The organism is Sphingomonas sp. Leaf28 (genome assembly GCF_001421685.1).
Classification (GTDB): domain Bacteria; phylum Pseudomonadota; class Alphaproteobacteria; order Sphingomonadales; family Sphingomonadaceae; genus Sphingomonas; species Sphingomonas aurantiaca.
In genome coordinates this window covers 283,841-338,981 of sequence record NZ_LMKX01000009.1, presented here as the reverse complement: position 1 = coordinate 338,981, position 55,141 = coordinate 283,841, and the positions used below count along the sequence as shown (strand labels likewise).

Sequence of the window (55,141 nt, the reverse complement as noted above, 5' to 3'; positions counted from 1 at the left end):
ATACGAGGTGATCTGCATATCCTCGCCGCGGAAGATCGCACCGATCTCCTCGACCCCGGACACTTCCTCGGCAAAGCGGATGCAGCGCGTGCACTGGATGCACCGGGTCATGACCGTCTTCACGATCGGACCCATATACTTCTCGGTGACCGCGCGCTTGTTCTCGTCATAGCGCGAATGGCCGCGGCCATAGGCGACCGACTGGTCCTGCAGATCGCACTCGCCGCCCTGATCGCAGATCGGGCAATCGAGCGGATGGTTGATCAGCAGGAATTCCATGATGCCCTCGCGGGCATTCTTGACCATCGGCGAGTTCGTGAAGATCTCCTGCTTGTCCGCCGCCGGCAACGCGCACGACGCCTGCGGCTTGGGCGGACCAGGCTTCACCTCGACCAGGCACATCCGGCAATTGCCGGCGATGCTCAGGCGCTCATGATAACAGAAACGCGGGATCTCCTTGCCGGCAAGCTCGCACGCCTGCAGCACGGTGGCACCCTGCGGCACCTCAATCTCTACGCCATCGACTTTGACTGTAGGCATTACTCTGCGGCTTCCATCATCGGCGCGGTGTCGCCACCACGTTCACGGATACGGCGTTCCATCTCGGGGCGGAAATGCTTGATCAGGCCCTGGATCGGCCAGGCTGCGGCGTCGCCGAGCGCACAAATTGAGTGACCCTCGACCTGCTTGGTGACCTGCTGGAGCATGTCGATCTCGGACAGCTCGGCGTCGCCGGTGCGCATCCGCTCCATCACGCGCCACATCCAGCCGGTGCCTTCGCGGCACGGCGTGCACTGGCCGCAGCTCTCATGCTTGTAAAAGTACGAGATTCGGCTGATCGCGCGGACGATGTCGGTCGACTTGTCCATGACGATGATCGCCGCGGTGCCGAGGCCCGAACCAACCGCCTTCAGACCGTCGAAATCCATCGCGCAGTCCATGATCTGCGCGGCGGGCACCAGCGGCACCGAAGAGCCGCCCGGGATCACCGCGAGCAGATTGTCCCAGCCGCCACGGATACCACCGCAATGCGTCTCGATCAGGTCGCGGAACGAGATGCTCATCTCTTCCTCGACGACGCAGGGCTTGTTCACATGGCCGCTGATCTGGAACAGCTTGGTACCGCGGTTGTTCTCCGCGCCGAAGCTCGAGAACCAGGCCGCACCACGCCGCAAGATCGTCGGCGCAACCGCGATCGACTCCACGTTGTTGACCGTCGTCGGGCAGCCATAGAGCCCGGCGCCCGCCGGGAACGGAGGCTTCAACCGCGGCTGGCCCTTCTTGCCCTCGAGGCTTTCGAGCATCGCGGTCTCTTCGCCGCAGATATAGGCGCCCGCACCCCGGTGGACGAACACGTCGAAGTCGTAGCCCGACCCGCACGCATTCTTGCCGATGAAGCCGCGATCATAGGCCTCGGCAACGGCTGCGAACAGCGTCTCGGCCTCGCGGATATATTCGCCGCGGATGTAGATGTACGCGGCGCGCGCACGCATCGCGAACCCGGCGATCAGCGCGCCTTCGATCAGCTTGTGCGGATCGTGCCGGATGATCTCGCGATCCTTGCAGCTGCCCGGCTCCGATTCATCGGCATTGATGACGAGGAAGTTCGGCCGGTCGGGCTTTGGCTCCTTGGGCATGAACGACCATTTCGTGCCGGTCGGGAACCCTGCCCCGCCACGGCCACGCAAGCCGCTCGCCTTCATCACGTCGATGATCGCGTCCTGGCCGAGCGCCATCAGGTCCTTGGTATTGTCCCAATCGCCGCGCATGATCGCTGCGTCGATATTCCACGGCTGGAAACCGTAGACATTGGTGAAGATGCGGTCCTTGTCGGCGAGCATCAGGCCCACTCCCCCCGGTAATCGTGGTTCGCGTCGACCATCGCCTTGAGCGAGGTCGGGCCGCCTTCGGGGCAGCTCGCACGGCGGCCGAACTGCGGCCCCGGCGTCGGCGTGCCACCATTGGCGAGCGCCTCGAGGATCTCGGTCGTCTTGTCGTAATCAAGATCTTCGAAGTTATCGTCGTTGATCTGCACCATCGGCGCGTTCGCGCAGGTCCCCAGGCACTCGACCTCGGTCAGCGTGAACATGCCGTCGGGGGTCGTGCCGCCCTTGACGAGGCCACGGTTCTTGCACGCCGCCAGCACGTCGTCCGAACCGCGCAGCATGCACGGCGTCGTGCCGCAAACCTGCACGTGATAGCGGCCGACCGGCGCCAGGTTGAACATCGTGTAGAAGGTCACGACCTCATACACACGCATGTACGGCACGCCGATCTGGCGCGCGACGAACTCGATCACCGGAACGGGCAACCAGCCCTGAGTCTGCGTTTCCGCGCCGACCTGGCGCTGCGCCAGATCAAGGAACGGAATCGACGCTGACTGTTCGCGGCCCTTCGGATAGCGCCCGAGGATCTCGTTCGCCTTCACCTGGTTCTCGTCCGTCCAGGCGAACGAACCCCAGCGTGCGCGGGTCTCTGCCTCGTCGGGAATTTTCGGAGCTTCAGCCATCAGCGGTCACATTCACCAAAAACGATATCCATCGCGCCGAGGATCGCGGTCGTATCCGCCAGCATGTGGCCCTTCGCCATGAAGTCCATCGCCTGGAGATGCGAAAACGCGGTCGGGCGGATCTTGCAGCGGTACGGCTTGTTGCTGCCGTCGGCGACCAGATACACACCGAACTCGCCCTTGGGGCTCTCGGTCGCGACATAGACGTCGCCGGCGGGCACATGGAAGCCCTCGGTATACAGCTTGAAGTGATGGATCAGCGCTTCCATCGACTGCTTCATCTCACCGCGCTTGGGCGGCACGACCTTGCGGTCGAGCGACGCGATCGGCCCCTCGGGCATGTCGCGCAGACACTGCTTCATGATCCGCGCCGACTGACGCACTTCCTCGACGCGTACCATGAACCGGTCATAGCAATCGCCGCGCGTGCCGACCGGCACCTCGAAGTCCATCTTGGCATAGACGTCATAGGGCTGCGACTTGCGCAGATCCCAGGCGATGCCCGAGCCGCGGATCATCGGGCCGGAGAAGCCCCATTTGATCGCATCGTCACGGCTGACGACCGCGATGTCGACGTTGCGCTGCTTGAAGATGCGATTGTCCGCGACGAGCGAAATCGCATCCTCGAACAGCCGCGGCAGGCGCGTGTCGAGCCAGTCGCCGATATCGGCGAGCAGCTTGAGCGGTGCATCCTGATGCACGCCACCCGGACGGAAGTAGTTCGAGTGCATGCGCGCGCCCGAGACACGCTCGAAGAAGTTCATGCAATCCTCGCGGATCTCGAACATCCACAGGTTCGGCGTCATGGCGCCGACGTCCATAACGTGCGACCCGAGGTTCAGCATGTGGTTCGAGATGCGGGTCAGCTCGGCGAAGAACACGCGGAGATACTGCGCGCGCTCTGGGACTTCGAGATCGAGCAGCTTCTCGACCGCGAGCACCCAGCTATGCTCCATGCAGAGCGGCGAGCAATAATCGAGGCGATCGAAATACGGCAAAGCCTGCGTGTACGTCTTGTACTCGATCAGCTTCTCGGTGCCGCGGTGGAGCAGGCCGACATGCGGATCGACACGCTCGACGATCTCGCCGTCGAGCTCCATGACGAGGCGAAGCACGCCGTGCGCGGCGGGATGCTGCGGACCGAAGTTGATCGTGTAGTTCTGGATCGTGACGTCGCCGGTCGTCGGATCGGCCGCGTCAGCCTCGCCCAGAAGTTCCTCTACGTAGAGACTCACTGGTTCTGTCCTCCACCCTTGGTCGGGATCACGTCGGGGCTGGCCGGCTTCGGGGTCGCGTCGGACTCCGACTTGCCGATGCCCGTCTGTGCGGTCGACTCGGTGCTCTTGGGTTCGCTCGGCGCCTGGGTCGGCGACTGCGCGGCGCCAGCCTTGGCGATCGCGTCGGCGCTGAGCGGCGTCTGCGCACCCTTGGCCTGCGGCAGCGCACCCTTCTCGTCGCCCGGGAGCACGTAGTTCGCGCCCTCCCACGGAGACATGAAATCGAACGTGCGGAAATCCTGTGCGAGCTGCACGGGCTCGTACACGACGCGCTTGGCTTCTTCCGAATAGCGCAGCTCGACATACCCCGTCAGCGGGAAGTCCTTGCGCTGCGGATGGCCGCGGAAACCGTAATCGGTCAGGATGCGGCGCAAGTCCGGGTTGCCGCTGAACAGCACGCCGTACATGTCGTACACTTCGCGCTCGAGCCAGCCCGCGACCGGCCAGATGTCGGTCACCGACGGCACCGGCTTTTCCTCGTCGGTCGCGACATGCACGCGCAGGCGGTGGTTCCGCGTCAGCGACAGCATGCAATAGACGACTTCAAACCGCTCCGCGCGATCGGGATAGTCGACGCCGGCGATCTCCATGAGCTGCTGATAGGCAAGCCCCGGCGTATCGCGCAGCGCGATCATCGCATCATACAGGTCCTCGCGACGGACGTGCAGCGCGACCTCGCCGACATGGTCGACCGCGTCGAGCAGCATGCCGCCGAGCGCAGCACGTGCCGCGTCGATCACGCCGTCGTTCGACGCATAGGCTGGTGCGGGCGCCCTCACCGTTCGATGCTCCCGGACCGCCGGATCTTCCGCTGCAGCTGCATGATGCCGTACAGCAGCGCTTCCGCGGTCGGCGGGCACCCGGGGACGTAGATGTCGACGGGCACGATCCGGTCGCAGCCACGCACGACGCTGTAGCTATAATGATAATAGCCGCCGCCGTTCGCGCACGATCCCATCGAGATCACGTATTTCGGCTCCGACATCTGGTCGTAGACCTTCCGCAGCGCCGGGGCCATCTTGTTGCACAGCGTGCCTGCGACGATCATCACGTCCGACTGGCGCGGCGAGGCGCGCGGTGCGGCGCCGAAGCGCTCCAGATCGTAGCGCGGCATGTTCACGTGGATCATCTCGACCGCGCAGCAGGCGAGCCCGAACGTCATCCACCACAGCGAGCCGGTACGCGCCCACTGGAACAGCTCCTCGGTCGACGTGACCAGAAAGCCCTTGTCGGTCAGTTCACCGTTCAGGCCGTCGAAAAACCCCTGGTCGGGTGGCACGATCGCGCCACCGCCTGCGGGGGCCAACAAACCGGGCTGCGGTGTGAGCTCTACTCCCAATCGAGTGCTCCCTTCTTCCATGCGTAGACGAGGCCAAGGGCCAATTCGCCGATAAAGATCATCATCGAAATCCACGCGGTCCAGCCGAGCGTGAAGACCGAGACGGCCCAGGGGAACAGGAACGCCGCCTCGAGATCGAAGATGATGAAGAGGATGGCGATCAGGTAGAACCGTACGTCGAACTGGCTACGCGGATCCTCGAATGCGGGGAAGCCGCACTCATATTCGCTGAGCTTCTCGGGCGTAGGCTTGTGCGATCCGGTGAGCCTGGAGACAGCCATCGGCAGGAACACGAACGTGCTCGACAACAAGATGGCGACCCCGAGGAACAGGAGGATCGGAAGATAGTGCGACAGGTCGACCAAATGGCTTCTCGCATATGCGAACGGATGGGCAGCCTTTAGGCCGATGGCTCCCACGGGGCAAGGCTGGCAGCCCGTGAGAATAACTCGCAACAGGGGTAAGAGCGCGGCGGGAAACCTGCGTTACCCGGTATGCGGCAGCGGCTGACGGGACGACTCCGGAATGGCGGAATTGAAGTCGTCGGATCCTCCCCCGCCAGGGGGAGGTGGCAGGCGTTAGCCTGACGGAGGGGGAGGAAAGGGAAACGCCTGTTCCGTGCCCTCCCCCTCCGACGCCTTCGGCGCCACCTCCCCCCGGCGGGGGAGGATCGATAGCCATCCTCCAATCCCCGTCATCCTGACGAAAGTCAGGACCCAGGGTCATCAGGGTTAAGTTTGGAACTCTGGGTCCTGACTTTCGTCAGGATGACGGAGGAAGAGGAAGTCAGTTCGCCTTGAAACCGCCGTTACGATCAGCGGGCGTCAGCGGAGGGCGTTGGCGACCAGCTTGTGGAGGCGCGAATGGAGGGCGTCGTTCGCCGCGAGGAACTCGTTGCGCTCCATCGAGCGCTCGCCGCCGCGGAAATCGGTGACGAACCCGCCGGCTTCCTTCACCAGCAACATGCCGGCCGCGACGTCCCAAGGCTTCAGGTTCGATTCCCAGAAGCCGTCGAAACGGCCCGCCGCGAGCCAAGCCAGATCGAGCGCGGCCGCACCCAGGCGGCGAATGCCGGCAACCTCGGGCGCAACCGCGCCAAAGATTCGGCTCCACTGTGCGAAATCGCCGTGACCGAGGAACGGGATGCCCGTTGCGATCAGCGATTCGGACAAGTCGCGACGCGACGACACGCGAAGGCGCTGGTCGGTGAGCCACGCGCCCCGGCCCTTCTCGGCCCAGAAGCTCTCATCGGTCAGCGGCTGGTAGACGAGCGCGGTGGTAACCTCGCGCTTGCCGTTCGGCATCGGCTCCTCGACTGCGATCGAGATGCAGAAATGCGGGATGCCGTGGAGGAAGTTCGACGTGCCATCGAGCGGATCGACGATGAAGCGCGGCTTGTTGGGATCGCCGGCAACCTCGCCGCGCTCCTCCATCAACATGCCCCAGTCGGGACGGGCGTGCGACAGTTCTTCGAAGATCGTCTGCTCGGCGCGCTGGTCGGCCTGGCTGACGAAGTCGGCCGGCCCCTTGCGGCTGACCTGCAGCTGCTGGACCTCGTTGAAGTCGCGGCGCAGGCGCGGCGCGGCCTTGCGGGCAGCGCGCTCGATGACGGTCATGATGCCGGAATGGCTGGGCATATCTTTTACCTTAAGCCCTCGTCCCTCTTGGGAGAGGGTTGGGAGAGGGGCTGTTCCGGGCGGTGTCTTCTGGGGCCGCCCCTCACCCCGCCCCTCTCCCCGGTGGGGAGAGGGAGATGCCTTCAGTCCGCGCGACGGACGTAGGTCTGCTCGTACACGTCGACGACGATCCGCGTACCCGCACCGATATGCGGCGGCACCATCACGCGCACGCCATTCTCGAGCACCGCGGGCTTGTAGCTCGACGACGCGGTCTGGCCCTTCACGACGGCATCAGCCTCGACGATCAGCGCCTCGATCGTGTCGGGCAGCTGGACCGAGATCGGCCGCTCTTCCCAGAGCTCCATCACCACGTCCATGCCGTCCTGCAGGAACGCCGCGGCGTCGCCCAGGATATCGGCGTCGAGCGTGATCTGCTCGTAATTGACCTTGTCCATGAACGTCAGCGCGTCGCCGTCGCGGAACAGATACTGGAAGTCGACCGTGTCGAGCCGCACCTTCTCGACGCTCTCGGCTGAGCGGAAGCGGGTGTTGTTCTTGCGGCCGTCGATGAGGTTCTTCATCTCGACCTGCATATAGGCACCGCCCTTGCCGGGCTGGGTGTGCTGAATCTTGACGGCGCGCCAGATGCCGCCCTCATATTCAAGGATGTTGCCGGGACGAATCTCGACCGCGTTGATCTTCATGACCGATTCCTGCTGGAAAGAGCTAGGGGCCGTCCGCGAAGCATGACCCAGAGGTCTGGCCTGCGGAAACCCGAAGCGGCGGGCTTTAGCGGGACGACCCGGTTCCGGCAAGCATCGGGTACGGGTTCACGTTCTCGCCCTGGTACCAGCGGTCGCCCGGCTGCATCCGCGTCAGGCCGAAATGCAGGTGGTAATTGCCCGCCCCCGCATCACCGGTATCGCCGACATAGCCCAGCGTGTCGCCGGCCTTCACTGCCAGCCCCTCGCGGATACCCGCTGCATAGCCGGCCAGATGCGCATAATAATAGGTCCAGCGACGATCCGGCGAGCGGACGTAGAGCGTGACGCCGCCGAGGCCGCTCTGGAACAGCTTCTCGATCCGGCCCGGTGCGGCGGCGACCACCGGTGTGCCGCCCGCCGCCATGATGTCGGTGCCGTGATGGCCGCGCGTGCCACCGCCGCGCGAATCGTTCCAGCTGTCCGCGATCGCCTTGCGGGGAACGCCAGCCACCGGAACGGCGAGCTTGCCCTTCGTCACCGGGCCGGCTGCGACCTCGGCAGGCGGTGCAGGCTTGCGCCACGTTATCCGCCGCACGCTCCCTGCCCCGCCGTCACCGAACGACACCATCGATGCGAACCCGCCGACGACCACCACGATCAGCCCGAGAATGATCCAGAACGTCCGCGTCATCGTCTTATGCCTGGAAGATCGCCTTGGTGCCCGGCTTGATCATCATCGACAATCGCGCGGCATCCCAGTTCGTGAGGCGGATACAGCCATGGCTTTCCGCACGCCCGATGGTTTCGGGGTTGGGCGTGCCGTGGATCCCGTAATGATCCTTCGACAAGTCCATCCAGACGACACCGACCGGACCGTTCGGCCCTGGCGGCAGCATCTCCTTCTGCTGCCCCTTCTTCGCGTCCCAGAACAGCGCCGGGTTGAAGTGGAACTTCGGATTGTAATCAGACCCCTTGATCGTCCACGTGCCCAGCGGCAGCGGATCGTGGCTGGACCCCATCGTCGCGGAGAACTGTGCGATCAGCTTGTCGTTGGCGTCGAGCACGCGGAGCACGCCGTCCGACTTGTCGACGACGACATGATCCGCCTTGGGCTGCACCGCATCGACGTTGAGCATCGTGAGCGTGGCGATCCAGTCGGGCTTCAGCTTCGGATCATAGGCACGCGACGATGGCAGCGCGTTCGGGAACACCACCTTGGTGCCGGGCGACAATTTCGTCGTCGGCGAATTGAGCGCCATGATCACCGCGGGCGTGGTGTGGAACATCTCGCCCAGCTTCTCCATCACGGTCTTGTAGCCGAGCGACGGGAGTTCGGCCTGCTTGGCCGGATCCTTGGGCAGCGGATTGACGAAGGGTCCTGCCAGCATCTCGGGGGTAAGCGCGACGGCCACCGTCGGCCGTGCGGCACGGTAGGGATAGAGCGCCTGCAACGTCCGCGGATCGGCCTTGCCGGTGATCGGCAGGCCCTTCGCCTCCTGGAAACCCTTTAGCGCGGCAACGAGCGACTGTCCGCCGCGACCATCGAGCACGCCCGGCCCGAAGCCGAGATGATCGAGGATCACCTGTACGTGCAGGATGTTGCGATCGATCGGGGCGGGCTTGGCGGGCGCGGTCTGCGCCATAACGGGCGATGCCGCGCCGAACAGGCACATCGCAAGAACCGAAGTCTTCGTCACAAATGCTGTCATGCCCGTCATCCCAAACCGTTACGCTTCTGCATCAAACGGTCGGGACGACGGTTGTTTCCAACGGTTCAGCGCGATCGCGGCGCCGGGGCCAGAACCTCGGCGAACGCCTTGATCGCTGCGACCTCGTCGCCACCCCAGACCGCGCCCGACACCGCGATGAAGTCGGCACCGGCGGCAACGAGCGGCGCGGCGTTCTCGGGCGTGATGCCGCCGATCGCGACGCAGGGCATTTCGAACAGAGTCGACCACCAGGACAGGATCACCGGCTCGGCGTTATGCTCGACCACTTTGGTGGTCGTCGGATAGAATGCGCCGAACGCGACATAGTCGGCCCCCGCCTCGCCCGCTTCCATCGCGAGATGGCGGCTGCCGTGGCAGCTGACGCCGATCTGCGCGTTGGGGCCAAGCTGCGCGCGCGCCTCGCGCGGATCGCCGTCGGTCTGGCCGAGATGCACGCCGTCGGCATCGAGCCGCTTGGCGAGCCCGATATCGTCGTTGACGATGAACGCGACGTCGCGCTCGGCACAGATCGCGCGCAACGGCTCGCCGAGCGCGGCCGCGGCATGCTGGTCGATGTCCTTCACGCGGAACTGGAAGGCGGCCACCGGCCCGGCATCGAGCGCGCGCGCCAGACGCTCGGGAAAGTCGCCCCCGACATCGAGCGGCGACACCAGGTACAGCTGGCAAGCCGGCCGGCGCATGTCGCGGCGGAAATTCTCGGCGAAATTGGGATCGAGCGGGCCCAGCGGATCTTCGAATTCGGTCATATCCGCCCCCTAGCCGCTCGCGCCTGCCACGTCACCCCGGCGCAGGGCCGGCATGACGTGGCACGCCGACCGCCGCTTATTCTTCGTTCTTGTAGATGCGGATGATCCGGTCGAGCATCGCCAGCGCCTCGTCGCGCGGACGCTGGAAGGTGTTGCGGCCGATGATCGAGCCGTTGCCGCCGCCGTCGCGAATGTCGCGCGCATCCTGGAACACCGCATCCTCGCCCTTCGACGCACCGCCCGAAAACACGTTGATGCGCCGCCCGGCAAAGCTCGACTGGACGACGTGCTTGACGCGATCCGCCTGCTTCGACCAGTCGGTCCCGGCGTAAAGCGACTTGCATTCCTTCTGCTCGATATGATCGGTCGGCAGCTTGGTCTTGATGATGTGCGCACCGAGCAACGCCGCCATGTGCGCAGCATACGCGCCGACGTCGAGCGCGAGCTCACCGTCCTTGGTCAATTCGCCGCCGCGCGGGTAGGACCAGATCACGGTGGCGATACCGACCGACTTGGCCTCTTCGCTCAGTTCGCGGATTTCCTCGACGAGGTCGAAGAACTGGTCCGCACCCGGGTAGATCGTAAAGCCGATCGCCGCCGAGCCGAGGCGGACCGCGTCGGACACCGTCGCGGTGACCGCCTGGTCGATCGACGTCGCCCAGCTGTTCGAGCTGTTGCACTTGAGGATCGTCGGGATCTGCCCCGCAAACGTATCCGCGCCCGCCTCGAGCATGCCGAGCGGCGCTGCATAGGCGCTGAGCCCGGCGTCGATCGCGAGCTGATAGTGGTAATGCGGGTCGTACGCGGCCGGGTTGACCGAGAAGCTGCGCGCCGGGCCATGCTCGAAGCCCTGGTCGACCGGCAGGATCACGAGCTTGCCGGTGCCGCCGAGCTTGCCCTGCATCAGGATGCGCGCCAGGTTCGCCTTCACCGCCGAACTGGTGGCTTCGTACTTGTCGAGAATGGTCTTGATCTGCGGTGTAATCGTCGAGGTCATGATAAGTCCTGTCTTAGAGTTCGAGCCAGCGGCGCAGCGCGTCGTCGACCCTGGTCATGGTGGTGATGGGTATCGTGCCAATGATCTGCGTGATATGTTCGCGGCCAAGCGTGTCGAGCTTGTCGACCTGGATCTCGCTATCGCGAACGAGGCCGGTCTCGGCAGATGCTTCGAGCGACACGCGAAACAGGTTCGTGCCGCTGATGACGCTCGTCAGCGGGCAAAGGGAGATCGTCGCGTGATCGGCGAACACGTCGGACTGGACAACCAGGAAGGGGCGCGGCTTGCCGGAGACATCCCCCTTCCCGACCCCGACGACGATCATCCCGCGCACGATCTTCATGCGATGGGCGACGCGAGCATCGCGGCCCAGTCCTCGTCTTTTGCGCGACTATCCTGCAGGGCGGCGGCGAGCGACTGCCGCTTTGCCTCGGCCAGGAATGCCTCGTCGTGGCGTTCGACGTAGCGACGCACTGCTTCACGTGCGATGTCGCTCTTGCTGCGCCCCTGCGTGCGCGCAACCGCCGCGAGTCGCTCTTCGAGGTCGCTATCGAGTCTGACGCCGAGCATCCGAGTCTCCGTTTAACATGTTAAACATAAGCGCGTAGCGCCCTCGGATCAACCCCGTCTGACTGCTCTCGAACGCACCATGCTTTCGGATTGACGCACCACGCTTACGCGTCGAGGATGGCGTTGGGGAACGACGGGGGAGTGGGATGATGACGATGTCAGCATGGCGATCGATCGCCGGCGCGCTGGCCGTGGCGGTCGCGACGACGCCGTCCCCCGCGACTGCCGCAATCAAGGTCGGCGAACGTGCGCCCGATTTCGAGCTGACGCTGATCGACGGCAGCAAGATCCGCAGTGCGGACCTCCACGGACAGGTCGTCATCCTCAATTTCTGGGCGACGTGGTGCGGGCCGTGCAAGACGGAACTGCCGCTGCTCGATACCTATTACCGGCTGCGCAAGGACAACGGCCTGCGCATCTTCGCGGTAGCAACCGAAGATTCGCTCCCCATGTCCCGGCTGAAACCGCTCTTCGCTGCGATGGCGATACCGTCGGCGCGGCGGATCAAGGGCGCATTCAGCGTCATGGGCGCGCTGCCGACCAACTACATCATCGATCGCGCCGGGGTCGTTCGCTATGCGAAACCCGGCGCGTTCGACCTGGACGACCTCAACGGCCTGCTGGTCCCACTGCTGCGGGACCCCGCCCCCTAGCGCGTCAGCGCAGCCACGCCGGGAAGGTCCTTGCCTTCCATCCATTCCAGGAACGCGCCCCCCGCGGTCGACACGAAGCTGAACGCCTCCGAGACCCCAGCCTGGTTGAGCGCGGCGACCGTATCGCCGCCGCCTGCGACCGAGACGAGCGAACCGCCCTCGGTCAGCGCCGCCGCGGTGCGCGCGAGCGCTACGGTTGCAGTGTCGAACGGCGGCGTCTCGAACGCGCCGAGCGGACCGTTCCACACCAAAGTCCGGCAATTCTTGAGCACGTCGCCGAGCGACTCGACCGCTGCCGGTCCAAGGTCAAGGATCATCTCGTCGGCCGCGACCTCGTGCACGTTGACGGTGCGCGTCGCGGGGTTCGGCTTGAACTCCTTGGCGACGACGACGTCGTACGGCAGGTGGACGGTGCAGTTCGCCTTGTCGGCGGCCTCCATGATCTGCTCGCAGGTCCCGGCAAGCTCATGTTCGCACAGGCTTTTGCCGACATCGACGCCGCGCGCAGCGAGGAACGTGTTGGCCATCCCGCCGCCGATGATCAGGTGATCGACGCGCGTCACGAGATGCCGCAGTACGTCGAGCTTCGAGGACACCTTGGCACCGCCGACGACGGCCGCGACCGGATGCTCCGGAGCCCCCAATGCCTTCTGGAGTGCATCGAGTTCAGCCTCCATCGCACGGCCGGCAAAAGCAGGGAGGACGTGGGCGAGGCCCTCGGTCGACGCATGCGCACGGTGCGCGGCGGAGAAGGCATCGTTGACGTACAGATCGCCGAGGCTGGCAAAGCGCGCGACGACGGCCGCGTCATTGGTCTCTTCACCACCGAAGAAGCGGGTGTTCTCGAGCACCGCGATATCGCCGGGCTCCAGCGTCGCGACCGAGTCCTCGGCGCCTTCCCAATCGATGTAGCGCACTTCGCGTCCCAGCACTTCGCTGTACGGCTTCACGACCTGCGACAGCGAGAAGTCGGGGCTCGGCTTGCCCTTGGGACGGCCGAAATGCGCGAGGACGAGGACGATCGCGCCCTTGTCCGCGAGTTCACCGACGGTTGCGACGGTCGCGCGCAGGCGGGTGTCGTCGGTGACGCGGCCCTCTGCCATCGGCACGTTGAGGTCTTCGCGGACGAGCACGCGCTTGCCCTGGATTTCGCCCATATCGTCGAGCGTCTTGAATGGCTTGCTCATGGTTCTTCGATCCTGATCTCATCACCGACGGCGATTCTGCCGCCCATCAAAACGCGGGTACAGGCCCCGCCCCGCCAATTGGGCGTGAGCGCGGCGAACAATCCTGGCGCCAGGGCTTCCATCCGCTCGCACGGATCGGTGTGGCGCGTCACCTCCAGCACGACGTCCGCGCCGATGCGGAGCTGCGTGCCGGGTATCTGGGGTATGTCGAAGCCGTCGACGAGCAGGTTCGCGCGGCGTTCGTACCAGGGGATATCTTGCCCGACCTCGGCCATCGCGGCGTCCCAGTCGGCGCGTTCGAGCAGCGTGACCTGACGCCGGCCCTTGCCGCCGGGCCTTACATAGCCGCGAAAGTCACCGTGCAGGCCGGCTTCGATGGTGATCTCGACCGTGTCGATGACCTCCATCGGGGCTTTCGCGCGGGCGTGCCGCGCGATGCCGGCGATCGTGCCCGTCACTGCTTCAACCATGATCCGCCGCCCAATGGACACGCATACCCGACCCCAATGCCGTCACCCCAGCGAAAGCTGGGGTATCCCTGTTGGCGGGCGCCTCGGCCCGAACGGGGAGATCCCAGCTTTCGCTGGGATGACGGACTAAGGGAATAGAGCGCAGCGTCCGTACGCCTTAGATGAACTTCGCCATCGCGGTGGCGGTGTCGACCATGCGGTTCGAGAAGCCCCATTCGTTATCGTACCAGCTGACGACACGGACGAGCTTGCCGTCGATCACCGCGGTCTCCAGGCTGTCGATCGTCGACGACGCCGGGGTATGCTGGAGATCGATCGAGACGAGCGGCTCGTCCGACCAGTCGAGCACGCCGACCAGCGGGCCGCTCTCGGATGCCGCCTTGAGCACCGCGTTCACCTCTTCGCGCGTCGTGTCGCGCGACGGGGTGAAGGTCAGGTCGATCAGCGAGACGTCCGGCACGGGGACGCGGATCGCCGAGCCGTCGAGCTTGCCCTTCAGTTCGGGCAGCACTTCGGCGACGGCGCGCGCAGCACCGGTGGTGGTCGGGATCATCGACATCGCCGCGGCACGCGCGCGACGCAGGTCCGGGTGGATCTGGTCGAGGATCTTCTGGTCGTTGGTGTAGGCGTGGACGGTCGTCATCAGGCCGCGCTCGATGCCGATCGCATCGTTCAGCACCTTGGCGACGGGCGCGAGGCAGTTGGTGGTGCACGACGCGTTCGAGACGATCGTGTGCTCGGCGGTCAGCTTGTCGTGGTTGACGCCGTACACGACGGTCAGGTCGACATTCTTGCCCGGTGCCGAGATCAGCACCTTCTTCGCGCCCGCATCGAGATGCTTCTGGCAGCTCGCCTTGTCGGTGAAAAAGCCGGTGCATTCGAGGACGATGTCGACGCCCAGCTCGGCGTGCGGCAGATTGGCGGGATCGCGCTCGGCGGTGACGCGGATGCGCTTGCCGTCGACGACCAGCTCGTTGCCCTCGGCCGAGACGTCGCCGGGATATTTGCCATGGACGCTGTCGCGCTTGAACAGCCAGGCGTTCGACTTGGCATCGCCGAGATCGTTGATCGCGACGAGTTCGAGTGCGCCGTTCGACTGTTCGAGTACCGCGCGGGCGACGAGACGGCCGATGCGCCCGAAACCGTTGATCGCAACCTTGACCGTCATTGCTGTATCTCCGCTAGCGCCCGTGAGTCCGTTCCGGGCGCGCTGCCTTTGCGGGGCGGTGGGGCGCCCTGTCAACACCGTGGATCGCGGATCGGCGCCGCGAAAGCGGCTTGTCGCACACCCCGGCCATGCTATCTCGACTGCATGCCAGATACTCCAGACACACCATCGGATCGGGCGTCCGCCCCGACGCCGGAAACGACTCAAGAGACTATAGCGGATACGGCGGCGGTCGACCGGATCGACGCCGCGATCATCCGGATCGAAGCCGCGATCAACGCCCGCACGCGCAGCGGCGACGCACTCGCCAAGCGCCATGCGGCGCTCAAGGCGCGGATGGCCGAAGCGGTCGCGGCGCTCGACGACGTCATCACGCGCGGGAGCCCGAACTAATGGCACAAGTCATGCTCGATATCGGCGGCCGCCCGCATGCCGTCGCCTGCCGCGATGGCGAGGAATCGCGCGTCCGGTTGCTCGGCGCGATGCTCGCCGAACGCTGGCCGATCGCGGACCGTGCCGCGGGCGGCCTAAGCGCCGAACGCGCGATGTTGTTCGTCGCACTGATGCTCGCCGACGACCTCGACGAAGCCGCGCATCGCCCGCCCGAAGGCTCGGCGGTCAGCGAGATCGCACTGACGCGGATCGCCGATCGTCTCGAAGACCTTGCCGAGGCCCTTGAGCTAAGCCCGCCGAGCGCCTAGATTGGCCTTGGCGGGTTCTGCCCGGTACGAGCCTTTATTATCCCTGAGGCTATTCATCATCCATAGGGGGCTGTCCCTGTTAGGATCCTGGTCCGAAGCACATGGTCCCCACCTGACGTACCGTGCGTCAGTGGATAACCCGGCACACGGCCATGGTGGGCCCGCCACACCACCCTGTTTCATTGGCTCGCGCGTATGACCGACAAGAGCGTGCTCAGAGCCTCGCTGCGCGCCGCGCGAGACGCGTGCGCGCCAGTCGCTATCCCCGTGCCGTCGGCGTTCCTGGCGCGACTGAAGCCGGGCATGACCGTCGCTTCCTATGTCCCATTCGGCGGTGAGGCCGATCCGTCGCCGTTCGCGCGTGCCGCGGTCGATGCGGGCTGCGTCATCGCGCTGCCGCATGTGGTGCGCCGGTCGCTGCCGATGCGGTTTTTGTCGTGGGAAACCGAGGCTGCGCTGATCACCGGCCCGTTCGGCCTGCACCAGCCTGCCGAGGACGCCGCTGAGCTCGCGCCGGACATCATCCTGACCCCGCTCGTCGGCTTCGATCGCAGCGGCAACCGAATCGGCCAGGGTGCCGGCTATTACGACCGCGCCTTCCTCGCACACCCCGATGCGTGGCGCGTCGGCATTGCGCTGGCGGTCCAGCAGGTCGACAGCCTGACGCCAGACCCGTGGGACGTCCCGCTCCACGCCATCGCCACCGAACTCGAATGGATCACGCTATGACGCCCACCTGGCGCAAACCCGTAGGGATGCTCGGCATCCTGCTCCTGATCCTGGTGTGGTGCGTGGCGATCGTGAGCCTGTCGACCATCGTCGGCAGCTGGCACTGGCTGGCGCAGCTCGTCTTCTACGTCTTCACCGGGCTGATCTGGATCGCGCCGTTGAAGCCTGTGCTGCGGTGGATGGAGATCGGGCGGTAGCCAGGGACCCCGCCCGCCCCTCTTCCGTTCGTCCTGAGTAGCCATCGAGTAGCCGCCGAAGGCGGCGTATCGAGAGGGCGTATCGAAGGACGGGTTGGCGCGCGATGACCATGCTTCGATACGAGCCCTCGATACGATCCTAACGGAGCTACTCGGTCTCTACTCAGCACGAACGGTATGTGGGAGGAATGCTCGCAGCATCCGAAATCTGGAAGGGTCTCGGCCACCCATCAGGGGTGGCGCGAGTGACGGGACTCGAACCCGCGACCTCCGGCGTGACAGGCCGGCGCTCTAACCAACTGAGCTACACCCGCATTCCCAATGACGAACCACGGCATCCCGAGGGACCCTGCGGCAGGCTCGTCAAAACCTCAACACTTTCTCGAACCATCGAAACGATGGCGCGAGTGACGGGACTCGAACCCGCGACCTCCGGCGTGACAGGCCGGCGCTCTAACCAACTGAGCTACACCCGCTGAAACAGCGTGGAGGCGGCAACTAGGCGAGGGTTCGGATACCGTCAACCCCCATTTCAACCACCTGTTTCACGTTGTGCCTCGGGCGGGTCGCCGCGACGACGATTTCGCCCGGCCTTGGGCTGCACGAGCGTCCCGTGCTCGAACAGGAACCCGGCGATATCGGGCTTCCCCGCCGCCTTGATGACCGTCTGGAGGATGATGAGCAGCGGGACCGCCAGCAGCGCGCCCGACGTGCCCCACACCCATCCCCAGAAGCTCAGCGAGATCAGGATCAGCAGCGGGCTGATCGTCAGCCGGTGCCCGACGACGAACGGCGTGATCGCGTTCGCCTCGACCAGGTGCAGCCCGTACATCAGCGCGGGCGGCAGCAACGCCATCCAGATGTCCGAAAACGTCATCAACCCGCCGAGCGCGAGCAGGAACGCGCCGATCACCGGCCCGAAATACGGGATGTAGTTGAGCAGCGCGACGATCCCGCCCCACATCGCGGGATAGGGCATGCCGATGAACCACAGCGCGGTGCCGGTGACGATCCCGAGCAGGATGTTGATGACGGTAATCGTGCCGAGATAGGCGGACACGTCGTCGACGATGTCCTGGATCACGCGCGCGGTCGCCATCGCGCCGTCGAAGCTGGTGCGCCCGGTGATCGTCTGGCGCCGCATCCGCGTCCAGCCGGACAGGAAGAAGAACACGATCAGGACGCCGAACAGGAACTGCACGATGACCGCAGGCGCGGACGTCGCGGCGAGTTCGAGGATCGAGCCCGGCGCGGCCACCCCGGCGGTCGCCGGCTGCTTGATCGGCGTCGACGCGACCTGGCGCAGCGTCTTGTTCACATATTTCTCGAGGCTCGAATACAGGTCGAGCAGCGGCGCGAGGTTGCTCTGGATCCGGTCGAGTCGGGTCGGCAGCAGCCGGAAGAAATCGGTCGCGGGCACGAGAATCGCCGCGATCGCGATGTTCGCGGCGATCAGGAAGACGAGGATGCACAGGATCGCGGCCAGCGGCGACGGCACGTGACGCCGCTCGAGCCATTCGAGCACTGGAACGAGCGCGACCGAGATCACGAGCGCGATCGTGAGCGGCAGGAAGAATTCCGCCCCTGCCTTCAACGCGAACGGCATGGCGAGGATGAGGCCGACACCGGCGGTCAGCGTCAGCGCCGCGAGCAGGCGATCGCGCCGCTGCGCGATTCGCATCGCATCCTCGACGCCGACCGCGATCGGTAGTCCGAACGCACTTTCGGCCGGCGGACCTTCCGCAACGGCGCCGCCCCCGCCCAGCGGCTGGCTTGGTTCCTGGCGAAGTCCCTCGTCCGTCATGGCAATTCCTTTGCCACCCCATCCCGTAATCGCGGTCGGCATTCAAGCCGGACGAGAGCCGCACGCATAATCTATTTCGCCCTCGTCATCCTGCCGAACGTCAGGATCCAGAGCCGCAAAGGATGCCCTACGGTACCCTGGATCCTGGCTTTCGTCAGGATGACGCGGAAGTAGTGATCGCCGAGGTCTAAACCGTCACGCTACCCGATCCGCGAACAGCCCCTGCAGGTCCTTCTTGAGGATCTTGCCGTTCGCGTTCCTCGGCAGCGTCTCGTGCACGAACCGCACCGCGACCGGCGTCTTGAACGCCGCCAGATGCTGCCGCACCCAGCCCTGCAACTCCGCCTCGGTCGTCACCGCGCCGGGCGCGAGGTGCACCACCGCCGCGGGCTCCTCACCCAGGATCCGGTGCGGGATGCCGATCAGCGCCGCGTCGGTCACCGCCGGATGTGCGTACAGGACGTTCTCGACCTCGCTCGAATAGATGTTCTCGCCGCCGCGGATGATCATGTCCTTGGCGCGGTCGACGATGTAGCAGAACCCCTCCTCGTCGAGCCGCGCGAGATCGCCGGTGCGCACCCAGCCGTCGACGAACGTCGCCGCGGTGGCCTCGGGCTTGTTCCAATATCCCTTCACGATCATCGGCCCGCGCGCCCAGAGTTCGCCGACCTCGCCCACCGGCATTTCGGTCACGCCGTCGTCCGCGACGATCTTGAGATCGGCGACCGCGACCGGCGGTCCGGCACTGTCCGGCCGGTTGAGATACTCCTCGGCGCCGTGATGCGTGACGGTCGCCATCGTCTCGGTCATGCCCCAGCCGTTGCCGGGCATCGCGCCGAACTCGGCATGGATCCGCTTCACCAGCTCAGGCGCCGCGGGCGCACCGCCATAGGCGATCGATTCGAGCGACGAGAGGTCGTATTTGTCGCGATCGGGATGTTCGAGCAGCTGCCACGCGATCGTCGGTACGCCGCCAGTGATGTTGACCTTTTCGCGCTCGATGATCTCCATCGCGCGGATCGTGTCCCATTTGCGCATGAAGATCATCGTGCTGCCCGTCGCGATCACCCCCATCATCCCCGCGGAGCACGCGGTGACGTGGAACAGCGGGATCACCGTCAGCGTCACGCGCGGCGTCGGCTCCGGCGGCGCCTCGCCACGCCGCAGGAACGAGCGCGCCGACGAATAGCCGCCCGACAGGATGTTCGACATCATGTTGCGGTGCGTCCCCAGCGCGCCCTTGGGCGCGCCGGTGGTGCCACTGGTGTAGAAGATCGTCGCATCGTCGTCGGGCGCGATCGTCGCCTCGGGCAGGCCGATGTCGGGCAACGCCGCCCAGTCGTGCGGCGTCCCGATCACGTCCTCCAGCCGCGTGACGATCCCCGTCAGCGGCTCCGTCGCCCGCGCGACGAACACATGCTCCAGCGCGGGCAGCGTCGCGTATGCCGCCTCCAGCCGATGATGCCGCTCGTCGTCTGTAATGAGCACGCGCGCACCCGAATCGGCGAGGCCGTATTCCATCTCCGCGCCGGTCCACCACGCGTTGAGCGGCACCATGATCGCACCGATGCTCGCGCCGGCGAAGAACGCCACCGGCCATTCGGGCAGATTGCGCATCGCCAGCGCCACGCGGTCGCCAGCGCCGATCCCCATGTCGCGCAACCGGTGCGCCAGCACCGCGATCGCGCGAAAATTCGCCTCGTACGTGACGCGCTCGTCCTCATAGGCCGTGAACACCCGCTCGCCATGCGCGCGCGCCGCCTCGGCGAGCCAGCGCAGAGACGGCGGCGCGTTCTTCCAGATCCGCGTCTCGACGCCGTCGATCGCCAGTGTCGCCATCTCGAACTTCGCGCCGGGTGCGGTCAGCAGTCGTTCGGCATCGGCGAGCGACATCGCCGGCCAGGAGGGATCGGATGCGATGATCGGTTCGCTTGCCAAGACCGGTTGACTCCAGAGTTGAATTTCGGGTTTGGCTTATCGCCTGTTCGAAGACAGGTTATAGTTGATTCCTGCTTCGCTCAAGGCAATAGAGGCATTAAGTTCGAACTAGGGGTATGGAGCGGGCCGTGACGGGGACGATCGAATCATGAAAATCGCCAAGCCCTCGGCACATGGCTTCGACGCGAGCCGTCTGGCCGCGATCGATGCGCTGCTCCAGACCCGCTATCTCGATTCGGGCAAGCTCCCCAATGCGCAGTTGCTGATCGCGCGCGACGGCGAGGTGGTGCACTTCTCGCATGCCGGCGCCACCCGCGAAGGCGGCAAGACGGTCGACGAGGGATCGCTGTTCCGGATCGCGTCGATGACCAAGCCGATCACCTCGGTCGCGTTCATGATGCTGGTCGAGCAGGGTCTCGTCGCGGTCGACACGCCGGTCCATCACGTCCTGCCCGAATTCAAGGATATCGGCGTCTATAACGGCGGTGGCGGCGGCGTGCCGTTCGTGACCAAGCCGACCGCCGAACCGATGCGGATGATCGACCTCCTCCGCCACACCGCGGGGCTCACCTACAGCTTTCAGAATCGCTCGAACATCGACGCCGCTTACCGCGAGGGCAAGATCGAGAATTGGCACGGCGGCCATGATCTCGACGGCTTCGTCACCGCGCTGGCGCAGATCCCGCTCGAATTCTCGCCGGGTACCGCGTGGAATTATTCGGTCGCGACCGACGTGCTCGGCGCGGTCGTCCAGCGCGTGTCGGGGCTGCCGCTCGACCAGTTCTTCAAGACGCGCATCTTCGCCCCGCTCAAGATGAAGGACACGTTCTTCCAGGTCCCCAAGGGCAAGATCGACCGCCTCACCGATTGCTACACGCTCATCCCCGGCAAGGGCCGCGTGATGTACGATCGCGGCGCGGACAGCGCATGGAGCCGGATGCCGAAGCTCGTCTCGGGCGGCGGCGGACTCGTCTCGACCGCGCTCGATTATCACCGGTTCAACACGATGCTGCTGAACGGCGGCGAACTCGACGGCGCGCGCATCCTCGGGCGCAAGACGCTCGCCCTGATGACGCAGAACCACCTGCCCGGAAAATCCGATCTCGCCACGATGTCGAAGTCGCTGTTCAGCGAGGCGTCGAACGCGGGCACCGGCTTCGGCCTCGGCTTCGCGATCACCGACGACGTCGCCAGGACGATGGTGCCGGGGTCGCAGGGCGAATATTACTGGGGCGGGATGTTCTCGACCGCGTTCTTCGTCGACCCGGTCGAGCGCGTCTCGATGGTGTTCATGACGCAGCTGTCGCCCAGCAGCCTCTATCCGATCCGCCGCGAGCTGAAGACGATGATCTACGCCGCGATGACCTGATCCACCGACGTCGAAATATTCCGTCACCCCAGCGAACGCTGGGGTCTCCCCCTTACGAGGAGATACCAGCTTTCGCTGGCATGACGTTCAAACCGCAGGAGAGTATATGACCAGCCCGATCCGCACCGAACGCCATGACGACGTCCTCGTGATCATCTCGAACAACCCGCCGGTCAACGCGCTCGGCGCCGCGGTCCGCCAGGGCCTCGAAGCCGCGATCAAGGAAGGCGTCGCCGACGACAGCATCACCGCGATGGTCATCCGCTGCGACGGCCGCACCTTCTTCGCCGGCGCCGACATCACCGAGTTCGGCAAGGAAATGGTCGAGCCCGGCCTGCCCACCGTCGTCGACATGATCGAGGCCTCGTCGAAGCCGGTCGTCGCCGCGATCCACGGCACCGCGCTGGGCGGCGGGTGCGAGGTCACGCTCGGCTGCCATTACCGCGTCGCCGTCCCCTCGGCGAAGATCGGCACGCCCGAGGTGAAGCTCGGCCTGCTCCCCGGCGCCGGCGGCACGCAGCGTATCCCGCGCATCGCCGGCGTGAAGCTCGCGCTCGAAATGACCGCGAAGGGCGATCCGATCTCGGCGAAGAAGGCGCTCGACGCCGGGCTGATCGACAAGATCGTCGGCGAGGACTCGCTTGAGGCCGACGCCATCGCCTTCGCGCGCGAGATCGCAACCAAGCGCCCCCTGCCCCGCGCGTCCGAAAAGACCGCGCAGGCCGATCCCGACGCGGTCGCCGCGTTCAAGACGGAGAACGCGCGCCGCTTCCGCAACTTCGACGCGCCCGCCGCCAACATCGCCTGCGTCGAGAAAGCCGCCGACGGCTCCAGCTTCGCCGAGGGTATCGCGTTCGAACGCGAACAGTTCATGGCGCTCATGATGGGCGTCCAGTCCGCCGCGCAACGCCACATCTTCTTCGCCGAGCGCCAGGCCGCCAAGATCGACGACGTCCCCGCCGACACCAAACTGCGCGAGATCAAGCGTGTCGGCGTGATCGGCGCGGGCACGATGGGCGGCGGCATCTCGATGAACTTCCTGTCGGCCGGCATCCCGGTCACGATCGTCGAGATGCAGCAGGACGCGCTCGACCGCGGCACCGGCGTCGTCCGCAAGAATTACGAGGCGACCGCCGCCAAGGGCCGGATAAAGCCCGAACAGGTCGAGCAGGCGATGGGCGCGCTGAAGCCGACGCTCGACTTCGCCGATCTCGCCGAATGCGACCTGATCATCGAGGCGGTCTACGAGACGATGGAGGTGAAGAAGGACATCTTCACGCGTCTCGACGCGATCGCCAAGCCCGGCGCGATCCTCGCCTCGAACACCTCGTACCTCAACATCGACGAGATCGCGGCCTGCACGAAGCGTCCCGAGGACGTCGTCGGGATGCACTTCTTCTCGCCCGCCAACGTGATGAAATTGCTCGAAGTGGTCCGTGGCGACAAGACCGCGGACGACGTGCTCGCGACCGTCATGGCGCTCGCCAAGAAGATCAAGAAGGTCGCGGTCGTGGCCGGCGTCACCTACGGCTTCATCGGCAACCGCATGCTGATGCCGCGCCAGGTCGAGGCGACCAAGCTGTTGCTCGAAGGCGCGAGTCCCGAGCAGATCGACAAGGTCCATGTCGCGTTCGGCATGCCGATGGGTCCGTTCCAGATGAGCGATCTCGCGGGCGTCGACATCGGCTGGCACCGCGACCCGAGCCGGATCGAGAACATTCGCGACGCGCTGGCGGCCGAAAACCGCTGGGGCCAGAAGACCAAGGCCGGCTTCTACGATTACGACGAAAAGCGCACGCCGTCGAACAGCCCCCGCGTGGCCGAGATCATCGACGATTTCCGCGCCAAGTCGGGCGTCACCCCGCGCGCGATCAGCGACGAGGAGATCGTCGTTCGCACGCTCTACACGATGGTCAACGAAGGCGCGCTGATCCTCGAAGAGGGCAAGGCCCAGCGCGCGTCCGACGTCGATGTGGTCTGGATCTACGGCTATGGCTGGCCGGTCTATCGCGGCGGCCCGATGTTCTGGGCACAGTCCGAGGGCCTGGCGAAGGTCGTCGCGGGGCTGGAGAAATACGGCTTCCCGGTGGCGAAGTCGCTGAAAGATGCTGCGGAATCGGGCGGTCGCCTGAAGTGATCGCGTGCGGCGGCACCTCCCGGGCGAACGCACGCTGATGGAACGCACCGCGCTCCAGACCGCGGCGGCGATCCGTGCGGGCGAGACGACCGCGCTCGCCGAGTGCGAGGCGGCGATCGCGCGGATCGAGGCGCGCGACGGTGCGATCAACGCCGTCGTCGTCCGCGATTTCGCCCGGGCACGGGCGGCCGCACGCGCGCTCGACGCGGAAGGTCCTCACGAACGTCCGCTGTTCGGCGTGCCGATGACCGTGAAGGAATCGTTCGACGTCGCCGGCCTGCCGACCAGTTGGGGCGTCGCGATCCACCGCGACAACATCGTCGACCAGGATGCGGTGGCCGTCACCCGGCTGAAAGCGGCGGGCGCGGTGATCCTGGGCAAGACCAACATCCCCGTCCGGTTGAGCGACTGGCAGGCCGACAATCCGATCTATGGCCGCACCAACCATCCGCTCGATACCGCGCTCACCCCCGGCGGATCGTCGGGCGGCGGCGCGGCGGCGCTCGCCTCGGGCATGGTACCGCTTGAGCTCGGCTCCGACATCGGCGGCTCGATCCGCGTGCCAGCGGCTTTCTGCGGCGTCTGGGGGCACAAGCCGACCTACGGCGTACTGTCCGACATCGGCCACCGCGTTCCCGGCACCGACGGGGCAAGCGCCGTCCTGGGCGTGATCGGCCCGCTCGCGCGCGATCCCGAGGATCTGGCCGTCGCGCTCGACATCCTTGCCGACCTCCCGCTGCCCCGCCCGAGCATCGACCTCGCCCGGCCGCGGATCCTGCTGCTGACCGCGCATCCCGCGGCGCGCGTGGATTCGTCGATCGTGTCGGCGATCGAGCATGTCGGGGAGGTGCTGGGCCGCGCGGGCGCAATCGTGTCGCGCGCCGCGCCGCCGATCGACCTGGCGGCGCAACATGCGGATTACATGCGGCTGCTCGGCATCGCGATGACGCGCGGCGGCCCGGCGCGTGACGGCAAGGTCGCAACGCTGTCCCACTGGTTCGACCTGCTCGACTCGCAGGCTCGGCTGCAACGCGCCTGGAGCGCGCTGTTCGAGCAGGTCGACGCGGTGATCGCGCCCGCCAGCGGCGTGAACGCCTTCGCGCACATCGCCGAGCGCAACGTCGCGCGCCGCACGCTGTCGATCGACGGCGACGACACCCCGTTCGGCGTCCAGTTCGCCTGGGCGGGTCTCGCCACCTTCCCCAATCTGCCCGCGACCAGCGTGCCCGTCGGGACCGACCCGCGCGGCCTGCCGATCGGCGTGCAGGTCATCGCCAACCGTTACCGCGACCACGACGCGATCGCCGTCGCCGCGCTCGCCCACCGATCAAGCAGGAGCTGATCCGATGTCCGACCTCGACACTTTCCGGTCCGAAACCCGCGCCTGGCTCGCGGAAAACTGCCCGCCCGAGATGCGCAAGCCCGTGCGCTCGGAGGACGATGTCTGCTGGGGCGGACGCCAGTTCAAGCCATCGTCGCCTGCGCAAAAGGAGTGGCTCGACAGGATGGCCGCCAAGGGCTGGACCGTGCCCGACTGGCCCAAGGCTTACGGCGGCGGCGGGCTGTCGCCGGCCGAGACCAAGATTTTGCGCGAAGAGATGGCGGCAATCAAGGCGCGCAACCCGCTCAACTCGTTCGGTATCTCGATGCTCGGACCGGCGCTGCTGAAATACGGCACCGAGGAGCAGAAGCTCGATCACCTGACGAAGATCGCGCGCGGCGAGATCCGCTGGTGCCAGGGCTATTCCGAGCCGAATGCGGGCTCGGACCTCGCCGGTCTCGCGACGTCGGCCGAGGACAAGGGCGACCATTATCTCGTCAACGGCCAGAAGGTCTGGACCTCCTACGCCGACAAGGCCGACTGGATCTTCTGCCTCGTCCGCACCGACAAGACGAGCAAGCAGGGCGGCATCAGCTTCGTACTGTTCGACATGGCCTCGCCCGGCGTCTCGACCAAACCGATCCTGCTCATCAGCGGCAATTCCCCCTTCTGCGAGACGTTCTTCGACAATGTCGCGGTGCCCAAGATCAACCGGGTCTACGAGGAGAACAAGGGCTGGGACGTCGCGAAATATCTGCTCGGGCATGAGCGCGAGATGATCTCCGGCATGGGGCTCGCGTCGAGCGGCGGCAATCCGCTGATCGACGGTGCGATCGCCACCGTCGGGCTCGGGCATGACGGCCGGCTCGCCGATCCGTTGCTGCGCGCGTCGATCGCGCTGTTCGAGGTGCGCGCCAAGGCGTTCGGGGCGATGTCCGAGCGGTTCATCGACGAACTCAAGGCAGGCAAGGCGCACCCCGCGCAGCCGAGCATGATGAAATATTACGGCACCGAGCTGAACAAGTCGCGGTACGAGCTGATGATGGCGGCGGGCGGTTCGGATGCGCTCGAATGGGACAGCGACCGGTCGCGCGGCGGGGCTATTCCCCGGTCGTGGCTGCGGACCAAGGCGAACTCGATCGAGGGCGGAACGAGCGAGATCCAGCTCAACATCATAGCCAAGCGGATCCTGGAACTGCCGGCCTGACAGACCGATCACCTGACCAAAGCACGTCACCCCAGCGGAAGCTGGGGTCTCCCCGTAACGAACCGCCCCCCCTGCCGCACGATACCCCAGCTTCCGCTGGGGTGACGGAGGTTTCCCGGGCGTCGGAGCACCAAAATGCCACTCTACCTAGATGACGACCAGACCGCCCTGCAGGACACCATTCGCGATTTCGTCGCGGAGCATGCGCCGGTCAGCCATATGCGGGCTTTGCGCGACGCCGACGACACGACCGGCTTCTCGCGCGATCTGTGGAAGCAGTTCGCGGAGATGGGCTTTACCGGCATCCTGATCGGCGAGGATCAGGGTGGCTTGGGCCTTGGCCATGTCGAGGCGGGCGTGGTGCTGGAGGAGATCGGGCGCAACCTGTCCCCCTCCCCGTTCCTGTCCACCGCAGTCGCGGCGGTCGAGGCGCTCAAGGGCACGGGCCAGGCCGAACGCTGGTTCCCCGGGATCATAGCCGGCGAGACCGTCGCCGCGCTCGCGATCGACGAGCGCGCCAAGCACCGCGATACCGTCGCGATGAAGGCCGAACGGTCGGGCAACGGGTTCCGGCTGACCGGCGAGAAAAGGTTCGTCACGCACGGCCATACTGCCGACCTGATCATCGTCGCTGCACGCACCGCGGGATCGGACGACGACGCGGACGGCATCACCTTGTTCGCGGTGCCGAAGGACGCCGCCGGGCTTTCCGCACATGCCGAGCGCCTCGCCGACGCCAGCCTCGCCGCGCGCCTAGAGTTCGACAGCGTCGAGGTCGACGCGGATGCGGTAATCGGTGAAGTCGATGCCGGCCGCACGCCGCTCGATCGCCTGCTCCGCGCAGGACGTACCGGCGCGTCGGCCGAACTGCTCGGCGTCGGCGGCGGGGCGATGGACATGACGGTCGGCTACATGAAACAGCGCAAGCAGTTCGGGACGCTCATCGGCAGCTTCCAGGCGCTCCAGCACCGTGCCGCGCATCTCTATTCGGAGATGGAGGTCGCGCGCGCCGCCGTCCTCAAGGCGCAGCAACTGCTCGACCAGGGCAGCGACCGCGCGGACGAGGCGGTGTCGGTGACCAAGGCGATGACCGCGCTGGCGACCACGCTCAGCGTCCAGGAAGGCGTGCAGATGCACGGCGGGATCGGCATGACCGACGAATATGATATCGGCTTTTACATGAAGCGCGCGCGGGTGCTCGCCGAGATGTTCGGGGATGCCAACTTCCACGCCGATCGACTGGCGATCGCCGCCGGCTATTGACCCAAAGCTGTACCCCCGCGAAGGCGGGGGCCCAGACTGGGAGCGCTGGGTTGGATCGTCCGCCGGACGATCCTTGCGCATGCGGGGCATGCGCAACCCAGCGCTCGCCTTCGCGGGTGAACAAGGAGGTCAGATGCCTGCCGAAACTGCCGAAGTAACACCCGAAGCGCTCGCCCAGGGTCTCGTCGACCTGCTCGAGATCGAGGAGGTCGACACCGATCTCTATGTCGGCGAGCGGCAGCCCGGCGGCGTCGGGCGAGTCTTCGGCGGGCAGGTCATCGCGCAAGCCCTCCAGGCGGCGCAACGCTCGACCGAAGGCCCCAAGGCCGCCCACTCGCTGCACGCCTATTTCATGCGGCCGGGCAACGAGGACTATCCGATCGTCTTCCGCGTCGTCCGCGATTTCGAGGGCCGCAGCTTCGCGACCCGGCGCGTGATCGCGATGCAGAAGGGGCAGCCCATCCTCAACATGGCGGCATCGTTCCAGATGCCCGAAGAGGGCCTCCACCACCAGCACGCGATGCCCGACGTGCCCGCGCCCGAGACCTTGCGCTCCGACCGCGACCTGCGGCTCGAGACTATCGACGACATCCCCGAGAAGTTTCGCGCGCACATGCTGCGCTGGCGGCCGATCGAGGTCCGTCCGGTCAACCCGCGAAGCTGGATCGATCCCGCGCCGCAGGAGCCGCACTACGCCAACTGGTTCCGGCTCTGCGCGCCGATCGGCGACGATCCGGCGATGCACCGCGCGATCCTGGCATACGCCTCCGACATGGCGCTGCTCGGCACCGCGCTGCTCCCGCACGGCAAGAACTGGATCACGCCGGGGCTGCAGACCGCTAGCCTCGACCATTCGCTGTGGCTGCACGAGGATTTCCGCGCCGACGACTGGCTGCTCTACGCCTGCGATAGCCCGTGGTCGGGCCATGCGCGCGGCTTCAACCGCGGCAAGATCTACGCGAGAGATGGCCGCCTCGTCGCCAGCGTCGCGCAGGAGGGGCTGATCCGGATGCGCCAGTAACCTCCCGCGCAACGGCGGTTACTTACGAGTCCACACCTTTTCGCCGCCGATCCACGTTTCCTGCACCACGGTGGCGCGCAGGTCGGTCGGCGAGGCGGTCGTCGGATCGCGGTCGACGATGATGAAATCCGCGCGCTGGCCGGGGGCAAGCGCACCGAACTGCTTCTCGGCAAACCCGGCATAGGCCGCAGCCCCCGTCATCGCCCACCACGCCTGCTCGCGCGTGACTATTTCCTGCGGCTGCCACCCGCCCTGTGGCTGGCCATCGGCATCCGCACGTGTGAACGCCGCGGCCCAGGTCGCGAACGGATCGGGCTTCTCGACCGGGAAGTCGGTGCCGAAGGCGAGCTTGGCGCCATTGGTCAGCATCGATTTCCACGCATAGGCGCCCGCCAGCCGGTTCGGTCCGAGCCTGGCCTCCGCCATCGTCCGGTCGCTGGTCGCGTGAGTCGGCTGCATCGAGGCGATCGTGCCGAACTTGCCGAATCGCGGCAGGTCGGTCGGATCGACCACCTGCGCATGCTCGATCCGCCAGCGTCGATCGCCGGTATAGGTTTCGCTCTCCACCTGGATCGCGTCGAGCACCATCTGGTTGGCCTTGTCGCCGATCGCGTGGACCGCGACCTGATAGCCGTCCATCGCCGCCCGGCTCATCTGGTTCTGGAGCTGGTCGTCGGTGAGGAAGCCGAGGCCGGACTGCCCGGGCGCGTCGGCATAGGGCTTGAGCAACCACGCGCCACGCGACCCCAGCGCACCGTCGGCATAGAGCTTCACGCCCCCCATTCGCAGGCGATCGTTATACAGCCAGGGCGTCGGCCCCTTGCCGCCGATCCGGCTCGCGGTCTCGACGCCCATCGCATAGCTCATGATGCGGACGCGAAGCCCGCCGATATCCGCCATCCGCCGATAGGTGAGCCAGTCGTCGAGCGTCGTGCCCATATCGGCCACCGCGGTGACGCCGTAGCGCAGCAGGATGCTCTGCGCGGTGAGGAACGCGGCATCGCGCTCCTTGGGCAGCGGCTGCGGCACGACCTTCTCGATCAACGCCTGCGCGCCATCGACGAACACGCCCGCGGGCGCGCCGCCGGTCTTCTCGATGCGCCCGCCCGCGGGAGAGACGGTCGACGCGGTGACCCCGGCCTCGCGCATCGCCTCGCGGTTCGCCCAGCCGGCATGCCCATCGGCGCGCGACAGCCAGATCGGATGCCCGCCCGAGACCGAATCGAGATCCGCCGCGGTCGGGAAACGACCCAGCCCCCACGCCTCCTGGTTCCAGCCGCGCCCGATCACCCATTTGCGATCGGGATTGCCGGCAATGTACGCGGCGATGCGCGACTTGGCCTCGTCGAGCGACTTGGTCATCGACAGGTCGAGCGACAGCGCGCCGAAGCCCATCTCGATCACATGCCCGTGCGCATCGACGAAGCCGGGCAGCACGGTCTTCCCGCCCATGTCGATCCGCCAGTCGTAGAGCGGCTTGCCCGCGTTCTTCTTCAATTCCTTGCGGCTCAGCTTCGGCGCCTCCTCGCCCGGGGGAACGAGTCGCGTGACCCGGCCGTCCTTGTCGATCAGGATCGCCTTGAAATGGATCACCCGGCCGCCGTCCGCGACCGTGATACCGTTGACGTTATCGACGATACCGTCGGCCATGGCCGGGGACGTGGCGAGCGCGACGACCGCCGCAGACACAAGAAAACGCATCACTTCGCCACTCTCCACGCATGATCACTCGTCGGCCGGCAATATTCCCGGGACTTTCGCCCCGATACCAAAGCCTTGGCATTCGTGCCCCACGATACGCACGCGGAACGCGCGGACCGCACCGACGACGTCGCCCGCAAGGTATGCTGTACGCGCGCTGTGTCGAAAACCGATTTTGCCATTGGTCCCGCGCATAAGCGGTGTTCCCCCCTTGCGCCAGATGGTCTAGCGGGTCGGACATGGCTACCCACGCTGCCGTAGCGGCACCCACCCTCCCCGTCTCGATCGACGACGTCCGTGTCGCGCACGACCGGATCCGCGCCTCGATCGTCCGCACGCCGACGCTGATCAGCAAGACGCTGAGCCAGATGACCGGCGCGACGGTGTATCTGAAGTTCGAGAATCTTCAGTTCACCGCGGCGTACAAGGAGCGCGGCGCGCTCAACACGCTGTTGCAGCTGTCGCCCGAGGCTTGCGCGAAGGGCGTGATCGCGGCGTCCGCGGGCAATCACGCGCAGGGCCTCGCCTATCACGCCAACCGGCTCGGCATCCCGGCGACGATCGTGATGCCGGTCAACACGCCGACCGTGAAGGTGATGCAGACCGAGGGCCACGGCGCCAACGTCGTGCTCCACGGCGAGACGTTCGACGCGGCCTATGCGCATGCCCGCATCCTCGAGGGCGAGTGCGGCTTTACCTTCGTCCATCCGTTCGACGATCCGCGCGTCATCGCCGGCCAGGGCACCGTGGCGGTCGAGATGCTCGAGGACGTGCCGGAGATCGACACGCTCGTCATCCCGATCGGCGGCGGCGGGCTGATCTCGGGCATGTCGACGGTCGCGCACGCCGCCAGCCGCGAGCCCGGTGGCCACCCGATCGAGATCGTCGGCGTGCAGGCCGAACTGTTCCCGTCGATGTTCAACCGCATCAACGGCACCGACATGCCGTGCGCGGGCGACACGCTGGCGGAGGGCATCGCGGTCAAGGAACCTGGCGCGATCACCTCGAAGATGGTCGCCGAGCTGGTCGACGAGATCGTGCTGGTGAGCGAGCGAAGCCTGGAGGAATCGGTCAGCCTGCTGCTCCAGATCGAGAAGACCGTGGTCGAGGGCGCCGGCGCCGCCGGGCTTGCCGCGCTGCTGTCGCATCCCGGACGGTTTGCGGGCCGGACCGTCGGCATCGTGCTGTGCGGCGGCAATATCGACACGCGCCTGCTCGCCAACGTGCTGCTGCGCGACCTCGCGCGGTCGGGGCGACTCGCACGGCTGCGCATCCGGTTGCAGGACAAGCCCGGCGCGCTGTTCCACGTCGCGCGGATCTTCGATCAGGAACGCGTCAACATCATCGAGATCTACCACCAGCGCGTCTTCACGACGCTGCCGGCAAAGGGCCTCATCACCGACATCGAATGCGAGACCCGCGACCGCGCGCATCTCGATCGGCTGGTGGGTGCGTTGCGCGCCAGCGGCTATGAGACCTCGACCGTCGAACTGGCGTAATTGCGGCGCCGTTAAAGCGGTTTACCCCGTTAACTCATAATCGTGGTAAACCCGCTTTTCAGCTTTGCCGGACGCGCGCATAGAGCGTGATCCGCGGATTCTCGCGTCTGTCTGAAGGACATCGGCTTCGGTGACTGCGCCCTTTCGTTTTCCGCGCTTCTTCGTCACGAGCCCGTCCCCGTGCCCGTATCTGCCGGGCCGGCAGGAACGCAAGGTGTTCACCGAGCTGACGGGGCCGCATGCCGGCGAGCTGAACGATGCGCTCGGGCGGATCGGCTTCCGCCGCAGCCAGGGCGTGGCGTATCGCCCGTCGTGCGCAGGGTGCGCCGCCTGCGTGTCGGTCCGGATCGTCTCGGGTGAGTTCGTTCCGAACGCGACGCAGCGCAAGCTGCTGCGGCGGCACGGCGATATCGAGGTCACGGCGTGCAAGCCCTGGGCGACCGACGAGCAGTTCCAGCTGCTCCGGCGCTATCTCGGCACCCGCCATCCGGGCGGCGGCATGGCCGGCATGGACGAAGACGATTACGCGGACATGATCGAGCATTCGCCGGTCAACTCGCTGATCGTCGAATATCGCGAGCCGGGCGAGAACGGCGCACAGGGGCGATTGATCGGCGCATGCCTGACTGATCGTCAGGCGGACGGACTGTCGATGGTCTACAGCTTCTTCGCTGCCGACGACGAAAGCCGGACGGGGCTCGGCAATTTCATCATCCTCGACCATATCCTGCGCGCGCGCGATGCCGGGCTGCCCTATGTCTATCTGGGCTATTGGGTGAAGGGCTCGCCGCGCATGGAATACAAGACCCGGTACCGGCCGCTCGAGGTGCTGGGGCCAGCGGGCTGGCGGCGCTTGCAGGATGCCGATCTGGTCACGCCGCCGGCGCGCGTTGGCGTGGTCGCCTAACCAGCGCCCGGTTCCTCAGGAAGGGGGACGCTGGCCTCTCCCTCTTACGCGCTCAATCCTCGCGCTGGACGACAACGTCGACGTCGAGTTCCTCGCCACCTTCGCCAAGACGTGACCCGGCGACCGGTGCTGCGCCGGCAGCGTCTAGCGCCATCGCCACGCGCACATAATGCTCCTCGGGCGACATGCCCGTGCAGGGATCGAACCCGACCCAGCCCAGACCGTCGACATAGGCCTCCGCCCAGCCATGCGGTGTCGGCAGATGCACGACCGCGGCGTCGTTGTGATGATAACCCGACACGTAACGTGCGGGTGCGCCGAGCGAGCGTGCCGCGACCGCGAACATCTGCGCCATGTCGCGCGGCGTCGCGCTGTCCTTGCGAAATGCCGCCGCGGCCGTCAGCCCCGGCTCCGGACGCCCCGCATCGAACACGAAGCGGTCGTGGAGCGCGCGATTGAGCCGGTGCAACGCACCGATCCGATCGCGTGCGCCCGCCGCGGAATCGGCCGCGAACGCAGCGATATCGGCGTCGTACGTGGTAGCCTCGGTCCCCCGGAGGAACAGCGCCGGCGGCAACGTCTCATGGACGCCGTGCAGGACGCCGTCCGAATGACTGGTCAACACCTCGCCCTTCACCGTGATCTCGATCCCGTCGACGGGTCCTTCGGCGTAGAGCATCGTCACGGCGTTACCGAATCCGTCGCGGCCGGGCCGCAACCGCGCGTCGCAATCCACGTCGATCCGCCACGACGCCACCGTCTGGTCATGCGAGTTCTCCGGAGTCAGCCGGAGCATCTGCACCAGCCGGCCCTGCGGCTGGGTGAAGCGGTAGATCGTGTGATGATCGATCGACAGCCGCATTATTGGAACTTGAACTGGCGGCCGATCGCGCCGTGGAGCAGCGCGTTCTCGGCGATGAAGGCCTGCAGATACTGGTGCAGGCCGGAGGCAATGACCTCCCCCGACCGGGTCTTGGTCATCCGGCTTGCCCGCATCCGTGCCATCCTGTCCGCCTCCCCGTGGTTGCCCGTGCGTTTCGCGAGCAGGTTGAGAACGTCGACCGTCTCCTCAACCGACGCCGCGAGGCTGCGCGGCAGCTCCGCGCGTGCGAGCAACAGGTCGATCACGTCGGCGGGACGCAAGCCGTCATTATACAGCCAGCGATAGGCGGTCACCGCGGACACGGTCTGCAGGATCGTCGTCCACTGGTCGCGATCGATCGCGCCGCCGAGCCGCTCGCCCTCGGGCAGGAGGATATGATATTTGACGTCGAGCAGCCTTGCGGTGTTGTCCGCCCGCTCGACCGACTGGCCAAGCCTAATGAACCACGTCGTCTGGTTGCGCAGCATCCGGTGCACCGCACCCTCGAACCCGCGCGTCTCGGTCTTCACCGCCTCGACGAGGTTCATCTGGTCGGTCGTGCTGCGCGGCGTCGTCCGGTTCTCGAACAATAGCCACGCACGATTGATCGCGGTCCACGCCTCGCGCGTCAGCGCGGTGCGGACCGCCTTGGCGTTGTTGCGCGCCATGTCGACGCAGCGCACGATCGAGCCGGGGTGGCTCGAATCGAGCGTCAGGAAACGCACGACCTCGGTCTGGCTGAGATTGCCGCCGAGCGTCGCGAACGGCTCTTCCGTCTCGGTGACGGCGAGCGCGGACGCCCACGCAGCCTCGCCCGCGGGTTGCGACGACAGCACGTCGAGACGGACGGTCGCCTCGACCAGCCGCGCGATGAAATCCGCACGCTCGAAATAGCGGCCGAGCCAATAGAGCGACGATGCGGTACGCGAGAGCATCAGGCGGCCCCGTCAGTCTGCGCGCTCAGGCTCTGCGACATGCCGCCCATCGTCTGCGTCATGCCACCCGGCCTCATCCGTTGCGTCTGATCGGCCATCAGCACGAAACTGTCCTTCGTGCCCCCGCCCTGGCTGGAGTTGACCACCAGCGATCCTTCTTTCAGCGCCACGCGGGTCAGCCCGCCGGGAACCACCTTCACGCCCTTCGACCCGGTCAGCACGAACGGCCGGAAATCGACGTGGCGCGGACTGAGGCCGCCATCCGCCATTGTCGGCACGGTCGACAGCGCGAGCGTCGGCTGCGCGATGTAACGATGCGGTTCGGCGATCAGCGCGGCGCGGAAATTCTCGATTTCCTGCTTCGACGCAGTCGGTCCGACGAGCATCCCGTAACCACCCGAACCATCGACCAGCTTCACGACGACGTCCTCCAGATTGTCGAGGACGTACTTCAGGGCCTGCGGTTCACGGCAGCGCCAGGTCTCGACGTTGCGCAGCTTGCACTCGCCGCCCGAGTAGAAGTTCACGATGTCGGGCATGTAGCTGTAGATCGCCTTGTCGTCGGCGATGCCATTGCCCGGCGCGTTCATGATCGCGACGTTGCCCGCCGCATAGGCTGCGATCAGCCCGGGGACGCCCAGCGCGGAATCGGGGCGGAACACGAGCGGATCGAGATAATCGTCGTCGATCCGGCGATAGATCACGTCGACCTTCACCCGCCCCGCGATCGTCCGCATCCAGACGATGTCGTCGTCCACGACCAGATCGGCGGCCTCGACGAGTTCGATCCCCATCGAATCGGCGAGAAAGCTGTGCTCGTAATAGGCCGAGTTATAGTGCCCAGGGGTCAGTAGCACGCAGGTCGGGTTCGCCCCCGTCCCGTGCGGCGCGACCGATTTCATCGTTTCGAGCAGCAGATCGGGATAGCTGTCGACCGCCGCTACGCGGAACTCGCGGAACAGTTCGGGGCACAGCCGCAGCATTGCCTCGCGGTTCTCGAGCATATAGCTGACGCCGGAGGGCGTGCGGGCATTGTCTTCGAGCACGAAGAAATCGTCGGGACCGGTGCGGACCAGATCGATTCCGCAGATATGCGCCCATACGCCGTGCGGCGGGCGGATGCCGGCGATCTCGGGGCGGAACTGTGCGTTACCGAGCACGAGGTCCTCGGGAAGGATACCCTCCTTCAGGATGCGACGCTCGCCGTAGATGTCGTCGAGGAACGCGTTGATCGCTTCGACCCGCTGAACGAGCCCTTCGGACAGCCGCGTCCACTCGTCATGCAGGAACACACGCGGGACAATGTCGAACGGGATGATCCGCTCGGCCGCCTCGTTCTCGCCATAGACCGCAAAGGTGATGCCGAGCTGGCGGAACGTCGTCTCGGCGGCTTCCTGCCGGCGACGCAGCTCGGCGTCGGGCGTATCCTCGATCCATGTGCCGAGAGCCGCCAGTTCGGGCCGCGCGGTCGTATCGCCCGGCGTGCCCATGATCTCGTCGAACGCTTGTTTCCCCATCGAAACGGTCAATTCCCCATCAAGCGTTGCGGTTCCATGCTGCAACGCATCGTTGCGCTGCACAAGGTTCGAATACGGTCAATCATCTTGCATTTTCCCTCACCCTGACGAAAGTCGGGATGAAGGAGGGCAGAGGTTCAGGCTCCCAGCCCCTCCAGCAGGCCCGGCGTCAGGACCTGCGGCAGGACGGTCGGCTCAGCGGCACCGGGCGCATAGTAGAGGTACAGCGGCACGCCGGCGCGGTTATGCGCCTGGATGAAGCGCCCCATCACCGGGTCGCCATCGGTCCAGTCGCCGATGAGCGCTGCGACCTTGTGCTTGGCGAACGCATCGCGCACGCCGGCGGTGTCGATCGCCGCCTTCTCATTGACCTTGCACGTCAGGCACCAGTCGGCGGTGAAGTACACGAACACCGGGCGCTTCTCGGCGCGCAGCGATGCGAGCTTGGCCTCGGTAAACGCCTCGTCGCCCGCGGTCGCGACCTTGGCGGACACCGGCGGCGCGCGCGCGATCAGCACCGCGCTGCCGACGAACACCGCCAGCAACAGGATCTGCGCGACAACGCCGAATGCCTTGCCCTTGCGCTGGCGCGTGCCGCCGATCCAGAGCACCACGCCCACCGCCAGCACCGCGATCAGCGCAAGCGTCAGCGTATCCGCCCCGGTCTGCCGCCCGAGCACCCAGCCGAGCGCGATCGCGGTCAGGAACATCGGCACCGACAGGATATGCCGGAACGTCTCCATCCAGACGCCGGGCTTGGGCAACCAACGCCGCCACGACGGGATGAACCCGATCGCGAGGAACGGCAGCGACAAGCCGATCCCGAGCCCGCCGAACACGGCGAGCGCCGCCGGCCATGGCAGCACCAGCGCCGCACCGAGCGCCGCGCCCATGAACGGCCCGGTGCACGGCGTGGCGATGAACGCCGCGAGCGCGCCCGTCGCGAACGCACCGCTCGCCCCGCTCTCGCCGGCAAAGCGCGGCGTCGGCACCTCGAACAGACCGGCGAGGTTGAACGCGATCGCCGCGCTCAACAGCAGCAGGACGACGATGGCCGCCGGATGCTGCAACTGGAACGCCCAGCCGACCGCCGAGCCGCCTGCGCGGAGCGCGAGGATCGCGGCCCCCAGCCCGAGGCAGACGAGCACGACGCCCGCGGTATAGGCCAGCGCCTCGCCGCGCGCGTCCTTCTCGCTCGCACCGCCGCGCGCGAGGCTGAGCGCCTTGAGGCTGAGGATCGGGAAGACGCACGGCATGATGTTGAGGATAAGCCCGCCGAGCACCGCGCCCGCAAACGCGATCAGCGCGGTGAGCCAGAGGCTCTCGCCATCCGCGCTGGACGAGGCGTCGGTTCCGGTCGCGCCGCCGACCACGCCGGACGTCGCCTTGACGCTCAGCCCCTGGCCGTCGCCGATCCGCAGCACGCCTTCGATCGGTCCGCCAAGCTTGGCATTCGCCGCGACCTTCGTGGTGATCGTCAGCCGGTCGCTGTCGCGCGTGACCGCCTGCGCGGCGCCATTCTCGATCGCACCGGTGGTGACGGGGAAGAAATATGCCTTGTTGGCCTTGGCGCCCGCCGGGAACGGGATGGCGATGCGCATCATCCCGTTGCTCGCCGCATAGGTCGCGCCAGCGTCGAGCGGCTTCGGGATCGCCTGCCGCCAGCCTGCGAACGCTGCCGCCTGCGACGGCGCGCCATCACCGATCGTCAGGTCGAGCGACAACGCCTTTTCCTCGGGCACGCAGATCGTCGCCGAGCAGACGAGGTAGCTCGTCTTCAGCCGGATCGGGAATTTCGTGCCCGCCGCCAGCCCGGCCGGAACCTGGATCGTCACGAGCGGCGCGTACGGCGCTTCGTAGACATAGTTCATCAGCCCCGCGATCAGCAGCGTCGTCGGCACCGGCCATTCGGCGTCGCCCGCCTTCGCGCCCGCCGGCAGCGTCCAGTCGAACGTCGCCGGAAAGCCCGCATCGCCGGGGTTGCGCCAATAGCCATGCCAGCCCTTTTCCGGCGTGGTCGCCAGCGCGATCGTCAGCGGTGCGCCGGCCTTCGGGTGATCGCTTTCGGCGACCAGCGTCATCATCAGGTGCTGGCTCGATCCGTTGAGCGATTCCGCGAGCGCAGGGCCGTTCGCGAGGCCGCACATGGCCAGCAAGACCGTCATCAGGACGCAACGTAAACTGCGCATGGCCATCCTTGTTTCGTTCATCGCGCAAAGCCATAGCGGTGACCTTGTCGTATTGCACTTCAAAGCGACGCGCCGGATCGGTGGCGTCAGCTTGGTAAAGGACTGTTCGTGAAAGCACTTATCGCCGCGCTGCTGCTGACCTCGGCCGCTTCGGTCTCCGCCCAGACGGCGCCTCCTGCGGCCCCCGCATTGACCCCGACGACACCGCCGAAGCTGATCGTCGCGATCTCGGTCGACCAGTTCGCCGCCGACCTGTTCCAGCAATATCGCAACCATTATACCGGCGGCTTCACGCGGCTGCTGAACGGCGCGGTGTTCCCGAGCGGGTATCAGAGCCACGCCGCGACCGAGACGTGCCCCGGCCATTCGACGATCCTGACCGGCATGCGGCCCGCGCATACCGGGATCATCGCCAACAACTGGATCGACCAGCGCGCCGGGCGGCCCGACAAGACCGTCTATTGCTCGGAGGACGAGCGCGTCACCGGCAGCACGCACGACAGCTACACCGTGTCCGACATGCACCTGAAGGTGCCGACGCTGGGCGAGATGATGAAGGCGCGCGATCCGCGCACGCGTTCGGTCTCGGTCGCGGGCAAGGATCGCGCGGCGGTGATGATGGGCGGTCACAAGGTTGACGAGCTCTGGTGGTGGGACGGCAAGACCTATGTCTCCTATGCGGGCCGCGCGGTGCCGCCGGCGGTGCAGCGGACGCGCGATGCGGTCGCGGGGCTGATCGCACTGCCGCAAAAGGCCCTGCCGCTGCCCGGCTATTGCGCGGCGGTGAACCATCCGATCGTGATCGCGGGCAAGACCTACGGCCAGGGCCGGTTCGAGCGCGAGGCGGGCGACGCCAAGGGCTTCCGCGTGTCGCCGGCGTCCGATGCGGCGGTGTTCGCAATGGCGGCGGCGCTGGTGCAGGACATGAAGCTCGGCAAGGGCCCGCAGACCGACATCATCGACATCGGCGCGTCGGCGACCGATTATATCGGCCACACCTACGGCACGCAGGGCTCGGAGATGTGCATCCAGATGGCGCAGCTCGACAAGACGCTGGGCGATTTCTTCGCCGTGATGGATGAGACCGGCGTCGACTACGAGGTCGTGCTGACCGCGGATCACGGCGCGCACGACGCGACCGAGCGCCAGCAGCAGCGCGCGATGCCGATGGAGGCGCATATGGACGAGAACGTGCTGGCCAAGCAGGTCGGCACCGCGATCGCCGGCGATATGGGACTCAAGGGCAGCGTACTGCTGGGCACCGAGGGCGACGTCTATATCGACGATACGCTGCCGGCGAAGACGCAGGCCAAGGTGCTCGCCGAGGCGCTCCGCCGCTACCGTGCGCTGCCGCAGATCGCCGGGGCGTATTCCGCCGCCGAGATCATGGCGACGCCGATGGCCAAGACCCCGCCCGAGACATGGACGCTGCTCGAGCGCGCGCGCGCGTCCTTCTATCCGGGGCGCTCGGGTCAGATGGTGGTGCTGCTCAAGCCGCGCGTGACGACGATCGTGTCGCCAGCGGGCGGCTATGTCGAGACGCACGGATCGCCCTGGGACTATGATCGCCGCGTGCCGATCCTGTTCTGGCGCAAGGGGATGACCGGGTTCGAACAGCCGCTGTCGGTCGAGACGGTCGACATCGTGCCGACCTTGGCCGCGACGATCGGCCTGCCGGTGTCCGGGTTGGACGGGCGCTGCCTCGATCTCGATCCGGGTGCGGCGAGCACGTGCGGGACTGGCGGGTGACCGTCTAGCGCTAATCCTCCCCCTCCAAGGGGAGGACTAATAGCTCGCTTAGCGCGTCTCGAACGACCGCAACCCAGACCCCAACCGGTTCGCGCCCAGTGCCAGCCGGTCATGGCTATAATCGGCGAGGAACGCCGGGCTGCTCGCATCCCCCGGCGACAACCGCGCGTCATTGTCCTCGACGCGCAGCCCGGTCGAGCGATACGTCTTTGCCTCCGCGCCGACGACGATCAGCCCGGTGTGGTTCTCCTTTTGCTTTCCCTGCACGAACGTGTTGCGCGCGATCAGCCCGGTGGCACCTTCGGGCAGGTCGATCATGTAGTTGGTCTTCTTGCCCGCCGTGTCATCGAAGCTGTTGTCGGTGATCGTCACGGTCGGCACGCGCAGCTTGACGTAATGCCCGCCCGTCCCGTGCTCGAACCGCGAATTGGTGATCGTCACGCTGCCCTTGTTCGCCAGATAGATGGCATGCGAGCAGCTCGGCGATTCGTCGCACTGGCCAAGCCCGGAAAAGGTCGAACGATCGATCCTGATCGTCTGGCCGATCGGCTCGCCGCCCAGGATCCCTTCCTGGCTGTTCAGGAACATCGCGTTGGTGACGGTCAGGTCGCCCATCTCGGTCCGGATGCCCGCGCCGTTGCCGTCGGACACGCGGTAGCCGCGGAACACGAGGCCATCGACGACCGAGCCCTGCCCGCGCAGGACCAGCGCCGCCTTGTCCTCGCACGCGACGCCCTCGAAGATCGCGGTGCCCGGCTGGACCGCCTTGAAAGTGATGTGCCCACCCGCCTGCACCGCGCATTGCCGGTAGGTGCCGGGCGCGATCAGGATCGTCGCGGTGCCCATGCGGATCGACGACACCGCCTCCTGCAACGTCGCGAACCCCTGCCCGTTCACCGTGAACGGCGCCGACGCCTGCGCAAAGGCGGGGGCCGCGAACAGGGCGAGCGCGATTACCGATCGTTTCATGCCAACATCCTCTTTATCCGACGCCAGCGACGCCGCGCGTTCAATCGCATGGAACGCCGCCGTTCGGCGAGCCGATCCAGCGAGGCTTTGGCGGCGTGTCCCGAATTGACGCAGCTGCCAGACCGGTCGGGAAGCGGCCTATCGCTGCCCACGCACCTTGCCGCGCCGGTCACGGCACCATATCACCGCAACCGAAACGAAGCCGGCGGGGGGAACCGATCGGTGCCGGGGGATATGCATGCACGCCATGACGCCGACGGAGGTCTTCCTCCTCGCGCTACTCATCATCTTTACCGTGCCGTATCTGGTGTGGCGTCTCGGGCGGACCGATTACTGGGCGCCGCTGGTGGTGGTACAGATCTTCGGCGGCATTCTGCTGGGGCCGGGTGTCCTCGGCGCGGTCTATCCCGACTATTATGCGACGATCTTCACGCCCGCGACGTTGGGCTCGCTGAACGGCATCGCCTGGTGGGCGGTGATGATGTTCGTGTGGGTCGCAGGGATAGAGCTCGATCTCGGCGAAGCGTGGAAGCGCCGCGGCGAAACCGGCGTGACCGCAGGCCTCGCGCTCGCAGTGCCGCTCCTGACCGGCAGCATCGCCGCGGTGCTGATGCTGCGCTATCCCGGCTGGCGCGGACCGGACGGCGCGACATGGCAGGTGGTGCTCGGCATCGGCATGGCCTGCGCGGTGACGGCGCTGCCGATCCTCGTGCTGTTCCTCGAGAAGCTGGAGATCCTGCGCGAACCGATCGGCCAGCGGATCCTGCGCTATGCGAGCCTTGACGACATCGCGATCTGGGGCGTGCTCGCGCTGATCCTGCTCGACTGGGAGCGAGTCGGCCGACAGGGCGGCTTCCTCGTCGGGTTCGCGATCGCGACGCTGCTGGTGCGCAAGCTGATGGCGCGGATCGAGGAGCGCGACCGCTGGTATGTCAGCCTGATCTGGCTTGCGGGCTGCGGGTTCGCCGCGGACTGGGCGGGACTGCATTTCATGGTTGGCGCATTCCTGTCGGGCGCGGTACTCGATGCGAAATGGTTCACGACGGCGAAGATGGACCAGTTCCGCCACTTCGTGCTGCTCGCGATGATGCCGGTCTTCTTCCTGTCGACCGGGTTGAAGACGCAGTGGGCGGTCGGCGGGGTCGCGGTGTTCGGTGCGGCGGCGCTGTTGCTGCTCGCCTCGGTCGGCGGCAAGCTCGCGGGCGTTCATGCCGCCGGGCGCATCCTGAAGTGGCGGCCGGGCGAGGCGTCGGCGATCGGCTGGCTGCTCCAGACCAAGGCGCTCATCATGATCATCTTCGTCAACATCCTGCTCGACAAGAAGATCATCACCAACGAGACGTTCACCGCGCTGCTACTGATGGCGCTGGCGAGCACGATGCTCACCGTGCCGATGGTGGCGCCGAAGTTGAAGAAACTGGCGGGGTTGGTGCGGAAGAGCGGCTGACGCCCACCCCCCATCGTCATCCTGACGAAAGTCAGGACCCAGGGTTACGAACGCCGCCCTGCTTTGCTCTGGGTCCTGACTTTCGTCAGGATGACGGAGATGGGAGGGGGCGGCATGTGAAACATTGGCGCCGTGTCCTCCCCCTCCATCACAATCGGTGCCACCCCCGGCCGGGGGAGGATCGCTTCACCCCCCCGCGTTGAGCAGGTCGTGGCGTTTCAGGGCGTGGCGAAGCTGGTCGTAGCTCAACCCCAGCGCGTCGGCGGTGGCGCGCTGGTTGAACCGGTGCTCCGCCAGCGCCCGCGCGAGCAGATCGCGTTCGAACCGCGATACGCGCGACTTGAAGTCCGACGGCCCCTCTTCGCACGCCACCACCGGATCTTCGCCGTCATCCGTTTCGGCCGGTCGCGACGCCGCCACCGCCGGCGGCTTCGGCGCAGTCGCCGCCCCAGGCCGATGCGGCGACTGGAACGGATCGATCTCGATCGCGTCGATCGGGCCTGTTTGCTCCCAGCGATACACCGCGCGCTCGACCACGTTGCGTAATTCACGGACGTTGCCCGGCCAGCGATACGCGACCAGCGCATCCATCGCCGCAGGGCCGAACCCCTCCCAGCGCTCGCGCCCGAGCTCGGACGCCATCCGCCGCCCGAAATGCTCGGCGAGCACCACGACGTCGCCGGCCCGCGCCCTAAGCGGCGGCAACGTCACCACCTCGAACGACAGCCGGTCGAGCAGATCGGCGCGGAACTCGTGCCGGTCGACCTTGTCGGGCAGATGCTCGTTGGTCGCCGCGACGATCCGCACGTCGACGCGCATCGGCCGCGACGAGCCGATCCGCGTGATCTCGCCATATTCGACCGCGCGCAGCAGCCGGTCCTGCGCCGCCATCGACAGCGTCCCGAGCTCGTCGAGGAACAGCGTGCCGCCGTCGGCCTCCTCGAACCGGCCCGTCCGTGCCTTGGTCGCGCCCGTGAACGCGCCCGCCTCATGCCCGAACAATTCCGCCTCGATCAGCGTCTCGGGCAGCGCCGCGCAATTCATGATGACCAGCGGCTGATCCCACCTGGGCGACAGCCGGTGGAGACGCTCGGCGACCAGCTCCTTGCCGGTGCCACGCTCGCCGATCACCAGCACCGGGCGGTCGAGCGCGGCGGCGCGCGACGCGCGTTCGAGCGCCGCCATGAACGTGCCGGACTCGCCAATGACCTGTGTGGTTCGCTCCATGGCGAAGATGTGGCGCGAATTCCCAACTCTTGGCAAGCTCCCGGCGAACCGCGCGGCACCACTTTCGCGCAAACCCTTGCAATCCGGTCATTTTCAAAACTGGCACGCTAGATGCAATGCTTCAGGCAACCCGCCCAACCGCGGAAACGACCATCCTTAAAGGGGACCCACCATGATCAAGACCGACATCGCCCGCACCGTCGCCGCCGTACTCTGCACCATCGTCTTCAGCACCACCTGCGTGCTCGGCGCAGTCGGCCCGGCCACGGCAACCACCGCAGCGCCTGTCGCGGTACACACCGCGATTGTGGCATAATATCCCGACGGACTCGCAAGAGCCTCGGGCCGACCCCTGGAGTAGGAATTACATGGGCATCTTTTCCCGCACCCGCGACATCGTCGCCGCCAACTTCGCCGATCTCATCGAGAAGGCCGAAGATCCGTCGAAGATGATCCGCATGATCATCCTCGAGATGGAGGAGACGTTGGTCGAGGTTCGCGCCTCCGCCGCGCGCACCATCGCCGACCAGAAGGAGATGCGCCGCCATATCTCGAAGCTCGAGCAGCTCCAGGACAACTGGACCGAAAAGGCCGAGCTCGCGCTCAGCAAGGATCGCGAGGACCTCGCCAAGGCCGCGCTGGTCGAGCGTCAGAAGGCGTTCGACATGGCCGAGCAACTGAAGGCCGAGGTCGGCGTGCTCGACGATGCGCTGCGCGCGTCCGAAGAGGACATCGCCAAGCTGCAGACCAAGCTGCGCGAGGCGCGCACCAAGCAGAATGCGGTGCAGACCCGGCTCGAGAGCGCGAACAACCGCACCCGGCTCCGCGAGATGTACAACGGCCCGAAGACGCACGAGGCGTTCAGCCGCTTCGACATCCTCGACCGCCGCGTCGACGAGGCCGAAGGCCGCGCGGACGCGATGGGGCTCGGCGTCGTCAAGACGCTCGAAGAGGAAATTGCTGAACTGCGCAGCAACGACAAGGTCGACGCCCAGCTCGCCGCGCTCAAGGCGCGCATGAAGAAGGACGATTGAGATGGATTTCGAAGGACTCGTCGCCATCCTTGGCGCGCTTGTCGGACTGCCCTGGCTGATCCTGCACTACATCACCAAGTGGAAGCAGGCCCCGCGGATCACGGTGGAAGACGAGAAGCTGCTCGATGAGATGCAGATGCTCGCCCGCCGTCTCGAAGACCGGGTGATGACCGTCGAGCGGATCATCGCCGCGGACAATCCCGACTGGAAGCCGGGCCTCGGCACGACGCAATCGCCCTATCTGTCGGACCGTCAGTCCGAACGCCCCATTGATCGCACCCTGGATCGGAGGAACTGAAATGTCTGGTAGCCGCACCCAGTTTTATCTCGATAAGCAGAATGCCAAGTGGAAGGGCGTCTGTGCCGGGATCGCCGATTATACGGGGGTCGACGTACTCTTCGTCCGGGTCGCCGTGGTCGTGCTCACGCTTGCCGGAGGCTTTCCCTGGACGCTGATCGCCTATTGGATGGTCGCCTGGATGGGAAATGCCAAGCCGATCGGCCTGTACGAGACGCCCGACGACGCGAAGTTCTGGCAGGGCGTCCGCTCGAACCCGAAGCGGTCGACCGCCGAGGTCCGCAGCAAGTTCCGCGACATCGACCGCCGCCTCGCCGACATCGAGACGCATTACACCAGCCGCTCAAGCAACAGCCTCGCGGCAGAGATCGACAGCCTGCGCTGAGACGCACCCCCGGAACAGGGGTTCAAGGAGAAGTGAGATGGGATGGGGTGGACCTGGGTTCGTGCTCGCGATCATCGCGATCTCGACGATCGGATGGGTGATCAACACATGGATCCGCGCAAAGCATGGCTATGCGCTGGAGGACGAATGGAGCGGCAAGACTCACCCCGGCGATCCCGACGGAAACCGCAAGGTCGCTCTGCTCGCGAACGAAAATGAGCGCCTGGCCGGTCAGGTCTCCCGGCTCGAGGAACGGATCGCGGTCCTCGAACGCATCGCCACCGATCCCGCCGAGCGTACCGCCCGCGAGATCGAAGCACTTCGCAATCGCTGAGGAACATAGGTCATGGATGGATTCACGGTTTTCATGCTCGCCATTGTCTGTGTCGGCGTGCCAGTCACGCTCGGTATCGGCAGCGAGATGTTCAAGGGCTGGCTGCGGCACAAGGAAACGATGGCCACCGCGCTGAATGCGCAAACCGCGGAAAAGGCGGCGCAATATGCTGCTCACACGGAACGTCTCGAACAGCGCGTCCGCGTCCTCGAACGGATCGTCACCGACCGCGGGATCGAACTGTCGGACGAGATCGAACTGCTTCGCGACGATCGCCCGCTCAACGGAACCAAGACGACACAGGAGATGAGATCATGAATGGTGGACAGGTGATGGTCGTGATGATCGTCCTGATCGTGATGGTCACCAGCCTCTTCAAGGCGCGTCACAGAAGCGCCCGGCGCGGCGAGGGCGTCTCGCTGGTGAACGGTTCCGAGGCGGCACGGCTTCGCGACGAAGTGAAACAGATGAAGGAGCGTATCCAGGTGCTGGAGCGCGTGATCACCGACAACCACAAGAGCGTCGATCTCGACCGAGAGATCGAGCGGCTTCGCGACCGCTAAGAGGAGGCGGACATGATCGAACCCAACGTCTATATCACGCTCGCGCTGGCGAGCCTTGCGGGCCTGGCGATGATCGTCGGCGCCGGATTGGCCGGATGGCGCGGCTGGCTCTCGCTGCGGCGCATGGAACTGGACCACGCGCAGGATGGGCGCATGCCCGTCGCGGTGTCGACCGGATCGCGGATCGAGATTGCGGACTTGAAAGAGCGCATCAAGAAGCTCGAGGCGATCGCCGCCGGGGTCGATCTCTGAGGCCCCTCCCCCCGCCTTTGCGGGGGAACATCTTGTTGAAGCGCCACCGTCGACCCGCTACCGATCCGCGCCATGGCCACTCTCACCGACATCCGCGAGGAATATGACTTCCTCGAACCCGACGATCGCTATCGCCTGCTGATCGATCTGGGCCGCGAGCTGGAACCGATGCCCGATGCGCTCAAGACCGATGCGACGTTGGTGCGCGGATGTTCGGCGTCGGTGTGGGTATATCCGACCACGACCGACGACGGCCGACTGCATTTCCTCGCGGACTCGAATGCCGCGATCACCAAAGGGATCATCGCGCTGGTGTTGCTGACGGTCCAGGATCAGGCGCCAGGCGCGATCGTCGCGACCGACATCAAGGCGGAACTCGAACCGTTCGACCTGAGCAAGCAGCTGAGCTCGAACCGCACGCAAGGCATCCCGAACATGATCGCGCTCATCCGGGAAACCGCGGAGCGCTACGCCGCTTAACGCGAAAACCGTGCCCTCACCCTCTCCCCTTGGGGCGAGGGTCAGGGCACGCTAGCGTTCGGCCAGCGTCGCGACGACCTCGCTCGCATCCGCGCCTGCCGGAACGAGCAGCCACCGATCGGGGCGCGCGCCGTCGAGCATCACCACGGCGTTTTTCGGGCAGATGCCGAGGCACTTTACCTCGACAACACCGCGCTCGGCTTTCCTGCCCTTCTTGAGCCCAAGCACCGCGCGCAGCATCTTGGCGAGCGGCGTGCGCCCCTTCTCGCCGAACCCGCCGCCGAGCTTCTTCGAGCATTTGCCGCAGACCATCACGCTTCCCTGCCACCGGCTGGCAAGGACGCGGATCATGCCGGCTTCCACGTCCGCGCGTCTTCGGCGGCACGCAGCACTTCATACGCCGCCTGCACGCCCTGGAACCGCGTCGCCGCGTCCTTGTCGCCGGGCCGCACATCGGGATGGTTCGCCTTGGCCATCCGCCGCCAGGCCGCGCGGACGTCCTCGAACGTGGCGTCGGGCTCGAGCTGCAGCACTTCCAGCGCGCGCATCTCGTCGCGCGAGCGGCTGCCGTCACCCGAGCCCGCCCAGGCATAATGCTTCGGATCGGCATAGCCGTCGGCGGTCCGCGTCTCCGCGGCCTCGCGCTCGGCGGCTTCCTCCGCGCTCAAGCCTTCGAAGTAGTTCCAGCCGCGATTATATTCGCCCGCATGGTTCATGCAGAAATACCAGCGGTCCGGGCTGTTGGGCGATTTAGGCGCGGGGCAGTTGCCCGGCTCGTTGCAGCCATGCCGGTCGCACAGCCGGACCGTCACCGCCTCCGTGCTCGCCCCATAGGCGCGCCAGCGTGGAAAACCCCAGTCGGAAGATCGTGTCGTGCTTCTCGCCATAGCGGCCCGAGATAGGGGTCCGCGCGGACAACGCAACCGCATGCCGTCATAGCGACCCAAACTCCCGCGCCACGGACATTCTTTCGCGCTGCAACATTCCGCCTTGAGTCAGCCACCGTTCATCGATTAATGAACATGAACTATTTGTCATGTGGCATGGATAGATGCGTCCGGGTCGGACGTATCCCCAGCCGACACCTCAGCGACAGGAGCCCTGGTGCCGACTTTAATCCCCAAGCTTACCACATGGCGCGCGGATCTTCCCGCCTCCATCGTCGTCGCGCTGGTCGCGCTTCCCCTCTGTCTGGGCGTCGCACTCGCGTCTGGCGCACCGCTGTTCGCCGGCATCATCTCGGGGATCGTCGGGGGTATCGCCGTCGGGCTGTTCTCGAAATCCCCGCTGTCGGTCAGCGGCCCCGCCGCCGGCCTGACGGTGATCGTGCTGACCGCGATCGAGAGCATGCCGAGCTACCAGATGTTCCTGATGGCGGTCGTGCTCGCCGGCGTGCTGCAGATCTGCTTCTCGCTGACGCGCGCGGGCATTCTCAGCGAATTCGTACCGTCCTCGGTCATCACCGGGATGCTCGCGGCGATCGGCCTGATCCTGATCCTCAAGCAGATCCCGCATGCGGTCGGTTTCGATCGCGAAGCCGAGGGCATCTTCGAGTTCAGCACGGCAAACGGGATCAACACCTTTTCGCGGATCCTCGAAAGCCTCAGCGCCGCGGTGACCCCGGGCGCGATCCTGATCGCGTCGGTCAGTCTCGCCTTCCTGTTCTGGTGGGACGGCGCCAAGCCGAAGACCGGCCCGCTGCGCTTCGTCCCCGGCCCGCTGGTGGTCGTGCTGATCGGTATCTTCGGCAACACGCTGCTCGGTGCGGTAAAGCCCGAATGGCACCTCAAGGCGACGCATCTGGTGCAGGTGCCGGTCACGCAGACGCTGTCGCAGTTTCCGTCGCTGTTCACCTTTCCCGATTTCTCCGGGATCACGATGGGCGTGGTCTGGACCAGCGCGGTCACGCTCGCGATCGTCGCCAGCCTCGAATCGCTGCTGAGCGTCAAGGCGGTCGACGAGATCGATCCGCGCCGCCGCACCACCGACAAGAACTGGGAGCTGATGGCGCAGGGCGGCGGCAACATCCTGTCCGGGCTGATCGGCGGCCTCCCCGTCACCTCGGTGATCGTCCGCTCGTCCGCCAATGTCGACGCGAAAGCCGAGAGCAAGCTGTCGACGATGCTGCACGGCTTCTGGCTGCTGGTCAGCGTCGCGCTGATCCCGGCGGTGCTCAACCTGATCCCGCTGTCCGCGCTCGCCGCGGTTCTGATCGCGACCGGCTACAAGCTCACCAAGCCAAAGCTGTTCACCGAACGCTACAAGCAGGGCTGGACTCAGTTCATCCCGTTCGTCGTCACGGTCGGCGCGATCCTGTTCACCGATCTGCTCGAGGGTATCGTGATCGGCCTCGCGGTCGGCTTCGTGTTCGTCGTGGCGCGCAACTTCCGCACCGCGATCACCTTCGCCTGCGACGACGAAGACTGCCTCGTCCGCGCGCGCCGCAACCTGTATTTCATTCACAAATACGAGCTGCAGAAATCGCTCGACCGGGTGCCCGACAACGCGAACCTGCTGATCGACCTGTCGTCGACCAGCTATGTCGATCTCGACAACATCGACATCATCAACGCCTTCATCAAGGGCGCCAAGTATCGCGGCATCACCGTGCTGATCCGCGGTGACCTGGCACTGCGCACGGTGAAACTGATCAACGCCCCCCAGACCGAGGTTCGTTTCGCATGAGGCAGTACAAACAGCTCCTGCTCGCCAACAAGGCGTGGTCGGCCGAGATCATCGAGGAGAGCCCCGACTTCTTCCAGCGCCAGCTGGTGGGCCAGAACCCCGAATTCCTGTGGATCGGCTGTTCGGACAGCCGCGTCAGCCCGGAACAGATGACGATGACGCCGCCGGGCAACATGTTCATCCACCGCAACATCGCCAACCTGGTCAAGGACGACGACACCAACCTGATGTCGGTGCTACAATATGCGGTCGACGTGCTCGGCGTGCGGCACATCATCATCTGCGGCCATTATGCGTGCGGCGGGATCCGCGCGACGCTCGACGGCGGCACGGCCGGCCCGGTCGACGACTGGCTCTCGACCGCGCGCTGCGTGATGCACGATCATGCCGACGAGATCGACGCACAGCCCGACCGCGAGCAGAAGGTCAACCGGCTGGTCGAGGTCAACGTCCGCGACCAGCTCGTCCGGCTCGCGCGTACCGAGACCATCCAGGGTGCGTTCGCGCGTGGCCAGCAGGTGCTGCTGCACGGCTGGGTCTACGACATCCGCGACGGGCTGATCAAACCGATGATGGAGATCGACGCGAGCACGGTCCTCGAAGACGTGGGCCGACCGGACAAGGTGCTGGTGTAAGCGCAAAGCGACAGCCATCTCGGCTACGCATCCAATGGTCCCAACGCGACGCTAAACGATCCTCCCCCGCCACGGGGAGGATCATCCGGAACGAATTTCGCGGATAGCCCTGCTACCAGACACCGGTTTTACCCCGGCAGCCTGAACCGCACGTTCTGCGACAGGCCGCCGCAGCCGACGCCCCCATCGGGGCGATACGTCTTCGTATACCGCGCCCCGGCCATCGTTTGAACGCCGGCTTTCGTGAACACGAACGGGGGGTAGCTCAGCACGGCGCGCTGGTTGATAACCTTACCGTCGGCGCCGACGTCGAACTGCGTTTTGGTCACCCCCTCGAAACCCCAAGCCATGGCCTCGTTCGGGAAAACGCCGCCGGCCGACACAAGCCGCGGTGGAGCATCGAGTATCGCACACTGGCTCGCCGACAGGCCCGACTGATCGAACGTGGTACGGGCCATCGCGGTATCGCCGGCTTGTTGCTGGAGAGATGCGAGACGGATTAGCGCGCCCACGCGCATGGGGTCGTTCGCGGCGAGCCCCGTGACATCGACAACCTGCTGCAACAGCACCGCGCGGCGGCTCCGCGACCTCGTACTCTCCGCAATAAGCAACAAAATCGTCGCGCGCGACTTCGGATCGTTCGCATAGAAAGGCATCGACAACAGCGGCGTCACGGCGCGCGCATAGGCGCCGTTCTTCCATATGTCCGCACTCGCCGTTTCGCGCACACTGATTTCGAGCGGCAGCCGGGCGATGGCTGGCGCGCCTTGTGCTTCAGCGATGGCCAGCGCGCGGCGTGCCAGAGCGTTTGTTTCCTCGCGTCCGACGACCGCGTTATTGATCAACTGGTAAAGCGAGGGCAGCGTCGCGATCGAATTCGGCCCAGTCTTTGCCTCCGCCGTTGCGAGCGCCGCCCGCTGGCTCACAACAGCGACGGCATCGGCCCCACGCTCCTCGGCAGGCAAAGACAGCCCCTTCGACTCAAGCCAAGCGGCCATGTCAGCGTCGAGGAACTTGCCGATCGACGGCCGCTCGAACAACGTCGAACACCGCATCTCGACCCGGACATTGTAGCGGAAGAACGTTGGCAAGGCCTTGGCCTGTTCGGGGGTCCAAGACCAGTCGCGCACCGCCCGCGCAAAATCCAGCGCAACCGCGCCGCCACCTGCCGCATAGATTGGCGACACGTTGCGTACGATTCCATCGTCACCGATGGTGAATTCGACGACCGCCATATCGGCTGGTCGCAGATCCGCTTCGCCGCCACACGGGGGCACGTCCATCTGCACGGCTGGATCGAATTCGCCCTTGGTCAGCCGGCCTGCGCCGGTCATCGCCATATAGCGTCGCGCATCCTCGGACTTGCCCGCCAGCAGCGACGCGATCGCCGCGTCCGACCGCGCCGAAACGTCGCGCAGGTCGGTCTTGCTGGTCATGCCGCCAAGCTGCTTGACCGCCTCGACAGCGTACAGCCGTGCCGGCTCGTAGCTGCCGCGGTTGAGCAGCAGGATCGCGTGACGCCGCGCGATATCGGCCTTCAGCACCGCGTCGACGGATACCGTCTTGGCCAACGCGTCGATCCGCGCCAACGCGGCATCGGCCACGGCCGGGTTGGTAAAGGTCGACACATCGGCCAACGCGAGGATCGAGGCGGCCTTCAGCGAGGGCGTATCCCCGGCGGCTTCGGCACTGCGATACGCGTCGCCCGCGCCAGCATAGTCGAGCGCATTCTGGGCGATGATGCCGAGATCGTAATAAGCCCGCCAGCGATCCTCGGCGAGCGTCGGATCGGCGGCCGGCAACAACGCTAGGCCACCGCGCGCAGCGATGACGGCGTCGTCTGACCGATCGAGCTTGAACAGCGCGGCGCTCTTGCGGACAAGTGCGACGCCGCGGCTGCGCGAGCCGGGTTTGGTGCGGGACTCGAGCTTTTCCCATGCGGCGAGGGCAGCCGCCTTGTCACCCTTCGCATCCAGCGCGGCGGCGGCCTCGAAATCCTGTTGCACGGTCGTCGTGGGAGTCTGGGCGGCGACCTGAACCGTCGCGGCGACGATCACCGCCATACCGGCGCCGAACAAACCACTCTTCTTGAAACGCATACCAACCCCCGGTGTCATTTTCCGGCAGTCTGCAATGGTTCGGAGAAGGATGCCAGAGGGTCTGTAAGCCGGGTTCTGTCCATTTCCGATCCTTCGATACGGAAGTTAGGCGACCATTCCTCTAGGACGACGGTTGCCCGCCGCCTCAAGCAATCAACCCGGGTGACGAGCTGAAACGAAGCCCATGTGCCACCCCTATTCGATCTTGCTCCCGGTGGGGTTTGCCGTGCCGCCCCTGTTACCAGGCGCGCGGTGCGCTCTTACCGCACCCTTTCACTCTGACCGCCCCGGCTTGCGCCGAGGGTTGGCCGTCTGCTCTCTGTGGCACTTTCCCTGAGGTCACCCTCGCCGGGCGTTACCCGGCACCGTCGTTTCGCGGAGCCCGGACTTTCCTCGCGGATGCCATTACAACACCCCCGCGGCCGCCCGACCCTCTGGCGCGCAGACCCCTAGTCGTCGCCCATCGGTTTGGGAAGCAGCAAAGCGAGAAGAATGCAGCGGCATTCCGCATCGACTTCGCCATCGACCAGCTCGGGGCGGAACCGCCGCTGGAACGCCATCGTCGCCGCCATCCGGTTCTCGACATCATAGCCGAAGCGTTCGAGCGCGAGACAGAAGCCGCCTTCGGTCCAGCCGGGATCCATCAAATTCTTGGTCGGGCGTGGCAGCGCGAGCCGCCGCCGCGCGAGTTCGTGCCACGGGAACAGCTCGCCCGGATCGCGCTTGCGCGTCGGCGCGATGTCCGAATGGCCGACGATATTGCCGCGGGTGATTTCGTGGCGATCCTTGATCTCGGCGACGAGCGCCACGACCGATGCGATCTGTTCGGGCGGGAATGGGCGATAGCCGAACTCGTGCCCGGGATTGACGATCTCGATGCCGATGCTCGCCGAGTTGACGTCCTCGACCCCGCGCCAGTGCGACCGCCCGGCATGCCAGGCGCGCTTGTCCTCTGCGACCATCCGCAGGACGGTGCCGTCCTCCTCGACCAGATAGTGCGACGAGACCTTCGCCTCGGGATCGCGGAGCCGCGCGATCGCCGACGCGCCGTCCTGCATGCCGGTATAGTGCAACACCACCATCGTGACAGGCAGCGAACGATCGTCGAAATTGGGTGACGGTGTCTCGATAAACTTCAAGCCAGCTTCCCTTCAAGCCGTTCGGCAATGCCTAGCTACAGCATTAGCGACAACCGACCGCCGAGGTAATAGGCTGCGGAAAACAACGCGGTGATCGCCGCGGCGGCTCAACCGACGGCTTGGCTGCGACCCTCTTCGCCCTGGAGCTGATAGAAGCCGCGAAACGCCTTGCTGGGTTCGAACGCCTTGGTCTGGCCGATGACCGTCTCGCCCGCGCCGAGCACGAGCATGCCGCCTGGGTTCAGCGCGTCCGCAAGCTTTGGAAACACATGCGTCTTGGTCTGGGTGGACAGGTACAGCAGGACGTTGCGGCACAGGATGATATCGAACCGCCCCGGCGGGGGTTGATCGGAGACCAGGTTCATCCGCCGGAAGCTGACCAGCTTGACCAGTTCCGGCTTTGCCACCCAGTCGCTGCCCGTCGTGTCGAACCAGCGGATCATCTGTCGGACGGGCAGGCCGCGCTGGATCTCGAATTGCGAGAAGCGCCCCGCGCGGGCGCGGGCGAGCGCGGCTTCGGATACGTCCGTCGCAACGATCTCGGGCATCGGTGCACCGCTCGTCTGGTGCCGTTCGGCAAACGCCATGGCCAGCGACAACGGTTCCTGCCCCGTCGAGCACCCCGCGCACCAGATCCGGACCCGGCGACGCTCGGCCTGCGCCGCCGCGACCGCCTCGACCAGCAGCTCGAAGACCTGCGCGTCGCGGAAGAACGAGGTTTCCTGGTTGACGAGCGCGTCGACGATCCGGTCGCCGATCAGGCGATCGCTGCCTTCGAGCAACTGGGTCACCAGCTGGTCGAGCGTGTCGAGCTTGCGATCGCGCAACAGCGGCTTCAGCGCGGTATCGAGCCGCCACGACCGATAGGCCGCGATCTGCTGGCCGGTGCGCGCCTCGAGCAGCGCGGTGAGCACGCTGATCGCGGTCTGCGATGCCGCCACCGGCCCAACGACCGGCCCAACGACCGGCCCAACGACCGGCATAGCGACGGGGGGCGATTTGGCGAGCGTCATGGCCGGCGCCGCGTCGCGATGAGGCGACCGATCGCATCGGGCGGCAACACGGCATCGGCGACTCCTGCGGCCGCCACCGCGCCCGGCATGCCCCAGACGACCGAACTCTTCTGGTCCTGCGCGATGACGCAGCCGCCGCGATCACGCACGCGGCGCGCACCCTCCGCGCCGTCGCGCCCCATCCCGCTGAGGATGATCGCGATCATCCGCGCGCCATAGACCTCCGCGATCGACGCGAGCATCGGATCGACCGACGGCATGCACCCGCTGGCGGCAAGCTCATGAGTCAGGCGAAATGCGGCCCCGTCCTCGCCCAGCGCGACGCATTTCAGATGCGCATCGCCCGGTGCGACGATGATGCGCCCCGGACGCACGCGCAGCCGATCGGTCGCAACGTCGCAGGGGCGTCCCGCGAGCAACGCGATCTGCGCGGCGAAATAGGGCATGAACGATGCGGGCAGATGCTGCGTGATCACGATCGGCAACCGGAATCCGACCGGGAGTTCACGGAAGACCTGGCTCAGCGCATGGATGCCGCCGGTCGAGGCGCCGATCGCAACGATGTC

At 66.2% G+C, this 55,141-nt stretch carries 60 protein-coding genes, 2 tRNA genes and 1 other RNA gene (2 of these 63 cut by a window edge); 27 read left to right on the top strand and 36 right to left on the bottom strand.

Features of this window, described 5'->3' with window-relative positions:
* The 15 genes from nuoG to ASE79_RS14680 all read right to left on the bottom strand — a co-directional run.
* Window positions 1–540: the 5' portion of an NADH-quinone oxidoreductase subunit NuoG gene (gene nuoG, locus ASE79_RS14750; protein WP_056418083.1), read on the bottom strand. The gene continues 1,455 nt to the left of window position 1, outside the view; only the first 540 of its 1,995 coding nucleotides appear in the window; its start codon is at window positions 538–540; its stop codon lies beyond the left edge, outside the window.
* The gene (gene nuoF, locus ASE79_RS14745) at window positions 540–1,841 is read right to left on the bottom strand and encodes an NADH-quinone oxidoreductase subunit NuoF (protein WP_056050371.1); all 1,302 of its coding nucleotides are present in this window, start codon (window positions 1,839–1,841) and stop codon (window positions 540–542) included. Before nuoF ends, nuoG begins: the two co-directional genes overlap by 1 nt.
* On the bottom strand, window positions 1,841–2,509 hold the full coding sequence (locus ASE79_RS14740) for a complex I 24 kDa subunit family protein (protein WP_055877907.1): 669 nt from the start codon (window positions 2,507–2,509) through the stop codon (window positions 1,841–1,843). The genes nuoF and ASE79_RS14740 overlap by 1 nt, the downstream gene beginning before the upstream one ends.
* The gene (locus ASE79_RS14735; protein WP_416354518.1) at window positions 2,509–3,720 is read right to left on the bottom strand and encodes an NADH-quinone oxidoreductase subunit D; all 1,212 of its coding nucleotides are present in this window, start codon (window positions 3,718–3,720) and stop codon (window positions 2,509–2,511) included. Before ASE79_RS14735 ends, ASE79_RS14740 begins: the two co-directional genes overlap by 1 nt.
* A 20-nt stretch (window positions 3,721–3,740) precedes the next feature.
* The gene (locus tag ASE79_RS14730) at window positions 3,741–4,565 is read right to left on the bottom strand and encodes an NADH-quinone oxidoreductase subunit C (RefSeq protein ID WP_056418077.1); all 825 of its coding nucleotides are present in this window, start codon (window positions 4,563–4,565) and stop codon (window positions 3,741–3,743) included.
* Complete coding sequence (locus ASE79_RS14725) at window positions 4,562–5,125, bottom strand: NuoB/complex I 20 kDa subunit family protein (protein ID WP_082445332.1); 564 nt, start codon at window positions 5,123–5,125, stop codon at window positions 4,562–4,564. The genes ASE79_RS14730 and ASE79_RS14725 overlap by 4 nt, the downstream gene beginning before the upstream one ends.
* The gene (locus tag ASE79_RS14720) at window positions 5,116–5,490 is read right to left on the bottom strand and encodes an NADH-quinone oxidoreductase subunit A (protein ID WP_056418071.1); all 375 of its coding nucleotides are present in this window, start codon (window positions 5,488–5,490) and stop codon (window positions 5,116–5,118) included. The genes ASE79_RS14725 and ASE79_RS14720 overlap by 10 nt, the downstream gene beginning before the upstream one ends.
* 459 nt (window positions 5,491–5,949) lie before the next feature.
* Window positions 5,950–6,762: an inositol monophosphatase family protein gene (locus ASE79_RS14715; protein ID WP_056418069.1), complete on the bottom strand. Its 813-nt coding sequence runs from the start codon at window positions 6,760–6,762 to the stop codon at window positions 5,950–5,952.
* Window positions 6,763–6,884: 122 nt separating this feature from the next.
* Window positions 6,885–7,448, bottom strand: a complete 564-nt coding sequence (gene efp, locus ASE79_RS14710) for an elongation factor P (RefSeq protein ID WP_056021388.1) — start codon at window positions 7,446–7,448, stop codon at window positions 6,885–6,887.
* An 85-nt stretch (window positions 7,449–7,533) separates the two neighbouring features.
* Complete coding sequence (locus ASE79_RS14705) at window positions 7,534–8,139, bottom strand: M23 family metallopeptidase (protein WP_056418066.1); 606 nt, start codon at window positions 8,137–8,139, stop codon at window positions 7,534–7,536.
* A 4-nt stretch (window positions 8,140–8,143) separates the two neighbouring features.
* On the bottom strand, window positions 8,144–9,091 hold the full coding sequence (locus ASE79_RS14700; RefSeq protein ID WP_235516965.1) for a L,D-transpeptidase family protein: 948 nt from the start codon (window positions 9,089–9,091) through the stop codon (window positions 8,144–8,146).
* 131 nt (window positions 9,092–9,222) lie between these two features.
* Window positions 9,223–9,924, bottom strand: coding sequence for a thiamine phosphate synthase (gene thiE / locus ASE79_RS14695; RefSeq protein WP_056418059.1), 702 nt, complete (start codon window positions 9,922–9,924; stop codon window positions 9,223–9,225).
* Window positions 9,925–10,000: 76 nt separating this feature from the next.
* A complete protein-coding gene (locus ASE79_RS14690; protein WP_056418056.1) occupies window positions 10,001–10,921 on the bottom strand; it encodes a class I fructose-bisphosphate aldolase in 921 nt (306 codons plus the stop codon).
* A gap of 13 nt (window positions 10,922–10,934) precedes the next feature.
* Entirely contained in the window at window positions 10,935–11,264 is a 330-nt protein-coding gene (locus ASE79_RS14685; RefSeq protein WP_056418053.1) for a type II toxin-antitoxin system PemK/MazF family toxin, read from the bottom strand.
* Entirely contained in the window at window positions 11,261–11,491 is a 231-nt protein-coding gene (locus ASE79_RS14680) for a ribbon-helix-helix protein, CopG family (RefSeq protein WP_056418050.1), read from the bottom strand. Before ASE79_RS14680 ends, ASE79_RS14685 begins: the two co-directional genes overlap by 4 nt.
* 155 nt (window positions 11,492–11,646) lie before the next feature.
* Here ASE79_RS14680 and ASE79_RS14675 point away from each other — a divergent pair, with 155 nt between their 5' ends.
* Entirely contained in the window at window positions 11,647–12,144 is a 498-nt protein-coding gene (locus ASE79_RS14675; RefSeq protein ID WP_056418596.1) for a TlpA family protein disulfide reductase, read from the top strand.
* Here ASE79_RS14675 and ASE79_RS14670 read toward each other — a convergent pair.
* The 3 genes from ASE79_RS14670 to gap form a co-directional block, all read right to left on the bottom strand.
* Window positions 12,141–13,331: a phosphoglycerate kinase gene (locus ASE79_RS14670; RefSeq protein ID WP_056418047.1), complete on the bottom strand. Its 1,191-nt coding sequence runs from the start codon at window positions 13,329–13,331 to the stop codon at window positions 12,141–12,143. The genes ASE79_RS14675 and ASE79_RS14670 overlap by 4 nt on opposite strands.
* Window positions 13,328–13,801, bottom strand: coding sequence for an MOSC domain-containing protein (locus ASE79_RS14665; RefSeq protein WP_056418043.1), 474 nt, complete (start codon window positions 13,799–13,801; stop codon window positions 13,328–13,330). The genes ASE79_RS14670 and ASE79_RS14665 overlap by 4 nt, the downstream gene beginning before the upstream one ends.
* 157 nt (window positions 13,802–13,958) lie before the next feature.
* A complete protein-coding gene (gene gap / locus ASE79_RS14660; RefSeq protein ID WP_056418040.1) occupies window positions 13,959–14,969 on the bottom strand; it encodes a type I glyceraldehyde-3-phosphate dehydrogenase in 1,011 nt (336 codons plus the stop codon).
* Window positions 14,970–15,113: 144 nt separating this feature from the next.
* Here gap and ASE79_RS14655 point away from each other — a divergent pair, with 144 nt between their 5' ends.
* From ASE79_RS14655 to ASE79_RS14640, 4 genes are all read left to right on the top strand, one after another.
* A complete protein-coding gene (locus ASE79_RS14655) occupies window positions 15,114–15,362 on the top strand; it encodes a hypothetical protein (RefSeq protein WP_056418037.1) in 249 nt (82 codons plus the stop codon).
* A complete protein-coding gene (locus ASE79_RS14650) occupies window positions 15,362–15,670 on the top strand; it encodes a cell division protein ZapA (protein ID WP_055877962.1) in 309 nt (102 codons plus the stop codon). The genes ASE79_RS14655 and ASE79_RS14650 overlap by 1 nt, the downstream gene beginning before the upstream one ends.
* Window positions 15,671–15,865: 195 nt before the next feature.
* Window positions 15,866–16,399 carry a 5-formyltetrahydrofolate cyclo-ligase gene (locus ASE79_RS14645; RefSeq protein ID WP_056418034.1) on the top strand — a complete coding sequence of 178 codons (534 nt, stop codon included), beginning with the start codon at window positions 15,866–15,868 and terminating at the stop codon, window positions 16,397–16,399.
* A complete protein-coding gene (locus ASE79_RS14640; protein WP_056418031.1) occupies window positions 16,396–16,596 on the top strand; it encodes a DUF2842 domain-containing protein in 201 nt (66 codons plus the stop codon). The genes ASE79_RS14645 and ASE79_RS14640 overlap by 4 nt, the downstream gene beginning before the upstream one ends.
* A 237-nt stretch (window positions 16,597–16,833) precedes the next feature.
* Here the strand turns inward: ASE79_RS14640 and ASE79_RS14635 are convergent.
* The 4 genes from ASE79_RS14635 to ASE79_RS14620 all read right to left on the bottom strand — a co-directional run bounded on the left by ASE79_RS14635 (window position 16,834) and on the right by ASE79_RS14620 (window position 20,293).
* A tRNA-Asp gene (locus ASE79_RS14635) sits at window positions 16,834–16,910 on the bottom strand.
* Window positions 16,911–16,995: 85 nt separating this feature from the next.
* Window positions 16,996–17,072, bottom strand: a tRNA-Asp gene (locus ASE79_RS14630).
* Between the two features lie 56 nt (window positions 17,073–17,128).
* The gene (locus ASE79_RS14625) at window positions 17,129–18,277 is read right to left on the bottom strand and encodes an AI-2E family transporter (protein WP_107957625.1); all 1,149 of its coding nucleotides are present in this window, start codon (window positions 18,275–18,277) and stop codon (window positions 17,129–17,131) included.
* Between the two features lie 318 nt (window positions 18,278–18,595).
* A complete protein-coding gene (locus ASE79_RS14620) occupies window positions 18,596–20,293 on the bottom strand; it encodes a class I adenylate-forming enzyme family protein (protein WP_056418589.1) in 1,698 nt (565 codons plus the stop codon).
* A 193-nt stretch (window positions 20,294–20,486) separates the two neighbouring features.
* On the opposite strand from ASE79_RS14620, the gene ASE79_RS14615 reads away from it, so the two are divergent.
* The 6 genes from ASE79_RS14615 to ASE79_RS14590 all read left to right on the top strand — a co-directional run bounded on the left by ASE79_RS14615 (window position 20,487) and on the right by ASE79_RS14590 (window position 28,656).
* Entirely contained in the window at window positions 20,487–21,707 is a 1,221-nt protein-coding gene (locus ASE79_RS14615; protein ID WP_056418027.1) for a serine hydrolase domain-containing protein, read from the top strand.
* A gap of 106 nt (window positions 21,708–21,813) precedes the next feature.
* A complete protein-coding gene (locus ASE79_RS14610; RefSeq protein ID WP_056418024.1) occupies window positions 21,814–23,844 on the top strand; it encodes a 3-hydroxyacyl-CoA dehydrogenase NAD-binding domain-containing protein in 2,031 nt (676 codons plus the stop codon).
* A 4-nt stretch (window positions 23,845–23,848) separates the two neighbouring features.
* Complete coding sequence (locus ASE79_RS14605) at window positions 23,849–25,186, top strand: amidase family protein (protein ID WP_321163338.1); 1,338 nt, start codon at window positions 23,849–23,851, stop codon at window positions 25,184–25,186.
* A 4-nt stretch (window positions 25,187–25,190) separates the two neighbouring features.
* Entirely contained in the window at window positions 25,191–26,372 is a 1,182-nt protein-coding gene (locus tag ASE79_RS14600; protein ID WP_056418021.1) for an acyl-CoA dehydrogenase family protein, read from the top strand.
* A 135-nt stretch (window positions 26,373–26,507) separates the two neighbouring features.
* Entirely contained in the window at window positions 26,508–27,635 is a 1,128-nt protein-coding gene (locus tag ASE79_RS14595) for an acyl-CoA dehydrogenase family protein (protein WP_056418018.1), read from the top strand.
* A 133-nt stretch (window positions 27,636–27,768) separates the two neighbouring features.
* Entirely contained in the window at window positions 27,769–28,656 is an 888-nt protein-coding gene (locus ASE79_RS14590; RefSeq protein WP_056418582.1) for an acyl-CoA thioesterase, read from the top strand.
* A gap of 18 nt (window positions 28,657–28,674) precedes the next feature.
* Here ASE79_RS14590 and ASE79_RS14585 read toward each other — a convergent pair whose 3' ends face one another.
* Complete coding sequence (locus tag ASE79_RS14585; RefSeq protein WP_056418017.1) at window positions 28,675–30,357, bottom strand: amidohydrolase; 1,683 nt, start codon at window positions 30,355–30,357, stop codon at window positions 28,675–28,677.
* A gap of 239 nt (window positions 30,358–30,596) precedes the next feature.
* On the opposite strand from ASE79_RS14585, the gene ASE79_RS14580 reads away from it, so the two are divergent.
* The gene (locus ASE79_RS14580; protein ID WP_056418011.1) at window positions 30,597–31,856 is read left to right on the top strand and encodes a threonine ammonia-lyase; all 1,260 of its coding nucleotides are present in this window, start codon (window positions 30,597–30,599) and stop codon (window positions 31,854–31,856) included.
* 130 nt (window positions 31,857–31,986) lie between these two features.
* The gene (locus tag ASE79_RS14575; RefSeq protein WP_056418008.1) at window positions 31,987–32,763 is read left to right on the top strand and encodes an arginyltransferase; all 777 of its coding nucleotides are present in this window, start codon (window positions 31,987–31,989) and stop codon (window positions 32,761–32,763) included.
* A 52-nt stretch (window positions 32,764–32,815) separates the two neighbouring features.
* Here the strand turns inward: ASE79_RS14575 and ASE79_RS14570 are convergent, their stop codons facing one another.
* The 4 genes from ASE79_RS14570 to ASE79_RS14555 form a co-directional block, all read right to left on the bottom strand.
* The gene (locus ASE79_RS14570) at window positions 32,816–33,625 is read right to left on the bottom strand and encodes a transglutaminase family protein (RefSeq protein WP_056418005.1); all 810 of its coding nucleotides are present in this window, start codon (window positions 33,623–33,625) and stop codon (window positions 32,816–32,818) included.
* On the bottom strand, window positions 33,625–34,560 hold the full coding sequence (locus ASE79_RS14565) for an alpha-E domain-containing protein (RefSeq protein WP_056418002.1): 936 nt from the start codon (window positions 34,558–34,560) through the stop codon (window positions 33,625–33,627). The genes ASE79_RS14570 and ASE79_RS14565 overlap by 1 nt, the downstream gene beginning before the upstream one ends.
* On the bottom strand, window positions 34,560–36,077 hold the full coding sequence (locus ASE79_RS14560; protein ID WP_056418580.1) for a circularly permuted type 2 ATP-grasp protein: 1,518 nt from the start codon (window positions 36,075–36,077) through the stop codon (window positions 34,560–34,562). The genes ASE79_RS14565 and ASE79_RS14560 overlap by 1 nt, the downstream gene beginning before the upstream one ends.
* A gap of 137 nt (window positions 36,078–36,214) precedes the next feature.
* Window positions 36,215–38,266: a protein-disulfide reductase DsbD family protein gene (locus ASE79_RS14555; protein ID WP_200910388.1), complete on the bottom strand. Its 2,052-nt coding sequence runs from the start codon at window positions 38,264–38,266 to the stop codon at window positions 36,215–36,217.
* Here ASE79_RS14555 and ASE79_RS21310 point away from each other — a divergent pair.
* The gene (locus ASE79_RS21310) at window positions 38,223–38,378 is read left to right on the top strand and encodes a hypothetical protein (RefSeq protein WP_162237040.1); all 156 of its coding nucleotides are present in this window, start codon (window positions 38,223–38,225) and stop codon (window positions 38,376–38,378) included. The two genes, ASE79_RS14555 and ASE79_RS21310, sit on opposite strands and share 44 nt — an antisense overlap.
* The gene (locus tag ASE79_RS14550) at window positions 38,375–40,015 is read left to right on the top strand and encodes an alkaline phosphatase family protein (RefSeq protein ID WP_082445330.1); all 1,641 of its coding nucleotides are present in this window, start codon (window positions 38,375–38,377) and stop codon (window positions 40,013–40,015) included. The genes ASE79_RS21310 and ASE79_RS14550 overlap by 4 nt, the downstream gene beginning before the upstream one ends.
* Window positions 40,016–40,063: 48 nt before the next feature.
* On the opposite strand, the gene ASE79_RS14545 is transcribed toward ASE79_RS14550, so the two are convergent.
* Window positions 40,064–40,984, bottom strand: a complete 921-nt coding sequence (locus ASE79_RS14545) for a right-handed parallel beta-helix repeat-containing protein (RefSeq protein ID WP_056417996.1) — start codon at window positions 40,982–40,984, stop codon at window positions 40,064–40,066.
* Window positions 40,985–41,222: 238 nt separating this feature from the next.
* On the opposite strand from ASE79_RS14545, the gene ASE79_RS14540 reads away from it, so the two are divergent.
* On the top strand, window positions 41,223–42,431 hold the full coding sequence (locus tag ASE79_RS14540) for a cation:proton antiporter (RefSeq protein WP_056417993.1): 1,209 nt from the start codon (window positions 41,223–41,225) through the stop codon (window positions 42,429–42,431).
* Between the two features lie 186 nt (window positions 42,432–42,617).
* Here the strand turns inward: ASE79_RS14540 and pspF are convergent, their stop codons facing one another.
* Entirely contained in the window at window positions 42,618–43,658 is a 1,041-nt protein-coding gene (gene pspF / locus ASE79_RS14535; protein WP_056417990.1) for a phage shock protein operon transcriptional activator, read from the bottom strand.
* 172 nt (window positions 43,659–43,830) lie between these two features.
* Between pspF and ASE79_RS21455 the strand changes: the two genes are divergently transcribed.
* The 9 genes from ASE79_RS21455 (at window position 43,831) to ASE79_RS14495 (ending at window position 47,004) form a co-directional block, all read left to right on the top strand.
* On the top strand, window positions 43,831–43,974 hold the full coding sequence (locus ASE79_RS21455; protein WP_165391738.1) for a hypothetical protein: 144 nt from the start codon (window positions 43,831–43,833) through the stop codon (window positions 43,972–43,974).
* A gap of 52 nt (window positions 43,975–44,026) precedes the next feature.
* On the top strand, window positions 44,027–44,692 hold the full coding sequence (pspA, locus tag ASE79_RS14530) for a phage shock protein PspA (protein ID WP_055878009.1): 666 nt from the start codon (window positions 44,027–44,029) through the stop codon (window positions 44,690–44,692).
* 1 nt (window position 44,693) lies between these two features.
* A complete protein-coding gene (gene pspB, locus ASE79_RS14525; RefSeq protein ID WP_056417988.1) occupies window positions 44,694–44,990 on the top strand; it encodes an envelope stress response membrane protein PspB in 297 nt (98 codons plus the stop codon).
* A gap of 1 nt (window position 44,991) precedes the next feature.
* Window positions 44,992–45,375, top strand: a complete 384-nt coding sequence (pspC, locus tag ASE79_RS14520; RefSeq protein WP_056417984.1) for an envelope stress response membrane protein PspC — start codon at window positions 44,992–44,994, stop codon at window positions 45,373–45,375.
* A 37-nt stretch (window positions 45,376–45,412) separates the two neighbouring features.
* Window positions 45,413–45,709, top strand: a complete 297-nt coding sequence (locus ASE79_RS14515; protein WP_056417981.1) for a hypothetical protein — start codon at window positions 45,413–45,415, stop codon at window positions 45,707–45,709.
* A gap of 87 nt (window positions 45,710–45,796) precedes the next feature.
* The gene (locus ASE79_RS14510) at window positions 45,797–46,027 is read left to right on the top strand and encodes a hypothetical protein (protein ID WP_416354517.1); all 231 of its coding nucleotides are present in this window, start codon (window positions 45,797–45,799) and stop codon (window positions 46,025–46,027) included.
* Complete coding sequence (locus ASE79_RS14505) at window positions 46,024–46,272, top strand: hypothetical protein (RefSeq protein ID WP_056417975.1); 249 nt, start codon at window positions 46,024–46,026, stop codon at window positions 46,270–46,272. Before ASE79_RS14510 ends, ASE79_RS14505 begins: the two co-directional genes overlap by 4 nt.
* 12 nt (window positions 46,273–46,284) lie before the next feature.
* On the top strand, window positions 46,285–46,524 hold the full coding sequence (locus ASE79_RS14500; RefSeq protein WP_056417972.1) for a hypothetical protein: 240 nt from the start codon (window positions 46,285–46,287) through the stop codon (window positions 46,522–46,524).
* Window positions 46,525–46,596: 72 nt separating this feature from the next.
* Window positions 46,597–47,004 (top strand): SufE family protein, encoded by a 408-nt coding sequence (locus ASE79_RS14495; RefSeq protein WP_056417969.1) that lies wholly within the window; start codon window positions 46,597–46,599, stop codon window positions 47,002–47,004.
* 51 nt (window positions 47,005–47,055) lie between these two features.
* Here ASE79_RS14495 and ASE79_RS14490 read toward each other — a convergent pair whose 3' ends face one another.
* Entirely contained in the window at window positions 47,056–47,355 is a 300-nt protein-coding gene (locus ASE79_RS14490; RefSeq protein WP_082445355.1) for a hypothetical protein, read from the bottom strand.
* Window positions 47,352–47,891 carry a J domain-containing protein gene (locus ASE79_RS14485; protein ID WP_056417966.1) on the bottom strand — a complete coding sequence of 180 codons (540 nt, stop codon included), beginning with the start codon at window positions 47,889–47,891 and terminating at the stop codon, window positions 47,352–47,354. Before ASE79_RS14485 ends, ASE79_RS14490 begins: the two co-directional genes overlap by 4 nt.
* Before the next feature lie 217 nt (window positions 47,892–48,108).
* Between ASE79_RS14485 and ASE79_RS14480 the strand changes: the two genes are divergently transcribed.
* Both ASE79_RS14480 and ASE79_RS14475 read left to right on the top strand, forming a co-directional pair.
* A complete protein-coding gene (locus tag ASE79_RS14480) occupies window positions 48,109–49,689 on the top strand; it encodes a SulP family inorganic anion transporter (protein ID WP_082445329.1) in 1,581 nt (526 codons plus the stop codon).
* Window positions 49,686–50,324, top strand: coding sequence for a carbonic anhydrase (locus tag ASE79_RS14475; RefSeq protein WP_056417963.1), 639 nt, complete (start codon window positions 49,686–49,688; stop codon window positions 50,322–50,324). Before ASE79_RS14480 ends, ASE79_RS14475 begins: the two co-directional genes overlap by 4 nt.
* Window positions 50,325–50,452: 128 nt before the next feature.
* Here ASE79_RS14475 and ASE79_RS14470 read toward each other — a convergent pair whose 3' ends face one another.
* From ASE79_RS14470 to cheB, 5 genes are all read right to left on the bottom strand, one after another.
* Entirely contained in the window at window positions 50,453–52,423 is a 1,971-nt protein-coding gene (locus ASE79_RS14470) for a hypothetical protein (protein ID WP_056417960.1), read from the bottom strand.
* A gap of 48 nt (window positions 52,424–52,471) precedes the next feature.
* Window positions 52,472–52,861, bottom strand: an RNA gene (gene rnpB, locus ASE79_RS15480) — RNase P RNA component class A.
* Window positions 52,862–52,872: 11 nt separating this feature from the next.
* Entirely contained in the window at window positions 52,873–53,505 is a 633-nt protein-coding gene (locus tag ASE79_RS14465) for an N-acetylmuramoyl-L-alanine amidase (protein WP_056418567.1), read from the bottom strand.
* 164 nt (window positions 53,506–53,669) lie between these two features.
* A complete protein-coding gene (locus ASE79_RS14460) occupies window positions 53,670–54,482 on the bottom strand; it encodes a CheR family methyltransferase (RefSeq protein ID WP_056418564.1) in 813 nt (270 codons plus the stop codon).
* Between the two features lie 89 nt (window positions 54,483–54,571).
* A protein-coding gene (cheB, locus tag ASE79_RS14455) for a chemotaxis-specific protein-glutamate methyltransferase CheB (RefSeq protein WP_082445328.1) crosses the window boundary here: on the bottom strand, window positions 54,572–55,141 show its 3' portion. It continues 579 nt past the right edge of the window; 570 of the gene's 1,149 nt are visible here — the last part of the coding sequence; the start codon falls outside the window, past its right edge — the gene reads right to left on this strand; the stop codon is at window positions 54,572–54,574.

Excerpts from the sequence above, each read along its gene's own strand:
- ASE79_RS14650 (WP_055877962.1), top strand. The coding sequence starts at position 15,362 with ATGGCACAAGTCATGCTCGATATCGGCGGCCGCCCGCATGCCGTCGCC.
- ASE79_RS14510 (WP_416354517.1), top strand. The coding sequence starts at position 45,797 with ATGTTCAAGGGCTGGCTGCGGCACAAGGAAACGATGGCCACCGCGCTG.
- ASE79_RS14700 (WP_235516965.1), bottom strand. The coding sequence starts at position 9,091 with ATGGCGCAGACCGCGCCCGCCAAGCCCGCCCCGATCGATCGCAACATC.
- ASE79_RS14645 (WP_056418034.1), top strand. The coding sequence starts at position 15,866 with ATGACCGACAAGAGCGTGCTCAGAGCCTCGCTGCGCGCCGCGCGAGAC.
- ASE79_RS14690 (WP_056418056.1), bottom strand. The coding sequence starts at position 10,921 with ATGACCTCGACGATTACACCGCAGATCAAGACCATTCTCGACAAGTAC.
- ASE79_RS14585 (WP_056418017.1), bottom strand. The coding sequence starts at position 30,357 with ATGCGTTTTCTTGTGTCTGCGGCGGTCGTCGCGCTCGCCACGTCCCCG.
- ASE79_RS14490 (WP_082445355.1), bottom strand. The coding sequence starts at position 47,355 with ATGATCCGCGTCCTTGCCAGCCGGTGGCAGGGAAGCGTGATGGTCTGC.
- ASE79_RS21455 (WP_165391738.1), top strand. The coding sequence starts at position 43,831 with ATGATCAAGACCGACATCGCCCGCACCGTCGCCGCCGTACTCTGCACC.
- pspA (WP_055878009.1), top strand. The coding sequence starts at position 44,027 with ATGGGCATCTTTTCCCGCACCCGCGACATCGTCGCCGCCAACTTCGCC.
- ASE79_RS14565 (WP_056418002.1), bottom strand. The coding sequence starts at position 34,560 with ATGCTCTCGCGTACCGCATCGTCGCTCTATTGGCTCGGCCGCTATTTC.
- ASE79_RS14545 (WP_056417996.1), bottom strand. The coding sequence starts at position 40,984 with ATGAAACGATCGGTAATCGCGCTCGCCCTGTTCGCGGCCCCCGCCTTT.
- ASE79_RS14610 (WP_056418024.1), top strand. The coding sequence starts at position 21,814 with ATGACCAGCCCGATCCGCACCGAACGCCATGACGACGTCCTCGTGATC.
- ASE79_RS14670 (WP_056418047.1), bottom strand. The coding sequence starts at position 13,331 with ATGAGCAAGCCATTCAAGACGCTCGACGATATGGGCGAAATCCAGGGC.
- pspC (WP_056417984.1), top strand. The coding sequence starts at position 44,992 with ATGTCTGGTAGCCGCACCCAGTTTTATCTCGATAAGCAGAATGCCAAG.
- ASE79_RS14620 (WP_056418589.1), bottom strand. The coding sequence starts at position 20,293 with ATGTCGCTCGCCGATGCCGAACGACTGCTGACCGCACCCGGCGCGAAG.
- pspF (WP_056417990.1), bottom strand. The coding sequence starts at position 43,658 with ATGGAGCGAACCACACAGGTCATTGGCGAGTCCGGCACGTTCATGGCG.
- nuoF (WP_056050371.1), bottom strand. The coding sequence starts at position 1,841 with ATGCTCGCCGACAAGGACCGCATCTTCACCAATGTCTACGGTTTCCAG.
- ASE79_RS14560 (WP_056418580.1), bottom strand. The coding sequence starts at position 36,077 with ATGGGGAAACAAGCGTTCGACGAGATCATGGGCACGCCGGGCGATACG.
- ASE79_RS14715 (WP_056418069.1), bottom strand. The coding sequence starts at position 6,762 with ATGCCCAGCCATTCCGGCATCATGACCGTCATCGAGCGCGCTGCCCGC.
- ASE79_RS14515 (WP_056417981.1), top strand. The coding sequence starts at position 45,413 with ATGGGATGGGGTGGACCTGGGTTCGTGCTCGCGATCATCGCGATCTCG.
- ASE79_RS14665 (WP_056418043.1), bottom strand. The coding sequence starts at position 13,801 with ATGGTTGAAGCAGTGACGGGCACGATCGCCGGCATCGCGCGGCACGCC.
- ASE79_RS14640 (WP_056418031.1), top strand. The coding sequence starts at position 16,396 with ATGACGCCCACCTGGCGCAAACCCGTAGGGATGCTCGGCATCCTGCTC.
- ASE79_RS14615 (WP_056418027.1), top strand. The coding sequence starts at position 20,487 with ATGAAAATCGCCAAGCCCTCGGCACATGGCTTCGACGCGAGCCGTCTG.
- ASE79_RS14570 (WP_056418005.1), bottom strand. The coding sequence starts at position 33,625 with ATGCGGCTGTCGATCGATCATCACACGATCTACCGCTTCACCCAGCCG.
- ASE79_RS14505 (WP_056417975.1), top strand. The coding sequence starts at position 46,024 with ATGAATGGTGGACAGGTGATGGTCGTGATGATCGTCCTGATCGTGATG.
- ASE79_RS14555 (WP_200910388.1), bottom strand. The coding sequence starts at position 38,266 with ATGCGCAGTTTACGTTGCGTCCTGATGACGGTCTTGCTGGCCATGTGC.
- ASE79_RS14685 (WP_056418053.1), bottom strand. The coding sequence starts at position 11,264 with ATGAAGATCGTGCGCGGGATGATCGTCGTCGGGGTCGGGAAGGGGGAT.
- efp (WP_056021388.1), bottom strand. The coding sequence starts at position 7,448 with ATGAAGATCAACGCGGTCGAGATTCGTCCCGGCAACATCCTTGAATAT.
- pspB (WP_056417988.1), top strand. The coding sequence starts at position 44,694 with ATGGATTTCGAAGGACTCGTCGCCATCCTTGGCGCGCTTGTCGGACTG.
- ASE79_RS14500 (WP_056417972.1), top strand. The coding sequence starts at position 46,285 with ATGATCGAACCCAACGTCTATATCACGCTCGCGCTGGCGAGCCTTGCG.
- ASE79_RS14485 (WP_056417966.1), bottom strand. The coding sequence starts at position 47,891 with ATGGCGAGAAGCACGACACGATCTTCCGACTGGGGTTTTCCACGCTGG.
- ASE79_RS14495 (WP_056417969.1), top strand. The coding sequence starts at position 46,597 with ATGGCCACTCTCACCGACATCCGCGAGGAATATGACTTCCTCGAACCC.
- ASE79_RS14600 (WP_056418021.1), top strand. The coding sequence starts at position 25,191 with ATGTCCGACCTCGACACTTTCCGGTCCGAAACCCGCGCCTGGCTCGCG.
- ASE79_RS14595 (WP_056418018.1), top strand. The coding sequence starts at position 26,508 with ATGCCACTCTACCTAGATGACGACCAGACCGCCCTGCAGGACACCATT.
- ASE79_RS14655 (WP_056418037.1), top strand. The coding sequence starts at position 15,114 with ATGCCAGATACTCCAGACACACCATCGGATCGGGCGTCCGCCCCGACG.
- ASE79_RS14675 (WP_056418596.1), top strand. The coding sequence starts at position 11,647 with ATGTCAGCATGGCGATCGATCGCCGGCGCGCTGGCCGTGGCGGTCGCG.
- thiE (WP_056418059.1), bottom strand. The coding sequence starts at position 9,924 with ATGACCGAATTCGAAGATCCGCTGGGCCCGCTCGATCCCAATTTCGCC.
- ASE79_RS14540 (WP_056417993.1), top strand. The coding sequence starts at position 41,223 with ATGCACGCCATGACGCCGACGGAGGTCTTCCTCCTCGCGCTACTCATC.
- ASE79_RS21310 (WP_162237040.1), top strand. The coding sequence starts at position 38,223 with ATGGCCAGCAAGACCGTCATCAGGACGCAACGTAAACTGCGCATGGCC.
- ASE79_RS14590 (WP_056418582.1), top strand. The coding sequence starts at position 27,769 with ATGCCTGCCGAAACTGCCGAAGTAACACCCGAAGCGCTCGCCCAGGGT.
- ASE79_RS14740 (WP_055877907.1), bottom strand. The coding sequence starts at position 2,509 with ATGGCTGAAGCTCCGAAAATTCCCGACGAGGCAGAGACCCGCGCACGC.
- ASE79_RS14580 (WP_056418011.1), top strand. The coding sequence starts at position 30,597 with ATGGCTACCCACGCTGCCGTAGCGGCACCCACCCTCCCCGTCTCGATC.
- ASE79_RS14680 (WP_056418050.1), bottom strand. The coding sequence starts at position 11,491 with ATGCTCGGCGTCAGACTCGATAGCGACCTCGAAGAGCGACTCGCGGCG.
- ASE79_RS14705 (WP_056418066.1), bottom strand. The coding sequence starts at position 8,139 with ATGACGCGGACGTTCTGGATCATTCTCGGGCTGATCGTGGTGGTCGTC.
- ASE79_RS14475 (WP_056417963.1), top strand. The coding sequence starts at position 49,686 with ATGAGGCAGTACAAACAGCTCCTGCTCGCCAACAAGGCGTGGTCGGCC.
- ASE79_RS14465 (WP_056418567.1), bottom strand. The coding sequence starts at position 53,505 with ATGGTGGTGTTGCACTATACCGGCATGCAGGACGGCGCGTCGGCGATC.
- gap (WP_056418040.1), bottom strand. The coding sequence starts at position 14,969 with ATGACGGTCAAGGTTGCGATCAACGGTTTCGGGCGCATCGGCCGTCTC.
- ASE79_RS14625 (WP_107957625.1), bottom strand. The coding sequence starts at position 18,277 with ATGCGAATCGCGCAGCGGCGCGATCGCCTGCTCGCGGCGCTGACGCTG.
- ASE79_RS14470 (WP_056417960.1), bottom strand. The coding sequence starts at position 52,423 with ATGCGTTTCAAGAAGAGTGGTTTGTTCGGCGCCGGTATGGCGGTGATC.